Genomic DNA, 57,671 nt, shown 5'->3' on the forward strand with positions numbered 1-57,671 from the left:
GACCGAGGACTGGTTCGGAATCGTCACCATCCGCATCCAGCGGCCGAGTACGCGCAACGCATTGACCACGTTGAAGGACTGGGAGCCGCCACAGACCTGCATCACGGCCAGGGTGCGACCTTGGGTCGGGCGCACGCTCCCCTCTTCCAGCGGCAGCCAGTCAATCTGGTTTTTGAACACAGCGGTCAAGGTGCCGTGGCGTTCCGGGCTGACCCACACGTGCCCTTCGGACCACAAAGAAGCCTGGCGCAGCTCCTGCACCTTGGGGTGGGACGCGGGCACCGAATCAAGCATCGGCAGCTCATGCGGGTCGAACAGTCGGGTCTCTGCGCCCAGATGTTCCAGCAACCGCTGCGCCTCCAAAGCGAGCTTGCGGCTGAAGGACTGCGGGCGTAGGGACCCATACAGGATCAGGATTCTGGGGCGGTGTGGCGCAGCATTCGGCTCGCTCAGTTTTTCGGCCACCGGAGGGTTCAAGGCACCGGGGACGACATTGGGAAGGTGTTGCATCGGGGGTTGTCCTGCTCATTCGATTCGACTATTCTAGAAGAATGGAACATACAAGCGCAACCCACGCCCTCGCTGCCCTGGGCCACGCCACCCGGCTTTCCATCTTCCGCCTGCTGGTCCAGGCCGGAAGTGGCGGCAAGCTGGCCGGCGACATTGCCCAGGCCCTCTCCCTTCCCGGTGCCACCCTCTCCTTCCATCTGAAGGAGTTGCTGGCTGCCGGCCTGATTACCGCCGAGCAGCGCGGTCGCACCATCTGCTACCGGGCCGAGTTCGAGGCGATGAGCGCGCTGGTGGCCTACCTGACCGAAAACTGCTGCGCCGACGAACAGGCCTGCGAACGTCCTGCTGGCTGCTGACCTCCTCCCTTTTAGAGATCGCTTACATGAGCCGTCGTGTTCTGTTCTTGTGTACCGGCAACTCCGCGCGCAGCGTGCTTGCCGAATCGACCCTCAAAAAATGGGGCGAAGGCCGCTATCTATCCTTCAGTGCGGGCAGCCAGCCGGCCGGTCGCGTCAATCCCTTTGCCATTGCCCAGCTAGAGCGCGAAGGATTCCCGGTCCAGGGCATGCGCAGCAAGTCGTGGGACGAATTTGCCGAAGTCGATGCCGCTGCCATGGACCTGATCGTCACCGTGTGTGACAGCGCGGCCGCCGAGGCGTGCCCGGTGGTGTTTGGTGACTTCGTACGCGTCCATTGGGGCCTGTTCGACCCGGCCGGCGTGGAAGGTTCGGATACGCAGAAGGCAGAAGCCTTCGACCGCGCCCATCAGATCATCAAGCGACGCCTGCAGGCCTTCCTGGAGATTCCTGACAGCGCCTGGGACGACCGCGTGGCGCTGAAGGCCCGCCTCGACCCGATCGCGCAGATCGACTAACCGCTTTTACGAGACCTGCCATGACCACTGATTCCACCCGCCTGTCCTTCCTGGACCGGTACCTCACGCTCTGGATTTTCCTGGCGATGGCCCTGGGCGTCGGCTTGGGCGCGATGTTCGAAGGCGTGCCCAGCGCGCTCCACAGCCTGTCGATTGGGTCGACCAACATCCCGATCGCCATTGGCCTGATCCTGATGATGTATCCGCCGCTGGCCAAGGTGAAGTACGAAGAGCTGCCCAAGGTATTCGCCGACAAGCGCGTACTGATGCTTTCCCTGGTGCAGAACTGGATCATCGGTCCGTTCCTGATGTTCGGCTTGGCGGTGCTGTTCCTGCGCGACTACCCCGAATACATGACCGGCCTGATCCTGATTGGCCTGGCACGCTGCATCGCCATGGTGCTGGTGTGGAATCAGCTTGCTCGCGGAGATGGGCAGTATGTGGCGGGCTTGGTGGCTTTCAACTCGATCTTCCAGATCGCGCTGTTCAGTGTGTATGCGTGGTTCTTCCTGTCGTGGTTGCCGCCAGTGTTCGGCCTGGAGGGCAGCGTGATCGACGTCAGCTTCTGGACCATTGCCGAGGCGGTACTGATCTATCTTGGCATCCCCTTCCTTGCAGGATTCCTTACCAGCCGCTGGCTCAAAGCGCGTAAGGGCGTGCGCTGGTATGAAGAGAAGTTCCTGCCGGCGATCAGTCCGATCACCCTGGGGGCGCTGCTCTTCACGATCGTTGCAATGTTCAGCCTGAAGGGGGGTGATGTGCTGCGCATCCCGATGGATGCAGTGCGCATCGCGATCCCGTTGACGCTGTATTTCATCATTCAGTTCGTGCTGAGTTTCCTGATGGGCAAGTTCATTGCCAAGGACTACCCACGCACGACGGCGATCGCCTTCACTGCCGCGGGCAACAACTTCGAGCTGGCCATTGCGGTCGCTATTGCCGCCTTTGGCCTGGCCTCGCCGGTCGCCTTTGCGGCGGTCATCGGTCCGCTGGTGGAGGTGCCGGTGCTGATCCTGTTGGTCCATGTCGCCCTGCGGCTGGGCAAGCGCTACTTTCCTGCCGACGCACGGAGTCATTGAGTCATGAGCACGACCCGACACATCCCACTGTTGATCCTCGGTTCCGGCCCGGCCGGCTGGACGGCAGCGGTCTACGCCGCCCGCGCCAACCTGAACCCGGTGGTGATCACCGGCCTGCAGCAGGGCGGCCAGCTCATGACCACTACCGAAGTGGACAACTGGCCGGGCGACGCCCACGGCCTGATGGGCCCGGACCTGATGGCGCGCATGCAGGCCCACGCAGAGCGCTTCGAGACCGAAGTGATCTTCGACCACATCCACACCGCCGATGTGACCCAGCGCCCGTTCAAGCTGATCGGCGACAGCGCCGAATACACCTGTGATGCGCTGATCATCGCCACCGGCGCCACCGCCAAGTACCTGGGCATTCCAACCGAAGAGGCCTTCAAGGGCCGCGGCGTGTCGGCCTGCGCCACCTGCGACGGCTTCTTCTACCGTGACCAGGACGTGGTCGTGGTGGGCGGCGGCAACACCGCTGTGGAAGAGGCGCTGTACCTTTCCAACATCGCCCGCAAGGTCTACCTGGTCCACCGCCGCGACACCCTGAAGGCGGAAAAGATCATGCAGGACAAGCTGTTCGCCAAGGTCGCCTCGGGCAAGATCGAAACCGTGTGGCACCACCAGGTGGACGAAGTGCTGGGCAATGAAGCCGGCGTCACCGGCGTGCGCGTGAAGTCCACCCTGGACGGCAGCACCCGCGACATCGACGCCCACGGCTTCTTCGTGGCCATCGGCCACCACCCCAACACCAGCTTGTTCGAGGGCCAGCTGACCATGAACAACGGCTACCTGGACATCCGCTCGGGCCTGGGCGGCAACGCCACCCAGACCTCGGTGGAAGGTGTGTTCGCCGCCGGCGACGTGGCCGACCAGCACTACCGCCAGGCCATCACCTCGGCCGGCTTCGGCTGCATGGCCGCACTGGATGCGGAGCGCTACCTGGATGCAATCAAGATCTCCGATCAACAGCAGCGAAAGAATGCCGCCTGAGTGAGGCGGCGCGAGGGAGCACAGATGGACAGCGTCGATGTGGTGGTAATCGGAGGTGGCCAGTCGGGTCTTTCGGCCGGCTATTTCCTGCGCCGCAGCGGGCTGTCTTATGTAATTCTCGATGCGGAAACGTCGCCCGGCGGCGCATGGCAGCACGCCTGGCACTCGCTGCATCTGTTTTCCCCGGCGGGCTGGAGCTCCATTCCCGGATGGCCCATGCCCGCTAGCCAAGGCCCCTACCCTGCGCGTGCCGAAGTGCTCGCCTATCTGGCGCAGTACGAACAGAAATATGCGCTGACCATCCTTCGCCCCATCCGCGTGCAACGAGTCAGCCGCTTTGGCGAACGGCTGCGCGTGGTGGCCAGCGACGGTCGGCAATGGTTGGCGCGGGCGGTGATCAGCGCCACCGGAACATGGGGGGAGCCCTACACGCCTGAGTACGAGGGGTTGGAGTCATTTGCGGGGATCCAGCTGCATTCCGCTCACTACAGCACCCCTGCTCCGTTCGCCGGAATGCTGGTGGCCATCATCGGTGGTGGCAATTCCGGTGCGCAGATCCTGGCCGAAGTATCGACGGTGGCGGAAACCACCTGGATCACACAGCACGAACCGGCGTTCCTGGCCGATGACGTCGATGGCCGCGTGCTCTTTGAACGCGCCACTGAACGATGGAAGGCGCAGCAGGAAGGTAGGGAGCCCGAGCTGTCGCCAGGCGGTTTCGGCGATATTGTGATGGTGCCGCCGGTGCTCGACGCGCGGGCGCGCGGGGTACTCGCCGCCGTCCCGCCGCCGTCCCGCTTCTCCCCCACCGGCATGCAATGGGCTGACGGCACCGAACGGGCGTTCGATGCGGTGATCTGGTGTACCGGCTTCCGCCCGGCGTTGTCGCACTTGGACGAACTGGCCCTGCTTAACGTGCAGGGCCAGTTCGAAATGGATCACTCCAAGGTTCGCTCTGTTGCAGAGCCGTCGGTCTGGTTACTGGGCTATGGCGACTGGAACGGCATGGCGTCGGCCACATTAATCGGCGTTACACGCTACGCGCGCGAAGCGGTCAGGCAGATCAGCGACTACCTCCGACCCTCGGCTTCGTCGACACGCGGTTAGTGATTCGCGCCAACGCCGGCCAGGCTGCGCGCCTCCGTCTGCAGTGTCATCCGGTCCAATGCTTCAGGTTTAAGCGCAAGCAACAACGTCAGGCGATGTTGAAGCTGATGAAGTGCTGTCAGGAAGGCCTTATGGACCTGCTCGTCGCTTCCTTGGACCGCCGCCGGGTCGGGAATGCCCCAATGAGCCGTGACCGGATGACCAGGCCAAACCGGGCATGCCTCACCTGCTGCACGATCGCACACCGTCACGATCAGATCCATGTGCGGCGCATCGTGGCCCGCGAAGACCTCCCACGGCTTGCTGGACAGATTTTCTGTCTCAAACCCCGTCTCCTCAAGCACTTGGATGGCCATGGGGTGGACCACGCCCTTCGGATGGCTTCCTGCGCTATAGGCGTGTAAGCGCTCGCGACCAAGATGGTTGGCGAGAGCCTCGGCGAGAACGCTCCGTGCCGAGTTACCCGTGGAAAGGAAAAGAACGTTTAACTTGCGCATGCCGTTGAAACCATTCATCCGGAATAGTGGAAGTATTCTCCGGGTGTGTGTCCGTTCGATGACAGCCCAGGCCTTGGCCCAGAGCTCGACCCCTAGTCATGCTCCGGACGCCGGGCGGCCGCTGGCTCACGCAAGGTCGACAGGATGGTGCATTCTGCCCGCTGGCCGCCGTGACAACTGGCAATGACCCGTTCCAGCTCGCTCGCCATGCGCTGCAGGTCTGCCATCCTCGCTCGCACGTCGGCCAAGTGGCTGCGCGCTAGGCGATCTACATCCCCGCAGGAAAGGTCTTCATCGCTGGCCAGCTGCAGCAAGCTGCGCACCTCATCCAAGCTGAAGCCCAGGTCCCGACCGCGCGCAATGAAGCGAAGGCGCTCGATGTCGGCCGGGCCATAGACCCGGTAGCCATTGCCCGAGCGCCCCGCGCGCGGTAGCAGGCCAATCCGCTCGTAATAGCGGATTGTCTCAAGGTGACATCCGCTGGCATCTGCAGCCTCACTGATTTTCATTCGTAGTGCGCTTGACTCCGTAGTAGCTACGGACTTTACCCTCACAGCACCTGCCATGCCAGCGGCCCGCCCGGCCCGGCTTCCGTGCTACTGGAGATTGATCCGATGAGTGACTGTGGCTGCCATCACGAGGCCAAGAACGCGCAGGAGCGGCGTGTTCTCTGGATTGCCTTGGCCTTGAACGCGGCAATGGCCGTGATCGGCGGCATTGCCGGCTGGATCGCCCATTCCACCGGCCTGCTGGCCGACGCCTTGGACATGCTGTCAGACGCAACCGCCTATGCCATAGGCTTGATTGCAATCGGGCGCACGGCCCGCTTCAAGGCGAATGCGGCATGGGTCAGCGGCAGTGTGCTGCTGGTGCTGGGCGTGGGAGTGTTGGTCGAGGTCGGGCGTCGCATGGCGTACGGTGCCGAACCAGTCAGCGGCTGGATGATCGGCACTGCCCTGCTGTCACTGATGGTCAATGTGACTGTGCTGCGTATGCTGGCACCGCTGAAGTCCGGTGAAGTTCATCTGCGGGCGACGTGGTTGTTCACCCGCGCTGATGTGGTGGCCAACGTCGGAGTGATCCTCGCCGGCCTGTTGGTGTGGTGGCTGGCCAGCCCGTACCCGGACTTCGTGATCGGTGCCCTGATCGGCCTGTATGTGATCAAGGAAGCCTTCGAGATCTTGGGTGATGCCCGCCGGGCACGTGCCGACGCACGCCAGACGGCTGCATGACCGGGCTTGGCCGACTAAGCTATGGCCTGCGCTGGCTCTTGCTGGCGCACCTGGCCTTGGGTCTGGTGGCACAGCCGGCTCTGGCATTGGTCGGCGAGTTGCATGCCCAAACCCATCTGGCCACTGCTGGCCATCTCCCGGCAGTAGCCGCACCGGCTCCAGAGCGTGGCGTAGACGCCGCCCTGCACCGGCTTCAACAGCTTGTGCTGTGCTGCAGCCATGCCGCGCCGGCTCCTACGATCCTGCTGACCGTGGCGGACATCGGCCAGTATTTGCACGTGCTGAATGCCGATACGCGCACGTATCCGCACAAGCACCCGATTGCGCCGTTCCGACCGCCGATCACAGGGTGAGGTCCGCCGGCATGCGCCGGCCCCCTGTCGATATCGAGAACATTCGGAGTACTTCCATGCATTTGCGATTGGCGGCAATGGCCGCATGTCTGCTGTTTGGCGTCGCGATGACGCCGCCGACGGCGGCAGCCGAGTTGATGACCTTGGACGACGCGTTCGCGCGTGTGGCCCAAACCCACCCCAAGCTGCGCCTAGTCGATGCGCGAGCCACCGTTCTCACTGCCGAGCGCGATCAGGCTGCGCAGCGCCCACCGTGGACACTCGGTGCCGAGGTCGAAAATGCGTTAGGTACTGGCGCATCCCGTGGCCTGGACAGCGCCGAGTTGACCTTGAGCCTGAGCTCGGTTCTAGAGCGCGGCGGCAAGCTCGACGCCCGCCGTACCTTGGCACAAAGCCGGATTGATGCGCTGGCCGTGCAGCGCGAGACCGGGCGCCTGGACTTGCTAGCCGAGACGGCGCAGCGCTATTTGGCTGTCGTTGGTGCTGACCGACAACGCAGCCTGGCGGACATGGATGTTGGCCAGCGCCAGCGAACCGTGGCCGCCGCCAGGCAGCGCCTGCAGGCCGGCGCTTCACCGGAGTCGGTGCTGCTCACCGCGCAGGCAGCGCTTGCGCGGGCCGAGCTGACGCGTGATCGGGCCGAGCAACAGCGACTCGCCGCCCGTCAGCATCTGGCCGCCCTGTGGGGCGAACGTACTCCCACCTTCGAAGTGACCCCGGCCGATCCGATGGCCCTGCCGGCGATCGACTCCATGCAGACGCTGGCCGATGAGCTGGAGCGGACTCCGGAATTGGCGCAGTTTGCCGACGCCCGCCGGATCGCGCAGGCACGACTGCAACTCGCTCGTTCAGCGGCCTCGCCGGACTTGTCCTGGCAGCTCGGTGTCCGCCGACTACAGGAGACCGACGACACCGCGCTGGTCGCCAGCCTATCCATGCCCCTGGGCAGCCGCAGCCGCGCACAGCCAGAGATTCGCGCCGGCGAGGCCGAGTTGGAGGTCCTGACGATCGAGCGCGAGGCCAAGGGTCTGTCGTTGTACTCCACGCTGGTCGAGGCCCATGGCCGCTACACCGTGGCACAGGCCGAGGTGGCGCGCCTGCACAGCGACGTGTTGCCGAAGCTGGCCCGAGCCGAGCAAGCCGCTGAGCGCGCCTACCGCGCCGGTGCTATCAGTTACCTGGAATGGGCACAGTTGCAGTCCGAACGCACCGCCATGGCCCAGCAACAACTGGACGTAGCCTTGGATGCGCAGCGCGCCCTGATCGAAATTCAACGACTGACCGGCCAGGCGCTTGTCACGCCGCTGGCTGCCGCTTCCACTGGAGAGACCCCATGAATCGCTTTTTCTGGACCGCACTGGGCATGGCCCTGATGCTGGCGGCCTGCAACGCGTCGACCCCCAACGAAGCATCCGAAGGAGGCCACGCCGCTGAGGGCGAGGAGCACGGCGAGCACGAGGAAGCACCGCTGGAAACCGAGATCGCGGCCAAAGCTGCGCAGGCGGCGGGAATCCAGGTCGCGCCGGCTGGGTCCGGTGAGATTGCCGATGAGCATGAAGTGCAAGGGCTGTTGACCCCAATCGATGGGCGCATCGCGCAGGTCACTGCACGTTTCCCCGGACCGGTCCGATCCGTGCGAGTGGGCGTGGGTGACCAGGTACGCACCGGCCAAGTGCTCGCGACAGTGGAGAGCAACCTCAGCCTGACCAACTACACCGTCACCGCGCCGATCAATGGCGTGGTCATGGCGCGTAAGGCCACCGTGGGCATGTCGGCGGCTGAGGGCGCCCCGCTGTTCGAGGTCGCGGACCTGTCCACGCTGTGGGTGGACCTGCACATCTTCGGCGCCGACGCCCAGCACATGGGCGCCGGCGTGCCGGTCACGGTCACCCGCTTGAGCGATGGCGTCACGGCGCAGACCACATTGGAGCGCGTCCTGCCCGGCACCGCCACTGCCAGCCAAAGCACTATCGCCCGCGCCACCGTGGCTAATACCGATGGCCTGTGGCGGCCGGGTTCAGCGGTCAAGGCGCGGGTCACCGTGGATCGCCAATCGGCGTCGCTGGTGGTTCCGATCACCGCCCTGCAGACCGCACAGGACCAGGACGTTGTCTACGTGCAGCAGGGCGAGACGTACCACACCCGGCCGATCAAGCTGGGGCGCCGCGACGCCGAACGCGCCGAAGTGCTGGAAGGGCTCAAGGCGGGTGAACGAGTGGTGGTGGCCCAAAGCTTCCTGATCAAGGCCGACATCGAAAAATCCACCGTGGAAGAGGAATGAGGCCCGCCATGCTCGAACGCCTCATTGGTCTGTCCATCCGCCACCGCTGGCTGACGCTGGTGCTCACCGCTGCGCTAGTTGCGCTGGGCGTGTGGAGCTACCGTCACCTGTCCATCGACGCCACGCCCGACATCACCAACGTCCAGGTCCAGATCAACACCCAGGCCCCGGGTTACTCGCCGCTGGAGGCCGAGCAGCGAGTGACCTTCGCCATTGAAACGGCCATGGCCGGGCTACCAAAGCTGGACTACAGCCGCTCGCTGTCGCGCTACGGACTCTCCCAGGTCACCGTCGTCTTCAAAGACGGCACCGACTTGTATTTTGCCCGCCAGCAGGTCGCCGAGAGGCTACAGCAGATCGCCTCCCAGCTGCCCGAAGGGTTGGATCCGGAGATGGGTCCCATCTCTACCGGCCTGGGCGAGATCTTCATGTACACCGTGGAGGCTGAGCCCAACGCCCGTAAGCCCGACGGCACCCCGTATACGGCCACGGACCTGCGCACCCTGCAGGACTGGGTGATCCGGCCGCAGCTGCGCACCACTCCTGGCGTCACCGAGGTCAACACGATCGGCGGCTTTGAACGGCAGATCCACATCACCCCGGATCCGGCCCAGTTGGTGGCGTTGGGCTTCACGTTGAACGACGTGGTCGCAGCGGTCATGCGCAATAACCAGAACATCGGTGCCGGCTACATCGAGCGCAACGGCCAGCAATTTCTGGTGCGCGTGCCCGGCCAGTTGGCCAATCTGGATGCGATTGGGTCCATCGTACTGGACCGGCGCGATGGCGTGCCCATTCGCGTGCGCGACGTCGCCAGCGTAGGCGAAGGCAAGGAGCTGCGTACGGGTGCGGCGACCCAGAATGGCCATGAGGTCGTGGTTGGTACCGCCTTCATGCTGTTCGGTGCCAACAGCCGGGAAGTCTCTCAGGCGGCCGCGGCCAAGCTGGACGCCGCCAACGCCAGCTTGCCCGCAGGCGTGCATGCAAAGGCAGTCTATGACCGCACAGCGCTGGTGGATCGCACCATCGGCACGGTGTCCAAGAACCTGATCGAAGGCGCGCTGCTGGTGGTGGTGGTGCTGTTCCTGCTGCTGGGCAATGTGCGGGCTTCGTTGATCACCGCGGCAGTAATCCCGTTGGCAATGCTGTTCACCATTATCGGAATGGTGCGTGGCGGCGTGTCGGGCAACCTGATGAGCTTGGGCGCCCTGGACTTCGGCCTGATCGTGGACGGGGCGGTGATCATCATCGAGAACTGTCTGCGCCGGTTCGGGGACATGCAGCACGCGCTGGGCCGCCAGCTCGACGACGAAGAGCGTTTTGATCTGACCGCCTCGGCCACGGCGGAGGTGATTCGCCCCAGTCTGTTTGGTCTGGGCATCATCGCGGCTGTCTACTTGCCGATCTTTGCGCTGTCCGGGGTGGAAGGAAAAATGTTCCACCCGATGGCGATCACGGTGGTATTGGCCCTGACCGGTGCCATGGTGTTGTCGCTGACCTTCGTGCCGGCGGCGATTGCCACCTTCCTGCGCGGCCGTGTGGCCGAGCACGACAACCGCCTGATGCGCTGGTCACGTGCACGCTACACGCCGTTGCTGGAGTGGGCGCTGCGTCGGCGGTTCGTGGTCCTGGCAGGCGCGGCCGTGCTGGTGGTGGGGTGTGGCGTGCTGGCCACCCGTTTGGGCTCGGAGTTCGTGCCGAGCTTGGATGAAGGCGACATCACCTTGCAGCCCATGCGTATCCCCGGCACCAGCCTGGAGCAGTCGGTGGTCATGCAGGAAACGCTGGAGAAGCGCTTGGCCCAGTTCCCAGAGGTTGCCAACATCTTCTCCAAGATCGGCACCGCCGAGGTGGCCACCGACCCGATGCCCCCCTCCATGGCCGATACCTTTCTGATGCTCAAGCCCCGTGACCAATGGCCCGACCCGCGCAAGCCCAAGGCCGAGCTCGTGGAAGAGCTGGAGGCGGCGGCGAAGGAGATCCCGGGTAGCAACTACGAGTTCACCCAGCCCATCCAGATGCGCACCAACGAATTGATCTCTGGCGTCCGCTCGGACGTTGCGGTCAAGGTCTACGGTGACAACCTCGACCAGCTGACGCGTCTGGCCAGCCGGGTCGAGCGGGTGATGCGGAGCGTCCCGGGAGCCGAGGACGTCAAGGCCGAACAGGTCACCGGCCTGCCATTGCTCACCATCACGCCAGATCCGGCGGCATTGGCACGGTATGGCCTGAATCCGGGCGACGTGCAGGAAACCGTGGCCACCGCCATCGGCGGCAGCGTGGCTGGCCAGCTGATCGAGGGCGATCGTCGCTTCGACCTGGTGGTACGTTTGCCTGAATCGCTGCGGCAAGACCCGGCTGTGCTCGCAGATATGCCCATTCCGCTGCCAGAAAGCGCCAGCCTCGACGAGTCCAGTCGCCTGGCGACCGGCACCAATGGTGGGCCGCGTACGGTTCCCCTGCGGGAAGTGGCGAAGATCCAGGTGGAGCGCGGACCCAATCAGATCAATCGCGAGAATGGCAAACGTCGGGTGGTGATCACCGCCAACGTGCGCGAGCGCGATCTGGGCGGGTTCGTCGGCGAGTTGCGCACACGCATCGGCCAGGATGTGAAGCTTCCGGAGGGGTACTGGATCGATTACGGCGGCACCTTCGAGCAGCTGATTTCGGCCAGCCAACGTCTGGGTCTGGTTGTTCCGGTGACATTGGCGTTGATCTTCGCACTGCTGTTCATGGCCTTCGGCTCGGCCAAGGATGCGGCTATCGTGTTCAGTGGCGTGCCACTGGCGCTGACTGGCGGGGTGCTCGCCCTGGCTCTGCGCGGGATTCCGTTGTCGATCTCGGCCGGTGTCGGCTTCATCGCGCTGTCGGGTGTGGCTGTGCTCAACGGGTTGGTCATGATTGCCTTCATCCGCCGCCTGCGTGAGCAGGGAGATCCGCTGGACAACGCTGTGCGGGACGGTGCCCTTGGCCGCCTACGGCCGGTGCTGATGACTGCCCTGGTGGCTTCGCTCGGGTTCCTGCCCATGGCCTTGAACGTAGGCGCCGGCTCAGAAGTACAGCGACCGCTGGCCACGGTCGTCATCGGCGGTATCGTGTCCTCCACTGCATTGACCTTGTTGGTGCTGCCGGTGCTATACCGTTGGTTGCATCGCGAACGCAGCGGCGACCGCAGCGCCGCGGAGTCCAAGCTGCTATGAGAGAGATCAACCTGGAAAAGAATCGTTCCGGCAGCGTACACGCGTCGGCATACACAAACGCTACGTTCTGCCGCGCCCGGGTCATGACCGCATAGTATTTCGGCTGCGCGGTGATGCGGGCCGCATCACCCGTGCGAAGGTGCGGTGTAAAGGGCCGGTTCGGCTACAATTGAGCCAGAGAACGGGGGCGACCATGACCAGCAAAGCTCAGCGCCAACAGGCGTTCGTCGAAGCGACCGCTTCGCTCCGATTGGAAGGCTTGCCCGTTTCAACGAAGGATGATGATCTCTACGCGGCGGCCATTGAGGGATTGATCTCTGGGAGTCTGCTCGATCTGGTTTCGGCGCGAATTCGGGATGAAATGGCACCAGAGAAGGAGCCTGGGCGCAAATAGTCGGAGAATTTTGGCCGAGCTTGTCGGCCAAGTTCCGCAATTCATGGCGCCAAATCGTGCAGTCCATGGTCAGCTAGGGCGCAACAGTTGCGATAGGGCCAAAGGAAGAGGCAGCGCCGGGTGTTGCGTTTAGGCATAGGTGCGCACGCAACACTTCGGGGCACGCGTAACACGCAACGGGCTTTTCGCTCTGTTGGGAAGAAATTACCGCGATTCCCGGCCTGAGGCGAGCGCAACACAATGCATTTGTACCAAGAATGCGAAATGCGCTATTGGGCTGTTACCGACACTGGGACCTTCTCCGACCTGTTTTTCTGTTGCCTGAGTCTGGGACGGAACCCGTCCCCCGAACGACCCGCACGGACGCTTCCCGGTAGGTACCGACCGTTGGTCGGTACGCTCTTCCCCACAGCGCAAGCCATCTGACCACACGCTGCGGATGTTCCTGGTGCTGCCTGCGCGCGAGGTCGTGGTGATCCAGTTCCTGGTCAACCACATCCAGCGCAAAGGCAAGACCGGCCTAGTCAGCGAACTGCCGCCGACGATTGACCAGGCGTTGGTGGCCGCCGGCCTCAAGGCCAAGGTCGGGCCGTTGAAGCTGTCGACCGTGGTACAGCGCGTGGCCGTGCTGTCTGCGGCCCACAAACTCAAGCGACTGACCAATCCGTGGGAGCTGTTCAGTATCAGGACGCTGTTGAGCCGTGCCCGCCGAGCGTCAGTCAAGCGCGGTGAGCGGCCGACCACGAAGACCGCCATCACGCGCGTCGAGCTCGAGGCCATGCTGGCGACTTGTGATGGCACTTGAATGGACTGCGTTACCGTGCCCTACTCTGCTTTGGCTTTGCCAGTGGTGGACGCCACCGTAGCGAGATCGCCGCCGCGGACCTGCGCCGCATTGGCGAGGCGGGCTACATCTACCGGCTGGAGCACAGCAAGACGCAGCAGGCTGGCGCTACGGTCAGGTCGACGCCGGACAAGCCGGTGCTGGATCGGGCTGCTCTTGCTTTGCAGGACTGGTTGTTCGCCACTGGGATCATCGAGGGAGCGATCTTTCGGCGGCTGTGGAAAAAGCGCGCGGGCCTTGCCCTGTCCACGGCCGCCGTCGGCGAGATCGTGCAAAGGCGCACACGCTTGGCCAGGTTAGAGGGGGATTTCGATGGGCACAGCCTTAGGTATGGGTTCGTGACCGAGGCCAGTCGCTAAGGCTGGCGCTGCCGGCGATCATGCAACTGACCGTGCGTCGGTCGGTGCCGAGTGTCGTAGGGTATTTCCAAACCGGCAGCGTCGCTGCGAATCGTGCCGCTCGTCTGCTCGAAGACTGATCGCCGAAAATACCGTTGCTACCCTGATAACAACTCTGAAGAATGGAGACCGCGCTACACACGAGTCAGCTCAACGTCTGCCCCAGTCCCTAGCAGAAGTTCCCTTAGCCGCTCGGCCTGACTCTTTGGAGCCGCGATTGAGAGCAATCTACGGGCACGGGACGCGCCCACATAGATCTTACGCGCGCTCTCGTTGTCCTCACCGCCGGGGGGCGAGGACAGGAAGTCGATGATGCTCCCCGCGTGCCTGGAGGTCATCACGACGCAGATAGCATCGAACTCCAAACCCTTCACCGCATGAATCGTATGTGCAGGCTGGCGCAAGCCATCGGTTTCAGTGAAGACCTTTCCAAGTTCTTCCTTGTCTGGAAGCCTCCGGCTGATGGATCGGCTTGCGTCCGGTTTGCGAAGCGGGTCGAGGAGCGTTTTGGCTTGCCTGAGCCATTCGCTGGCGGAAGAGTGCCTGCTTCTATCAAAGCGCATCGCATCGAGCATTGCGATGGCTCTGGGGCGCCAGTGATCTGGTTCGATCTCGTGCTCCAGCAGGTATTGCTGATAGGTTTTGTCAGTCAGCTCATCCGCGAGTTCCAACTGAATCTTGTGGAATCCAACGAGCGCATCCTTCTTGACCCGCATGTCGGATGCCGCATGGTAGGTATGAACGGTTGTCGCCAAGCGCACACTAAGCGCACCGTCTTTGCTAGCAGAGACAACGCCAGCAGCCTTGCAGGCCGATGGCAGCGTTGAGGCGACGATCGGACAGTTGGCTGGATTCAGATCAAGCGCCTCTACAAGCTCTCCAAATTTTACGCCCACGCTGCGTGGGACGCCATTTCCTCCATAGGCCAAGACATGAACAGGGCTTGGCTCATGCCGGTACTCCCCCAGGGCTTCATCCTCATTTCCGCGCATACTAGGTGCACGCAAAGCTAAGATACTTTTTGCGATGTTCTTCCCGGATCGGAAGTTACCCGTCATCGGAAGGCGCTCGCTTGGAGGAAAGCTCTCCCCAAAGCGAGCAAGTTCCGCACCTACCCCGCCACGAAATCCATAGATTGCTTGATTGGGATCACAGATGACCTTCACTGTGATCCCGCTCCCGCGCATCCAATCGATAATCTCCAGATCCAGCGCATTACAGTCCTGAGCCTCATCAACTATGATCTCTGTGAAGCGCGCCGCGAAGGCTGTGGCCAATACTTGTGATCGAGGGGGGTCTTTCAGGCGGTTCAGCGCGAGTTCTCGCGCATCCTCAAAGTCCAAATGGCCTTGCTCAAGCAGGCTGGCCCGAAGGGCTTTTGCGATAGTTTCATAGCTCTTTGCACTTCGATCGAAGCCTCGTTCCTTAAGCTCTTCCTCTATCGCCCTGCCGTTAACCCGATCGAAGCATTCAAGTGGCAGTGTGCGTGCAACATTTGGAGGCGCGATCTCCAGGTACTTCTTATCAGGGATGAGACGCGCTGGACTCCGTTCGCATGGAGCGCCAAAGGGCGCGATGAGGAACTTCCAGAGGAAGCTGTCGAAGGTCCCGATGAAGTGGGGGAATGCCGGCTTCTGAACGACCCCCTCCCGATACAGGCGAGCCTCAAGCTCTGACACGGCCGCTTCTGTGAAGGACAAGAATGCGAGGCCACGACCAGGCGCTTCTCGCTGTTGCGACACAGCACGACGTGCACGTTCCACCATGACCCGGGTCTTTCCTGCCCCGGGACAGGCTTCGATGAAGGCCGAGCCGTCATGCTCGATGATTGCCTGTTGTTCCGGCGTAGGATTGAAGGCGGAGGTGCTCATTCGGTCAGGCGCAAAATCGCTTTCGTCAGATAAGCTGGGACCTTGAATTCTTGGTTGTCCCTCTGAAGCGCGTCGGCGAGCAGCTGCGCGTAGTCCCCCTTGCGTACGTCATCGAAGATTTTCTGTATCTCCTTGGCCTGGTCATCCCCAGACAGCGCCACCGCGGCATCCCACTTACTTTCGGACTGGGGATGAAGCTTGAGAAATATCTTCTTCATGAGCTCTCCGTTCCCAGTAGCCACAAGTTCAGGCTCCAGCGAGAACTCGTTAACAAAAATGTCAAGCTTTGTCATGGCGCCAAGCTCTTGAGCGAGATCATCTAGCGCTTTCTTTCTCCTCTTGCCCGGCGGCACCTCACTAAAACCAACCTTGCCCTTATCCCCATCGGTGATGACCACAACACGGTCCGCTATCCGCACGCCGTCATAAGCGGTAAGCAGCAGCTTGATATAAGGAGTGAAGTCCACGCCATCAATTGGAACGAAGACCGCAGAGCGGAATAGGCGCAACCGCTCGGACTGGTTTTTCAGCACAAATAGCTTGGCAATCACGGGTAGCAGGAGTGCTTCGGCAATACCTTCCACGAGCAACACGCGCCCTCCAAAGAGGAGCGCAGATTTGGTGACATCCAGATAGCGATCGACTTTGCGCCGCTCATCATCCTCAAGCGCGAGCTTGGCCAAGGGAATGACTCGGGTCTGACGCCTGATTCTGGAGGAAGAGAGCACCGCATTGGGCTCTATTTCAGGGAGGATAGGAGCAGTAACGCCCGACAGGGTTGCCATGCTCTCGTCTTCGGTTAGAGTTTCATCACGCGACTCAGGTGCTGCAAATTCCTTAGCGGACCCCATCGGGCCGCCCGCCAAGGCGCGCATGCTGTCCTCGCCCTCCTCGCCCTCCTCGCCCTCCTCGCCTTTCAACTCCTGTGCAGCTTGGGCTTCCGGGACGATGGAGCGGAAGAAGACCGCCTGCTTGTTGGCCACCCATGCCGAAAGATTGGGGGAGTGCGTCGCTACAACAACCTGCAGCTCCCCCGCGAATTGGTTCGGGTCGCGCTCCTTCTCGCGCGACTTGGCGGCCTGCTCCTCCAGGAAGTTCAGCACAGCGGCCTGAAGCTGCGGGTGTAGGTGCGCCTCCGGCTCCTCGACCAAAAACAGCGTGAGATCTGCCTCGTCGACCCTCTCAAGCTCGACGGCGATGGTCGCCATGTAGAGCAGGTTGGCGTAGCCGTGGCCGGAGTAGCGCAGGTCTTCTGGCTCGATGTCGTGATCGGACATCTTGAAGCGAAGCTCCCGGGCAATATCGATGAGCTTCTCCTCGGGAGAGAACCCCAACGAGGCACCCTGCTTACGCACGCCACTGGTTAGTATGCCCAAGCCCGAGCCCACCGCCTGCCCGACCTTGTCCAAGACAGGGTCGTTCTGGGTTCTGCGCAAGGTGGCGGCCAATTCTTCTTGGGTGATGTCTCCCAAAAAGTGCTTTAACAAGGCATAGATGCGCGTGGAGTTACCTGAGGCAAGCGCACGCTTGGCGTCGCGCAGAGCCGGAAGATATATATGCCGCACCGTCTCATGAGCGCCAGGCTCGGCAACGCCCCTATGTTGACCAGCCCAGGCGATTACCCTACCTGGAATACGCTGCGCCACTTCCTCATAGCGTAGCCCGAAGGAGCAACCACTGATCTGAGGGTCGGTCGCGGCGGTGATTAGCCGCCCCTTCTGTCCCGCACTGAGCTCAGTGAATGTGGCCGAAATATCAAAGGAACGAACCGCGCTGCCAAAGCGGATATCAGTAGGCTCGGAGTAGATATCGCGTCGGCCGCTGAGGGGCGCTGTTAGCAATCTGATCGCGTCGATCGCATTGCTCTTGCCGCCATTGTTCTCGCCGACGAACAGAGTCAGATCCTTGCAAAGCGGTATCTCCGCCTTCTCGAAAGAGCGAAAGCCGCTCAACACCAACTTCTCCAGATACATCACCGCTCCTTCGAGAACTCCCCACGGGTTCAAGCGATAGTATATGGCGAGCGTGGTCTGACCATAGTGCTACAGGAGCCGGCTATCAGGGACCAAGGGCAGGAACTGCCTGTCGGCACAGAACCGATTCAATCAGGCTCGCTGCCGCATTGGATCCACTGGGCAGCGATATGGTGCGCCTAGACTCACTTCCAGCTCACCAGCAAGAGGAAGCCCGCCCCCAACATTTTTTAAGCAACGATGAACGTTTTCAGGCGCTATCCTCATCTTTCCCCGATAGACATCCCTATCCCTTTGCGCGCTATAGTCTCATTTATATTTGAGATCGAATTTAACAGCCAAAAGATAGCATGAGCCAGCTTTCAGCACAGGATTCCCCTGATAGTCCGCAAAAAGCGGGCGGCGCGGGCACGGACGCGCTGGCCGGATACGAGTACCAGATCGACGTCTCGGTCTGGCTGGCCCTCGATCTGATGCTCGCTAGCAAGCTTACCCAGGAAATCACCCTGGAACCTAGCACCCAAGAGGACCTGGAAGCCGATGTGAAGGAGGATGACTCGGGAAGCGTGACCGGGACGATGGCGATAGATGGCTATCGACTGGTAGTCCAAGCCAAGCTCAGGACAGGCGATGCTTGGACCGTCAGAGGCGTGCTCGCGTTGCTCAGGCACGGAGGCGAGCGACGGATACCAGCTATCGATCGACTGGCGGACCCCAAGATCCGATACCTGCTGGTCACTAGTGCCGGCGTCAACGGCAAAGCTCGCGGCCTAGTTGTTCACCGCGCAGGCGTTTGGCCTTCCCCCCCAAGCATGCCAACTTCGATCGGCCGCGCGCTCCCCCCAAGGGGCGCCGGCCGGGTCGCTGTGATCGATAAGGTGGATCGCGAGCGGCTGGACTCACGCATCCGAGAGCTGTTGACGGATACTTTTCGCGTCCCGAACGCATACTGGCGCCAATGCCATCACGATCTGCGCGAACAGGCACGCCAACGCATTTGCGGTGTAGCGGGAGGACAATGGTGCCAGGCTGACCTAGCAGAGGCCATTCGCGCCCACCAGGGTTACATCGCCAGCTCGCCGGAACTTGACGACTACGTCTATCCCAGCCAGTGGAGGCAGCTCGTAACCGCGATGGCCGAGCGCCACGCCGTGCTCATCGTTGGGCAGTCCGGAACCGGCAAAACGATGGCTGCGCGGAAGCTGTATGAGAAGCTTCGCGAAACCACTCCCGGGCTAGCTTACGTGGCTATCACCCAAGGTCCCCACCAGCTTGCCGGCGACGAGACCCATCTGCCTGTGTTCTATGACATTGAGGACCCTTGGGGGCGCTACGACTTCGATCCCAACAGCCGTCCGTGGAACGAGGATCTTGCCAAGTACTTGGGGGGCGCCAACGCCAACAAGTTGATCGTCGCAGCGTCCAGGCGGGATGTCGCCCGAGAGAGTCGTGCACTCGACAGCCTCCGCCCTTGGGTCGTCGAACTGGAAGCGGAGCACTACGGTCCGCAGGAACGTGAGCGTCTGTATCGCTCGCGGATCCGGGCTCTACCCCGGGAGCTCCAGGGGATGGCCGCCCGAGCTGAAGACAAGGTGCTGTCGGAGCTTGCGACTCCGCTGGAAATCCAGAAGTTCTTCGACGCCCTGCCCGTTCTCGATCGCCAGTTGACGCGTTCGCCGGACCGCTTCATTACTCTGGCGATCGGGCGAGCGCACAAAGACTCCATTGAAAGGACGGTCATCGAGCAGATCGGGCAACGTAAAGGTACGCGCGCCGCAGTCGCCCTCTGGGCGTTGCTCAAGGCCAATGGCAAAATCTCCCTGCGGGCCTTGCGGCCGATCGAGGACGCCCTCATGCAGCGCGACCGTGCTCAGGCTGAGGAGCTCTCGCCACTAATCGGCTTCTTTGTCGCCGCGCGGAACCTGCGTCAAGTCGAAGACACAGTGACCTACTATCACCCTCGAGTGGAATCCGGTATCGAGCAGGTACTCCGGCATGAGCCAGCCTCGGTCGTCCGTGACTCCCTGTGTCACTTGGTCGACGCATTGATGGCGGTCGACAGTCCGAATCCCGGCTGGGGTGCCCGTACGGCAGCCCGTATCCTGGCAGGAATGCAGCGATTGCCCGACGCCTTGCGGCCGTCGCTCTCCACGGTTGCACAGGCAGGCATTGACGCCTGGCTGATAAGCGAAATCCCCAAGGTCGGCAAGGAGCTAGAAGCACATCTGCGTCTCGCCGAGGCTGCCGGATCGGCGAACAGCATCGTCGCCGAACTGGCGCGATACCTCTTCCATCGACCGGACAACAGCTTCGAGGCGCTGATGCTCTGGGTCTCGCCCGAGCGTGACGACGCCTGGTATGCGCGCATGTGTTCGGCACCGGAAACCAGACCGATCCTCGAGGCTTTCGTGCGGGATGTCCTGCCCAGCATCCGTATCCACTATCCAGCCAATCTCCACCGACATCTGCAGACCCTCACGCCAGGTCTAACGGACGCCTTCCTCGATGCCGCGAGGAAAATCGTGCACTACGGCTTTGTGGACACCGACGACGCCATTGCAGCAGGCGCGCTGGAGGACATCGAATCATTCGAAACGATCATCGATATAGCAATCGCTGTTCGAACGCCTACGGACGAAGATCGGAAGCGTTACGAAGAGCAGAGCTTGGCCATCATCAATGGCGAATACAACGAGGACTATGTTGACTACCTGAGCAACGACGATGATGGGTTCACCGCTGGTGAATTTATCGCCACTTACGTGAGAAAGGTCCGACTCACGGGCGACTGGCGCAGGCTGTCTGTACACCGCCATCGCCACCGACTGCTGTTCAATTGGTTGCGTGAAATTGCAAACGAGCCCAACGACTCGATCAAGAACGGCGATGAGTTGGAAGCCGTGTTCGACGCCGCGTACACCCACGAGCATGAGGATCTGCTCTGGCAGATCATTCTGCAACGCTGGGATTCGACCTACCTTCCGCGACTGATCGAGCGTGTCCGCGACGGTGACGCCGAGTACGGCACCCGCTGCGCCGCAATTACCTGCCTGATCGAGCACGCGCCGCATGCTCTCCTCGACCTTGTCCGGATGCTCGAAGGTAAAAAGGATCATCTGCGCACGACCGGCATCGCGCTCGAACTTGGCGAGTTGCTGCACCGCGAGGCAAACCGCAAGGGCAGCGACGCGCGGTTAGCTTCGGTCGAGGCCGACTTGGCGATACTTTCAGCCCCTCTCGCTGAAATCGCTCTGGCTTCGGTCGCCGTCAAGCTCGGCCGACCTCCCTCGTTATCGCGAGAGACATTGAAACTACTCGTCGGAATCACCGGTGGCAGCGTGGTGTTGCGCCGATTCCGCATCGCTGTCGACCGCCACGTACCTTTGCCTATTGATGACGACATCCGTTGGATGTTGACCCACGCGGATGAGGACACCGACGCCTCCGCCGCAATAGATGCGGCTGCTCGCCGTGGCTTGACGGATCAGGTTCAAGCCGGGCTCAAGCACAGGTTCGCCAGGGTTCGCGCACATGCCCTCACCGCGATAACCGCTGCAGTGCCGGAGCCGTTGCCGAACTCCATCCTGGCAATGGCCAGGAGAGTGTCCGTATTTTTGTGTTCGGGCGACGTGGGCTGCCCTGTGACAGCCCGGCTTCTTAGTACGGGCTCCGGATAAATCGGTCCCCGTAAAGTACGGCAAATTGGTTCATCGCGTTCTTCCAGCCGTGGCTGGTGCCTCCCCAGTTGGCCGTGATGTTGCGCAGCCCCAGCCAGATCAGCTTGATCGCCGCCTCGTCAGTTGGAAAATGCCCTCGGGTTTTGATGACCTTCCGCAGCTGCGCATTAACGCTCTCGATGGCGTTGGTGGTGTAGATGACACGACGGATCTCAGGTGGAAACGCGAAGAAGGGTATGACGCGGTCCCATGACCGTCGCCATGCCTGGGGCGCCGAGGGGTAGCGTTTGCCCAGCGGCGAGGCCTCCAGCGCTTCCAGGGCCTGTTCGGCGGACTCTGCATTGATGGCCTGGTAGATGGGCTTCAGCTCGGCTGCGAGAGCCCTTCGATCCTTCCAGCCGGCGTAGTCCAAGCTGTTGCGGATGAGATGCACGATGCAGGTCTGGAGAGTGGTCGCTGGGTAGACCGCCGCCAGCGCCTCGGGCATGCCTTTAAGGCCATCGGTCACCGCTATCAGTACGTCCTCCACGCCGCGCGTCTTGAGGTCGTTGAAGACCTTCATCCAGAACTTGGCCCCTTCTGTGTTCTCGATCCAGATGCCCAGGATGTCGCGACTTCCATCAGGTAGAACGCCTAATGCCAGATAGATCGCTTTGTTGCGCACTACGCCCTCGTCACGCACCTTGACGCGCAGGGCATCAAAGAACACCACCGGATACATCAGCTCCAGCGGACGCGTCTGCCACGCCGAAATCTCTTCCAGAACCTCGTCGGTCACCGAGCTGATGAAGTCCGCCGACACGTCTGTTCCATACTGTTCAGACAGAAACGCGCGGATGTCGCGGACGCTCATTCCGCGCGCGTACATCGCGACGATCTTGTCGTCAAAACCAGTGAAACGCCGCTCGTGCTTGGGAATCAGGATGGGCTGGAAGCTGCCATCCCGGTCCCGGGGAACGTCCAGTCGCAGGGGGCCATCCTCAGTCAGAACGGTTTTGCTGGACGTTCCATTTCGCTGATTGCCGGTCGATTCCGGTCGCTCGCTTCCGGGTGGGTACCCCAGGTGATGGCCCAGCTCGCCCTTCAGTGCCCGCTCAATCAAGGCCTTTTTCAGGGCTGTGGTGATGTCCAGGATCTCGCCCGCGGTCGTCGCTCCGTTGGCAAGCTGCTCAACGAGCTCGGCAGGCAGGGTAGGCAGCTGACGGGCAGCGGCCTTGGCGGTCATTTTCTTGGGTGGCATACATGATCCTTTTCAACATGTTATGCCCGAACACAAAATTCCTGACAGTCCCATGGCCAGCGACAAGGGACATTACGTCCGCACCGCACTCGTGGAAGCAATCGATGCACGACCTCATCCGAAACATCTTGCAGCACTGCTCCATCTGGTCACCGACAAGTGGTCTTCAGACTCCATGTACGACAGCGACAATCGGCACTTCCCAATAGCGCGAGCCGCAGCAGGAGCACTGTCCAAGCTGGGGCAACTATCCGCAGATGCTTCCGAGGCATTGCACATTCTCGCCTTGGAAACCAGCGATGCCAACCTGCGATTCGCCCTGTTCAGTATTAATGCTTGTCAGGCCGATGAGGCGTTCAGAAGTCGATTGCTGGACGTCGCCGCGGCGGCACCCAGTCCGGTTTGTCGCGCCGCCGCGAGCGCGCTTCTGTCCAACTGGCAGCAAGCTTCCCCTACCTTCATTGCCCGGTTAGATGCTGATCTTCTATCCCGAACGACCCCTTTCGTGGCTGCTCGATTGACATTGCTCCTAGCGTTGCGCGGCGAAGCGAGTCACGCATTCGATACATGTTGCAATCTGGCAGGGCACCAAGGCAGACGGGTACTTCTCTTGCTGGTAGTGTGGTTAATGCATGAGCGTAACCCACTTGTTGCAGAGAAAATCTCAGCCCTGCTGCCAGCCGGGCATATCGGAGTAGCTAAGGTGACAGGCGCGCATAGAGATGCGTTAGATGATTCCGCCCTTGCTGATCTTGGAGATGCGCTCACCGTGGCAGAAGTTCTGTTCTTCATTGGTAAAGAGAAAGAATCCTCCTGATATACCGAAGTATGCCCTTCAGAGGTTTTCGAGAGACAGCATGATCGGACAAAGAACCCGCCATTCGCTCGCTCAGTTCCTGGAACTGCAGGAACCGATGATTTCAATCGTGCTCCTTGGGAAGTACGACGCGCAGCATTTGTCGCTATCGAACGGTAATCTGTTGTCTGGCCTGCTGAACCGGCTGCGCGACCTGGACGACCGTACGCTCATGCTGGCGTTGGCTGAAGTCGTTGCAACCACTGGAGATCTGCGGGCCAGGGTGAATCCGAAGTATAGATTCGACAAGCGCCAGCATGATCTGGCGCAATGCCTCCTACTGGACGGCTACATCGTTCAGGACAAGAAGCTGATCCAGACAGATCCGTCGATTTCTGATGCTGCGCCCTTGGAGGATGACCTGATCGCGGCGTTACGGAACTCCGGGGTGCCTCGTGCGCAGGAGATCATTGCCAAGATCAACGATTCGGCTGGTGCATTCCGGGCAGCGCCGCCCGACTACAACGCATCACTTGTGAACGCCCGCGTGGCGCTGGAAACTTTGGCCGGTGACATCGCTGCCCATGTTGCCTCGCACCGGCAGATGCCCGCTGCTTACAACCCATCGAAATGGGGCGAGATGCTTGGGTTCCTTCGCAGCAGTGGCGAGATCACCATAGAGGAGGAAAGAGGCCTGGCCGGCGTCTTCGGCTTTCTCAGCCCTGGTGCCCACCGTCCGGTAGGAATCCCCGAAGATCAGATGACGCGGCTTGGCCGTTCTTTCGCGCTCAATATGTGCTGGTTCCTACTGAAGAATCATCTCATGCGAAGTCAGTAGTCTTGATCATCCCGACCTAAATGCGCAAGGATAGCCGACATGCCGTTTGAGATCAGGCCTTGGGGCGCGATTGCGAATAACTACGGCTGCACAGTTCTGCTTGGCAATGGCGCCAGCATTTCCGTCAGTCCGAGCTTCTCCTACTGCTCGCTGCTCCAACATGCCGCCGAGAGGAACCTACTCCCCGAGGATTCCCAGCGCTTGTTCGACTTCTTTCATACCAACGACTTCGAGCTGGTTCTTCGGATCGTGTGGCAGGCTTCGAACGTCAATCGTTCGCTACGAATCCCGGATCAGCGAACCCATGCCGCCTACGTCGGTCTTAGAGACTGCCTTATCCGGACAGTTCGCGACATTCACCCGGAACACCGTGCGGTAAGCGCACACCTGCCGAGCATCTATCAATTCCTGAAGAGGTTCAGAACCGTTATCTCGCTCAACTACGATCTGGTGGTGTACTGGGCAATGACCTACGGCTTGGACATCGACGACCAGCATGCTTTTAAAGACTGCTTTGTTGGGGCGGGTGCATTCGATGATGACTGGCAGCGATTCAGGCGGCCAATCCGAGGACATCGTTCAACCTCACTGGTGTTCTATGCGCATGGGAGCCTAGCATTATGCCGAAACTTGCTCGAGCAGGAGTGCAAGATTCACAACCTTCAGGACGGACTACTGGAAGCGGTTCTGCAACGCTGGCAAAACGGAGAAGTTGTGCCTTTGTTCGTGAGCGAGGGAACGTGGTCGCAGAAAGTTTCTTCCATCCAGAATAGCTACTACCTCTCCACGGTCTACAGAGAAGTCCTAAAATCTCAGCGGGACACACTGGTCGTCTATGGCTGGGGCTTCGCCGAACAAGACATTCATCTCTTGAAACGCATGAAAGACACGGGTATCAATCGTGTGGCGGTATCAGTGTTTCGCGGGGATCAGGCGTACTGCAATCGTGTCTTCCAGACGATCCATGACGAATTAGGAGTGCATGTCGAGGTTGATTTCTTCGACAGCGAGAGTCCCGGTTGCTGGATTCATCCGGCCAGTTAGCTACTCTGCCCCTACGGCGCGGTATCAGGCCAAACGTGACGCGCAGCGCCAGGACATGTGCCAAGTGAGATCACTGCTCCAACGGCCCCAAGGGAGCGAGCGATATGTACAGACAAGGCTTGTTTGATATCTAGCGCAAGTGAATCGCCTTGGATTGCGTAGCCGTCAAATGCCTTAGGGGACTCTCCACCGCCTCCCCTACCCCCGATAAATTCTCATAATCCACTGTTCCCAAAAGGTAGTTTCCACCAGATGCAGAGGAGCGCCGAATAGGCACCTACTTTAGGATTTGTCTTGGAACAACAGTGCAGGATCCGCGCCTCCAGTTAGTCCGTAGGCTCGCAGCAGGTGCTCCTCGAGCGTCATCTGCTCGAACTGGTTGGTCGTATAGTCTACGTGAACAACCGTTGATTCCAGCCCGGCGGCTGGCGCGACAAATTGGGCGAGGACGAAGCTCTCTATCGGGCCCCCGTCGTACAGGCGAGCCATGAAGAACAGTGCCGGGTTGCCATGGGGATCGGTATTTACGCTCAGGTGAAACACATGTCGCTCGGCAATGGCTGGCCCCAGCAATTCGGAGGGCAATTGTGCTCGCGGTGGGGCGGTCCCCCCAATCATGGCATAGGCGACAGCTGCGTCAAACTCGGCACGACGCAGGACGCCCGGGGAGAATAGATGTGCGGTGAGATTGAGGCCAATCTTGACCATGGTGCGGTGAATTGCATCAAGCTCGGCCTTGACCTGCAAGTTCATCCTAGGGACGACGGTAGCTGAGGCCACGGGTTGGTCCAACGCGGCCGCCAATGAGTCCAGATTTGAACGTAGCAGACTCAGCATCGTGCACAAGTGGGCTATGTCGGAACTCCTGCCGACCACTTGCCCCGACGAGCGCTGAAAGACAGACAAGGCTTCGATCCTTCCCGTGGTGCCGGGTGTACGTACTGGCTCGAACCAGACGCAGCTGGATGGCGGCTTGCGAGTCTGCATGGGGGCATTTGCGTGGTAAGTGCCGCACTGCCAAGTGATCGGTGTGGCAGTAAATGCGTCGGCAGTGTGCTTTTCGATTAAAGACAGTTCGTCTGCAAGCAGATCGCGCAATGCAACGAACAGGCGCTGGATCGCGGCCAGGTCGGGACCTGTCAAAGCCAGTTGGTCGCTGATGCCCCCCCGCCCCCCTTTCTCGAACACGACCTGGGCGAACAGCCTGGGCTGCCCCCGCGCGGCCAATTCGCCCGCAAGCTGTGGTCCGCCATCAGTGATTTGCAGCGTGGTGCGCGCCTGCAAGGGTGAAGGTGGTTGCCCGTCTCGCGTTGTTGGCTGCTTGAACAAGCGTGCCAATGCGATGGGAGAGGCCTTCAGCACATGCGCTTCGAGCTTGGAGAAAGTGGAGGTATTGCACGAACTACAGACGCAGCCGCGTAGCATCCACGCAGGGTCGTCGCCACCGAGTCCCGCCGAGACCACGTGTTCGTCGCTGTACGGCCCAAGACGCCCGCAGTACAAGCAGCCGGCGATGTGGCGGTCGAGTGAGGACAAGGCGCTGTCTCCTAATCGCGGCTGAAGGGTTGATTGAGTCTTGTAACTAGTTGGCGGACTCAACATCATGCCTCGCGCAGTGCAGTGATGGTCCAGCGAAACGGCTCGCGGTACTGCTCGGCTAGCGACGACTCCATAATCTGGCTGTAAGCCACCACGTTCCAATCTTGCGTGAGCTCATGTTCGGCAAGCATCCGCGTCGCCCAGTCCGTGTCGGGCACGACGACACCGGCACACGAGGAGTCAAAGGCCAGCGCATCGTCGTGCAGGCGCCATTCCCGCTCCCACGTGAAGTCGACCGGCTCGTTGGCAGTGGGCTCGTAGGTCATGTGCCGCCATTGATGGCTCGGGGGCAAGTCGTGGGCCTCAGCCAGCGGCTGGTAGATCACCGGACGCGCACACTGTGCGTAGAGCCAGCGCTTGTCGAACATCAGTCCGAACGGCGCGTAGCGTCCATAATCCCATCGGTTTACGAGGCCATCGGTGAGCGCGGCCAGTGGCGCCTCGGTGAAGCATACGCAGCGGTAGCGGTTGAGAATCAACCGATCGCTGCCTCGCAGGCGGCCGTCCGCCAGGATCGTGCAGAGCCGTTCGTAGGCGGCTTCCGGGGAAGGGCCCTGCGTGAAGTGAATGAGCTGGTCGGACAAATCTGCACGTGACATTGAGCGTTATCCAGCGACGGCGCCTAGGGCCTGGTGGCTATGAAAATCGATCTCGTAGAGAAAATAACGCCTTGTAGCCGGAAAAGCTATCGCAATACCGTCGAGCACTATGCTCTTACCGACCTATCAAAGACCCAGTATCGCGTTGATATCGGCGTGACGCACCCAGTCCAGTGGCGCGATGGCTCGAAATCGACGCAGGCTTGAGCGCCAATTCCGGATCACTGCCGCTCGACTGTCGAAGCGAAATTCATGGTTGCTCCGAGTTCAACTGTAGTGGCTGCGGGTACCTCGGCAGAGTCTGCTTAGGGTCGGAAGCCGGACTTCCCTACCCGCGATAAACATCGCTTATCGATTAAGCGCAGGGTGCAACTACCTAGAGAAGTGATAGAGCTGCACACGCCCGAATGCATCACTACGCAACCGTCAGGACGATCTTCCCTCGCGTCCGGCCAGCCTCAGACAGCGCCAGCGCCTTTGTCACCTCAGCAAGAGGAAACACCGCTTCAACGTGCGGGGTGACCTCTCCCCTCTCGACCAACGGAGTGATCTCCCCGAGGCTGGCGGCGTCTGGTCGGGTAAAGGATCGCTTGACGGTCACGCCAAAGCGCTCAGCTTCATCCTGAGGGAAGGCGACAATGGTCACCATGCACCCGCCCTTCCGCAGGACCTTGAAGGCTCGCTGGAAGGTGTCGCCCCCCAAGGTATCGAGAACCACATCCACGTCACGAACGACTTCCTCGAACGGTTGCTGGGTGTAGTCGATGAATTCGTCAGCGCCCAGGCCTCGGACAAACGCCTCGTTTCGCCCGGACGCCACTGCGATGACGTGCGCGCCGTGCGCCTTCGCCAACTGCACTGCCAGAGATCCTACGCCACCCGAACTGTTTGTGATCAAAAGTCGCTGCCCGGACGAGAGCCCGGCTTCATTGAACATCGCTTGCCAGGCTGTGGTGCCCGCCAGTGGCAGCGCGGCTGCCTGCACAATGTCGAGATTCCCCGGCGTGCGGGCCAGATGATTTGCCTGAGCGATGGTGTACTCAGAGAAACCACCTGATGAAACCATGCCATACACCAGATCGCCTTCTTGGAAATGGTTCACGCCGGGGCCCAGTGCCTCGACCGTGCCGACCACCTCGCTTCCCAGGTGAATCGGCAGCGTCATGCCCATGCGCTGCCCTGCTCCGCTCCGGATCTTCCAGTCGATAGGATTTACGCCAGCGGCACTCACCTTGATCAGGACCTCGCCCGGTTCGGGCATGGGCCGGGTTACCTCGGCGAGCTCGACCTGATCGTTGGACCCGTACGCCCGGATAAGCACACTCTTCATCTGTCTCAATCCTTGAGTGCACCGTCCTCGTGATCGGTGGCGGAATAGGTCGGTGTAGGAATCTCGGCGTCATGCGGATGCCGCAGCGCTTGGCGCACGTCTGGCGGCAACTGATCCAGCGCCAAAAGCACTTTGCCCGAGTGCACCTCCTTGATCGCCCGCATCGGCAGCCTGAAGTCGCCGCCGTTCTGGATGTTCACCACCCAATCGTTCTCGCCGACCTCGCGGACAGCTCCAACACCAAGCTCGCGGTCTGCAACAAAGACCATCTGACCTACTTCCAGTGATTCAGACACGGGACACCTCGGTAGTGATTGAACGTGTGGCTTGCGCTTACACGTATGGACACCAGGATAATCCCTATGGCGCAGTCACGCGGCCGTGAACTTTTGCCTCTGCACCTTCTAGTTATCCTGTCTGGCGACCCTTCGCCGCATCCTTGGGTTGTGGCGTCGCTCGATGTGCGGTGATATCGGGGTAGAACCCCCGGCTGCTCTGGCGTCATTGGGGGCGGTTGTTGATGGTTTGTCTGCGAAGAACAGCCGGGCAAGCCCGGCTCTACAAGAACAGCCGGGCAAGCCCGGCTCTACAAGGGCAGCCGGGCAAGCCCGGCTCTACGGGGCGCGGTGTCGGCGGCGGGGTCAGTCGCCGTTGGCGGCGCTCTTAATCAACCTGGCCGTCACATCCGGGTGCGAAACCATGACCACGTGCGATGCCCCCACTACCACTTCGGTCTTCCTGGCGTGGGCGCGCTCAGCCATGAACGCAATAGCCTTCGGCGGAATGTTCAGGTCCTTGTCCCCGTAAACAAACCAGCTGGGGATGGAGGTCCAAGCCGGGTTGCCAGAGGCCTCATTCAGCGCAGCATCCGTAATCGGCCGCTGAGTGGCCGCCATCAGCGCAGCCTCCGCCTCCGGCACGTCCGCAGCAAACTGGTGGTGGAACTTATCCTGCAGGATGTACAGGTCATTACCACCCGTGCTCAGCTTCACCGGCGGCGCAATCGCCTGCCCCAGCGTGCTACCCGGGAACTTGGCCGACAGCCCGGCCGCCGTCTCGCCCTCGGCAGGCGCAAAAGCGCTCACGTACACCAGCGCCTTGACGTTGGAATGGTCCCGCGCCGCCTCCGTGATCACGCTGCCGCCATACGAATGGCCGACCAGCACCACCGGGCCCTTGATGCTGGCCAAGGCGTTTGCCACGTAGGCCCCATCGCTGGCGACGCCACGCAACGGATTGGCGACAGCCAGCACCGGGTAGCCGTCCTTCTTCAGGATCCGGATCACGCCGTTCCAGCTGGACGAATCGGCGAAGGCACCATGCACCAGCACGACGGTGGGCTTCGGGGTTTCTGCAAAAACGCTGGGTGCGATAACGGTCGCAACGCCCAGGGCGAGTGCGGTAAGCAGCTTCTTCATGGTGCTCTCCTTTGTTTCGTTGGGAATCAGGCGGGGAAATCGCAGGTAACACTCAGCTCGCGCCACTGGGCGAGCTCTTCCAGGCGTGTGCGCTCGACTTGTTCGATTGCCCGCACGGCATCACTGCCGAGCGCCAGGCGCAACGGCGGCGCGTCCATGGCGGCGATCTTAAGGATGGCTTGGGCCGCTCTGGCCGGGTCGCCAGGCTGGCGTCCGCTGTAGGCGCGCTGCATGCGGGCGGCCGCGCCCACCACGGCGTCGTACTCCGGACGACCCTCGCTTAGTGATGTGGAGCTGCCGGCAAAGTCGGTGCGGAAACCACCCGGTTCGACGATCGTCACGTGCACGCCGATCAGCGCCATCTCCTGTGCTAGTACTTCGGAGAAGCCTTCCACGCCCCACTTGGCCGCAGAGTAGGCCGCCCGGCCCGGCGCACCAAGGCGTCCACCAACGGAAGACACCTGGATGATGTGGCCACTACGCTGTTCGCGCATCAGTGGAATCGCTGCCTTCGTCATGATGACGGTGCCGAACAGGTTCGTCTCAATCTGCTGGCGGAAGTCGTCCAGCGTGATCTCTTCCACGGAGTTGATGTTGCCGTAGCCGGCATTGTTCACCAGTACGTCGAGTCCGCCGAAGGCGTCAGTGGCCGACTGGATGGCAAGCTCAGCGGAGACGGGATCGGTGACATCTAGCGATACCGACCTCACCTGCTTTCCATAACGGTCAACCAGATCCTGCAGGTCGGAAGCGTCGCGGGCGGTTGCGACAAGGTAGTGCCCAGCCTCCAGCACGGCACTCGCCATCGCCCGGCCCAAGCCGCGTGAGCTTCCGGTGATCAACCATCGTTGTGACATGACTGCGATTCCTCATGTTTACGGGCGGCATCTAACCAGCGCCGCGGGCGACTGGCGATAACACGTTGGTATGTAGGGCCCAGAGGCAGCGCGGAGTAATCACCGCCAGGCATACACCAAGGTGTAGGGGCCTATACCTAGGGACTATTTGAAACTCGGGTGTCGGCGAATAGCGTTCACCGGCACGGACGGCAGGTTACGCCGCGAAACAACGGTTGGCGGTGCGGGTTTGTAACGAACTGTAGCCCCCGCCTGGTTGGACAAGATCGCTTACGAATCCAACGGATTATCGATACGCAGGCGATACATCAGCGCTGTGAAATGGCTCCAACGCCGATGCAGGCCGCCCCCTGCCGCATCACCGGCGCGATTCCATCCCCTTATGGAGAACGCGATGTCGATGTTCGAACCCGAAACCGTCCCCTCCCCTGCACGTCGCCGCCTGCTGGGCACCGTGGCCGTGGCGGCCGCCACCGCTGCCCTGCCCGGCTTGTTGCCCGCTGGCAGCGCCCAGGCTGCCAGTCCTGCCGTCACGCGAAAGGCCGTCGGCACCAATCATGCAATCCGCCCGTTCCAGGTGCGTCTGCCCGAAGCCGACCTCGTGGACCTGCGCCGACGCGTGCGTGCCACCCGCTGGCCGGACCGCGAGCTGGTCGCCGACGACTCGCAGGGCCTGCAACTGAGTCGGCTGCAGACCCTGGCGAGCTACTGGGGCGGTGGCTACGACTGGCGCAGGCTGGAAGCGCGGCTCAATGCCCTGCCCCAGCTCATCACCGCCGTCGACGGCGTGGACATCCACTTCATCCATGTGCGTTCGCGTCACCCGGGTGCGCTGCCGGTGCTGCTCACGCATGGCTGGCCCGGCTCCATCCTCGAGTTCGTGGGGGCCATCGGGCCGCTGACCGACCCGGTTGCCCATGGCGGGCGCGCGGAGGATGCCTTTGATGTGGTGATCCCGTCCATTCCCGGTTACGGCTTCTCCAGCATTCCCACCGAGTTGGGCTGGGGCCCGGAGCGCGTCGGTCGCGCCTGGGACACCTTGATGAAACGCTTGGGCTACGAGCGTTATGTGTCGCAGGGCGGTGACCACGGCTCGGTGATCTCGGATGCGATGGGCCGGCAGCCGCCAACCGGCCTGCTCGGCATCCACCTGACCATGCCTGCCACCGTGCCGGCCGAGCTGGTGCCGGCCATCAACAGCGGTGCACCCGCGCCAGCCGGACTGGCAGCGGACGAGCTGCGCGCCTTCACCGCGCTCAGCCAGTTCTTTGGCCGCAACGCCGCCTATGGGGCGATGATGGTCACGCGCCCGCAGACCATCGGGTATGCGCTCAACGACTCGCCCATCGGCCTGGCCGGGTGGATGTACGACAAGATCGCGCAGTGGACGGACAGCAACGGCATGCCCGAAGCCGTGCTGGGCCGAGACGCCATTCTGGACGACATCAGCCTGTACTGGCTGACCGGCACCGCCACTGCCGCGGGCCGCTTCTATTGGGAAAACAACAACAACAACTTCAGCGCCGCCGCGCAGAAGACCACCCAGATCACCGTGCCTGTTGCAGTTTCCGTGTTCCCCGGTGAGATCTACCGCGCGCCCCGCAGCTGGACCGAGCGCGCCTACCCCACGCTGTACTACTTCAACGAAGCCTCGAAGGGCGGCCACTTCGCCGCCTGGGAACAACCGCAGATCTTCGCCAACGAACTGCGCGCCGCGTTCCGTCCGCTGCGCACCTCACTCTGATCGCCATCCAACCAATCTCGTAACAGGAGAACGCCCATGCATTCGTCCGACCCGACCTCGCGCAAGACCTCCCGCCTGGCCCCGATGCTGATCGCTGCCCAGCTGCTGCTGGCCGGCAGTGCCGCCGCTGCTGCCCCCTCCCCTGCCCCTGTCGCCCCGAGCACCCATGGTGCCCTGTTAGCCAACAAACACGTCGATGCAGGCGACCTCAACGTCGGCTACGCCGAGCTGGGCCCGGCCAAGGGCGAGGTCATCATCCTGCTTCACGGCTGGCCGTATGACATCAACGCCTACGCCGACGTTGCCCCGCGCCTGGCGGCGCAGGGTTACCGGGTGATCGTGCCGCACCTGCGTGGTTACGGCAGCACGACCTTCCGCTCAGCGGACGCACCGCGCAACGGCGAGCCGGCGGCGCTGGCGTCCGACGTGATCGCGCTGATGGATGCCCTGAAGATCAAGCAGGCCAATCTGGCCGGCTTCGACTGGGGTGCGCGTTCGGCCGACATCGTGGCTGCACTGTGGCCGGAACGGGTCAAGTCGCTGGTGTCGGTCAGTGGCTACCTGATCGGCAGCCAGGAGGCCGGAAAGAAGCCCCTGCCGCCGGCGGCCGAGCTGCAGTGGTGGTACCAGTTCTACTTCGCCACCGACCGCGGCCGTGACGGCTACGCGCAGAACACGCCTGACTTCGCCAAGCTGATCTGGAAGCTGGCCTCGCCGAAGTGGCAGTTCGACGACGCCACCTTCAATCGCAGTGCCACCGCGCTCGATAACCCGGACCAGGTTGCCATTGCGATCCACAACTACCGCTGGCGCCTGGGCCTGGCCGAGGGCGAGCCGAAGTACGCGGCGCTGGAGCAGCGCCTGGCGCAGCTGCCGTCGATCAGCGTGCCGACCATCACCATTGAAGGCGATGCCAATGGCGCGCCGCATCCGTTGCCGGAGACCTATCGGGCCAAGTTCACCGGCAAGTATGAGCACCGCACCTTCAGCGGCGGCATCGGCCACAACCCGCCGCAGGAAGCGCCGGTGGAGTTCACGCAGGCCGTCATCGACGCCGCTCACCTGTAAGGAGCACGCAATGAAGGCTTTCCGCGTTGCTGTGTTTTCAGGCGTCGCCGGTGTGCTGGCGCTTGGCATTGGGTACATGGCCTTCGCCGATGCGCCGGCCGGCCCGGTGTCACCGATCTATGGCGTGGGCTTGCCCGAGGGTTACCGCGACTGGCCGCTGGTCGCGCCGGCCCAGGAAGCTGCGCCTCTGGATGAGCTGCGCGTGGTGGTCGCCAACCCGACGGCTTTGAAGGCCTATCGGGAGAATACCCGCCCGTTCCCGGACGGCAGCGTCCTGGTCAAGTTGGCCTGGAAGCATGAGCAGTCGCCGGACTTCGTGCCGGCTTCCGTTCCGGGTGCGGCCACCACCGTGCAGGTGATGGTGAAGGATTCCAAGCGCTACGCTGACAATGGCGGCTGGGGCTATGGGCGTTTCATCAATGGCCAGCCTGCCGACGAGGCGCAGCATCAAACCTGCTTCGCCTGCCACTCATCCCGGGTCAAGGATCGGGACTACGTTTTTACGCGCTACGCGCAGTGATTGCCGAGCGATCCGAGGTTCTGACGGAGGAGCGTGAAGATACATGCCTGGGCACCTGCTACCGTGATCGACTCCGGCACTATGCTTAACCGCTCACGTATGAAGAAAGGGCCCGACATGGGCGAAGGATCAAAGAAGCTACGGCCTTTCATTGCAGACACCGTGGCGCTTCTGATCTTCTTTACCATCACCGGGGCGTTGAACGAGCGCTTCATTTCAAACATGACCTGGGAAGAGGTCGCTCACGCGCGCTTGTTAGGCGCTGCGTTGATGGTCCCTGTTGCAAGACCTTATGGGATGTGGCGCGACCTCCTGATGAGGCGTGCGTCTGCCGGTCGGTGGTCCCAGTTGCTTTGGGACAGCATCGCCCTGGTCACGTTTCAGGTTCCCATCTACGCTGGGATCATCTTCGTTAGTGGTGCCTCCGGGAAAGACCTGGCATTCGGAGTGCTGGGTGCCACCGTCATCATGCTTGTGACAGGCCGTCCCTATGGAGCCTTTCTCAACTGGGTGAGAGCCCGGTTCGGGCTGCCCCCTGGCGGGAGCAAGCCCATGAGCCTGCAGCATTGATGCCGCCCGCCACCTGCGGCAGAATCAGCCCGCGACGCGCGGCATGTACTTCCCACGCATCATCTGCATGTATTCGGCCTCCGAGCTCGACCGCCTCGCATCCACCAGCGGCTTGATGTCCTCCGTCGCCACATAGCGGAGCTGTGTAGTGCCGTCGGTCACCGCGTCGAAGATGACGTTTGCCACGTCTGCAGAAGTGGCCAGCCGGTTGGCGCGCAGGCCCGCGAACACCTCTTCGGTCCCGGCGATGAATTCCGCGTAGTCATCGGGTGCCGCGGGCGCTACTGCCGCCTCCTGAGCCAAACGGTCGGAGAACTTCGTGTCCAGCACACCACCGGGCTCCACGATCTTGACGACGATGCCCTGTGACAGCAGTTCGTAGGACAGCGACTCGGAGAACCCCTCCAGCGCGAACTTGCTGGCGTTGTAGGCGGAGATCATCGGCAGGCCGAAGACACCCGCACCAGAACTGACGTTCACGATCACGCCCTTACGGCGGGCACGGAAGTGCGGAAGGATGGCGCGGGTGACATCCATGACGCCAAACACATTGACGTCGAACTGTTCTTGTATCTTCTTGCGGGGCAGCGATTCGAACACGCCCCATAGGCTGAAGCCTGCGTTGTTGACGACGGCATCGATGTGGCCGAAGCGCTCAATGGCGGTGTTCAATGCAGTCTGAATACTTTCCGGATCCTGCACATCCAGATGTGTCACGATCACGTTCGGTAGCCCGTCTAGTTCTGTGGCAGCGGCGGTGTTTCGCATCGTGGCAACGACGTTGTGGCCCTTGGCGGCGAAGAGCTTGGCGCTTTCCAGGCCAAAGCCTGAGGACGCGCCGGTAATGAGGATGTTCGACATGGAAAGTCCTGCGTGGGAGTGAGGCAGACAATCTAGGTTCGAGTCCTCGGAACAACAATACGCCGTGCATTGCATGCACCCATGAAAGAAACAGGACAATGGCAAGACCGGATATAGCCAACCTCAACGCGGTACTCAGCGTGGCGCGCCATCGCAACTTCCGGCGTGCCGCAGCGGAGCTCGGCATGTCGCCCTCGGCCGTCAGTCATACGATCGCGGAGCTGGAGCATCGCCTCGGCATTCGGCTCTTCAATCGCACCACGCGCAGTGTGTCGCTGACGCCTGCCGGCGAGGAGTTCACGCGCAGGGTGGAGCCCGCGCTGCAGGAGCTGGCCCTCGCGCTCGACGCGATGAACGTGCACAAGGAAACCCCATCCGGTAGGATCCGGATCAACACGTCCGTCGGCGGTGCCCAGGTGCTTCTGGCTCCGATCCTCTTGCCGTTCCTCACCCTCCATCCTGAGGTCCAGGTGGAGCTGGGTCTTGATGATGGTTTGATCGATATCGTCGACCAGGAGTTCGACATCGGAGCGCGCTTGATCGAAAGCGTGCCCAAGGACATGGTTGCGGTCCTGTGCAGCCCACCGTTGCGCCTGGTCGTGGTGGCGTCGCCGGCCTACGTCGCCACGCATGGAGCGCCCCAGATTCCGGAAGACCTGCTGGAACACGCGTGTTTCAGAATGCGATTCCCCAACGGTGGCGTCTACAAGTGGGAGTTCTCGAAGGACGGCGTTACCAAGGAAATCGATGTGCCGGGACAGCTCACCCTGTCAGGCCATCGGGATCTCGCGCTGCAGGGTGCGCTCGCAGGTTACGGCGTAGCGCTGGTGGCTGAACACATTGCACGGCCCTATCTGGAGCGAGAGGCGCTGGTGACGCTGCTTGGCGACTGGACACCGCCGTTCCCCGGCCTTGCCCTCTTCTACCCGCCGGGCCGACCGATGACCGCCGCGCTGCGCGCATTCATCGAGTACGCGAGGTCACCCGATCACTGGCCAGATTACGGGGCGGCGACGCCGCCGCCCCGTCTATGGTCTGATTAGTCGGCGGGAACCAGCTTCCAGCGCTCTCCGGTGGCCTGGAACCGCACGACCACCTTTAAAATTGCCTCCGCTGACGGATTGGCCGCCAGCACCATCAGTTCCTGCCCTGTGCCCAGGTACATCCGCCTTCCCGGCTCCACGCCCAGATCACGAATCCACAGCCCGCGCGTCTTCATGCACGGCACGCTTGGGCAATTGGGATAGGTATTTGCGCCTTCATGGGTAAGCGCGTTGATCATCACGCTCTTCGGTGCGCGCCAGAAGCGCCTGCGGAATTCCCGCTGCTCGTCGGTCAGGTTGGCCCATTCGTTGTCCATCATGGCTCTCCTCGTGATGCTCCATCGCCAGGATGGCGGTTCAGAGCTGTGATTAGCGGTGGGACGTACTTCTGCGGGAGTGCTGTGTTTCGTCACCCTGCAGACACACGTCGACCAACTTGCAGAAAACTAATCAGGGCTCTAACACCCGAGGCACTGCATGCGCCCGAGGCGAGGATAGGGGAATTCGAGAACTCTCTTTCGCTTGCAGTTCATGATCACTGCCGGTCCGCAAACAGTCTATTTCCTTCGAATGAAGCAGAAGTTCGCTGTTTGTGCGGACATTGGTCAGGGTCAGGGTTTCGAATTGCCGCCGGAATATCACCTCTTTGGTACGCAGGCGGAGTTGTCGCTTCTGGCGCTTAGGGCGCTAGGTACGTGCTTCCGCCCCTTCCCCCGCTTCCGTGGCTTAGACACTGGGGGCCTTACTCGGCTATTGGAGTGCACCTCCGTCATCGCGCCATTTCAGATCAATGACTTACCACCCCGCGCATGGACGCGTGCGCCGCCGCAGCCTGGCCTTCACAGCCCGCAAGGCACATCCAATGCAACGATGCAGGACGCACCCCCCCCCCCCGTGGTAACCCATGCCCCACCTTCCCCGTTTGTTTGGCCGCTGGCTGCGCCTGCGTCGTCGTGTGCGTTGGCGCTGGCGTGAACACCAGGCCTCGGTCCCGGCTATCGAGGCCACCGAGGGTCCACTGCGTGCTGCGCTGTACAGCGTTGAACAGATGGAGGTGTACGGCCGCGCGCTTGCGCGCCAGCATCGCGTGCGCCTGCGGCCCAGCCCGGAGCGCCTGCTTGAGCGCCTGCAAGCCAACGAGCGCGTGCTGGAAGACGCCAACACCTTGCTCAGCAGTGTGGTCCGTGAACAGCGGCCGGTAACCCCGGCAGGGGAATGGCTGCTCGACAACTACTACCTGGTCGAAGAACAGATCCAGACCGCGCGCCGGCACCTGCCGCGCGGCTACAGCCGGCAGCTGCCGTCACTGGCCTCCGGCCCCTCGGCTGGGTTGCCACGGGTGTATGAACTGTCGATGCAGGCCATTGCGCATGGCGATGGGCGCATTGACGCCGATACGCTGGGCCGTTTCATCGCCGCGTACCAGTCTCTCGCACCACTGAGCCTGGGCGAGCTGTGGGCGGTTCCCATCATGTTGCGTCTGGCACTGCTGGAGAACCTGCGGCGCATGGCGGCGCGGGTGATGCGCGATGGCACCGATCGTCGTCTGGCCTCGGAATGGGCGGACAACCTCAACCAAGCCGCTTCGGAGACCCCTACCGACGTGGTCCTGGTGGTGGCCGACATGGCACGTTCGCAGCCGCCCTTGACCGGTGCATTCATTGCCGAGCTGACGCGGTCGCTGCATGGGCGCGGCGGCGCGTGGGCGATGCCCGTGGCCTGGCTGGAACAGTGGGCGGCGGCGGCCGGGCAGCGCGTTGACGAACTGGTTGCCGCCGAGGGGCAGCAGCAAGCGGCCGATCAGGTATCCATCGGCAACAGCATCGGCAGCCTGCGCTTCCTGTCCACCATGGATTGGCGCACCTTTGTTGAAGAGATGAGCGTGGTGGAGCAGCGGCTGCGGGAAGACCCGATGGCGGTCTATGCGCAGATGGATTTCGCCACCCGCGACAGCTATCGCCACGTGGTGGAGAAGATCGCCCGCGGCAGCCGTGTGGCGGAGGAACGCGTTGCCACCATCGCGCTGGACCTGGCACGGGCGGCTACGCCGCCAGAGGGGCCGCGCACGCACGTGGGCTACTGGCTGGTGGGCGAAGGACTGAACGCCACCGTCGAAGCGGTGGCCGAGGCGGCACCGCGCCACCGCAAGGCCCGGCGACTGGCACATCGCGTGCCGCTTGCGCTGTACCTGCTGCCGATCACCCTGCTGGCCGTGCTGGCCACCGCTGGCCTGCTGGCAACCGGCAGTGGTTCCGTACACATCGGGCTGGCCGTGCTGCTCGGGCTGCTGGTGTTCAGTGAGCTTGGCATTGTGCTGGTGAACTGGGCCGCGACGGTGCTGGTCGCACCACGGCCGCTGCCCAAGCTGGACTTCAGCAAGGGCATCCCTGCCGCCTGCGCCACCGTGGTCGCGGTTCCGTCGATGCTGTCCAGCGTCGACGGAATCGACGTGCTGGTCGAAGCGCTGGAGGTCCGCTTCCTGGCCAATCGTGATCCCCAGCTGCGCTTCGTGCTGCTGACCGACTTTCTCGACGCGGCGGAAGCCACGGTAGCGACGGACGACGCCCTGCTTGCGCACGCCACGGCACGGATCGAGGAATTGAACAGGCGTTACGCGCCCGAGCGCGGCGATCGCTTCTATCTGCTGCACCGCCCCAGGCAATGGAACCCGGGTGAAGGCGTGTGGATGGGACTGGAACGCAAGCGCGGCAAGCTGGCGGCCCTCAATGCCCTGCTCCGCCTGGGCGATGCGGCCGCGTTCATGCGCATTGTCGGTGACGCGGCGGCGCTGATCGGCGCGCGCTACGTCATCACGCTGGATTCGGACACTCAGCTTCCGCGGGATGCCGCACGCGCGTTTGTCGCCACCTTGGCGCACCCGCTCAACCGCCCACGCTTCGACCCGGCATTGCAACGGGTGGTGGAAGGCTACGGCATCCTGCAGCCCAGCGTCGGCACCAGCCTGGGCCGGCGCCGCACCTCGCGTTTTGCCAGGATGTTCGGCAGCGAGCCTGGCATCGATCCATACACCCGCATGGTTTCGGACGTCTACCAGGACCTGTTCGACGAAGGTTCGTTCGTGGGCAAGGGTATCTATGATGTCGACGCCTTCGAACATGCGCTCGAGGGTCGCCTGCCCGAGAACCGCATCCTCAGCCACGACCTGCTGGAAGGCTGTTACGCACGCGCGGGCCTGGTCAGCGACGTGCGCCTGTACGAGGACTACCCCGAGCGCTACGCCGCCGACGCCAAGCGTCGTGCGCGCTGGATCCGCGGTGACTGGCAGCTTCTACCCTGGTTGATGCCGTGGACACCGCGCCCGGGTAAGGGATGGGCACGTAATCGGCTCAGTCTGCTGTCACGCGGCAAGCTGCTGGACAACCTGCGCCGCAGCCTGGTACCGATCGCGGCCCTGGCCTTGCTGGTGGTGGGCTGGTTGTATGCCGGAAACCCTGCTGCGTGGACGGCGTGGGTGCTGGCGCTGTGGTTTGCGCCGCCACTGATAGGAATGCTGCGCGATGCGCTGATTGTTCCGGACGACACGCCACTGGAAGCGCATTACATCAAGGTCGGGCGCGGCACGCTGCAGTCGTTGCTGCGCGCATCGACCCAGGTCGCATGTCTGCCCTTCGAAGCGTTGCTGGCCACTGACGCGGTGCTGCGCACGCTCTGGCGCATGGCCGTCACACGCCGCCATCTGCTGCAGTGGAACCCCTCCAGCGAGGTGGAGCGCCGCCTCGGCAGTGACCGCGGTGCGGAATGGCGGGTGATGGCACCGGCCTCACTGCTGGCACTCGCTCTGTTGGCAGTCGTGGCCGGCATGCGTCCGCAGGCATTGCCGTTCGCCCTGCCCTTGCTGTTGGCGTGGACCTGTGCGCCGGCGTTGATGGCGTGGCTGGGCCGTCCGCCGGTCGCCAGTGTGGCGGAGCTTTCCGTGACCCAGCGGGCGTTCCTGGGCCGGCTGGCGCGGCGCACCTGGTCCTTCTTCCAGGCCTGGGTGCGTGAGCAGGATCATTGGCTGCCACCGGACAACATCCAGGAACATCCGGCGCTGGTGGTTGCGCGGCGCACCTCGCCAACCAATATCGGCCTGTCCCTGCTGGCCAATCTGTCGGCGTGGGATTTCGGCTACCTGCAGCTGGGCGCGGTTGCTGAACGTACCGCGCTTACCTTCGCTACGCTGGACAAGCTGCCGCGCCATCGTGGCCACTTCCTGAACTGGTACGACACCGAAACCCTGGCACCGCTGCCGCCCCGCTACGTGTCCACCGTGGACAGCGGCAACCTGGCCGGCCATCTGCTGACGCTGCGCCAAGGCCTGCTGGCGCTGGTGGACGCACCGGTACTGGCACCCCATACGTTTGAGGGCCTGGCCGATACGCTCGGTGTACTGGAAGAGGAACGGCTGCGTCACCGCCCGGACGATGAACCCCTGGTCCACGTACTTAACCAGCTTCGCCAGCTGCTGGCGTCAGCGCGGATCGACCGCCCCGTCGGCACGGCGGAGACGCTCGCCCGCCTGCAGGCGTTGGCCGCTCTGGCCGACCACGCGCTGGCGCAATGGCCCGCGCCAGCATCGCCCGATGAAGGCGACCTGCATTGGCCGGGCCTGTTCGCGGCCGAATGCCATGCGGCCCAGGCGGCACTCGCTGACCTCCCTGCCCAGGCCACGGCGCACGACGAGGCCTCGGTGCCAAGCCTTCGCCAGCTGGCCGCCCTGCCCGGTACGGCGGGTGCTGACGCGCGCGCGCGTATCGAGCAGCTACAGGCCCTTGCGCACCGTGCCGGGCAGTTCTCGCTGATGGAGTACGGGTTCCTGTTCTATCGTACCCGCAACCTGCTTTCGATCGGCTACAACGTCGACGACCACCGTCTGGACAACAGTTTCTACGACCTGTTGGCTTCCGAAGCGCGACTGTGCGCCTTCGTCGCCATCGCCCAGGGCCAGTTGGCGCAGGAGAGCTGGTTTGCACTCGGCCGAATGCTCACCGAGGTCAACGGCACGCCGACACTGCTGTCGTGGAGCGGCTCGATGTTCGAGTACCTCATGCCGCAGCTGGTGATGCCCAGCTATCCGGACACGCTGCTGGACCAGACCGCGCGCCACGCGGTGGAGGCGCAGATTGTCTACGGCCGCACGCTGAACCTGCCGTGGGGCGTGTCCGAGTCCGGCTACAACGCCGTCGATGCGCGCCTGAACTACCAGTACCGGGCGTTCGGCGTGCCTGGGCTGGGCCTCAAGCGTGGCCTGGGCCAGGATCGTGTCATCGCGCCGTATGCCAGCATGATGGCACTGATGGTGGCACCGGAAGCGGCGTGCCAGAACCTCCAGGCGCTGGAAGAGCTGGGCTTCACCGGGCGGTTTGGCATGTACGAAGCGGTCGACTACACCCCTGCCCGCGTACCACCGGGACAGGATCACGTTCTGCTTCGTTCGTTCATGGCCCACCACCAGGGCATGGGCCTGCTGTCGCTGGACTACCTGTTGCGCGACCAGCCGATGCAGCGCCGCTTTGTGGCCGACGTCGAGTTCCAGGCCACCTTGTTGCTGCTGCAGGAGCGCATTCCGCGCATCGGCGTTTTCCACCCGCACGAGGTGGAGGCGCTGGGCGAGCACGCGGCCATGGCCGAGGACGAGACGTCGCTGCGTGTGCTGCGGGACCCGGGCGGCCCACGCCCGGAAGTACAACTGCTGTCCAACGGGCGCTATCACGGCATGCTGACCCATGCCGGCGGTGGCTACAGCCGCCACGGCGACCTGTCGCTCACCCGCTGGCGCGAGGATGGCACTACCGACACCTGGGGCTCGTTCTGCTATCTGCGTGATGTGGACAGCGGCGAGTTCTGGTCTGCCGCGTACCAGCCCACCTGCGTGGCGGTGGGCAATTACGAGGCGATCTTCTCGGACGCCAAGGCGGAATTCCGCGGAACGCACCGTGGCTGCGAGAGCCACCTTCAGGTCGCCATCTCGGCCGAGGATGACATCGAGCTCAGGCGCCTGCGCCTGACCAACCGCAGTCGGCGCCCGCGCACGGTGGAGATCACCACGTATGCCGAAGTGGTGCTGGCCCCTGCAGCATCCGACGAGGCCCACCCGGCCTTCAGCAATCTCTTTGTGCAGAGCGAGATCCTGGCCGCCAAGCAGGCCGTGTTGTGCACCCGCCGGCCCCGTTCGCACGACGAGGTGCCGCCGTGGATGTTCCATCTGGTCGCGGTGCATGACGCGGAGGTGGTCTCCATCTCTTACGAAACGGACCGCTCCCGGTTCCTGGGTCGAGGCAATACGCCACGGACGCCGCAGGCATTGACCACTGATTCCGATCTCTCCGGAACGGATGGCTCGGTGCTGGACCCGATCGTGGCCATCCGCGTCCGCGTGGAGCTGGAGCCAGAGCAGACCGTGCAGCTGGACATGGTGTTTGGCGTCGGTACCGACCGCCCCGGTTGCGAGGTGCTGGTGGACAAATACCGTGACCGCCGCCTGGCCGACCGTGTCTTCGATCTGGCCTGGACCCACAGCCAGGTGGTGCGCCGGCAGATCAATGCAAGCCAGGCCGAGGCAGCGCTGTACGAGCGCCTGGCGGCGCACGTGCTGTATGCCGGTTCACTGCTGCGCGCGGGTGCCGGTGTGCTCCTGCAGAACCAGCGCGGACAATCCGGACTGTGGAGCCATGCCATCTCTGGCGACCTGCCCATCGTGCTGCTCAAGGTCACTGACGCGGACAACGTGGAACTGGTCAGGCAGCTGGTGCAGGCGCACGCCTATTGGCGTCAGAAGGGACTCAACACCGATCTGGTCATCTGGAACGACAGCAAGGCGGGCTATCGCCAGGAACTGCAGGACCGGATCCTGGGGATGGTGGCCGCCAGTTCGGAAACGGGCCTGCTTGATCGCCCCGGCGGCATTTTTGTTCGACCGGTGCAGAACATGACCCACGAGGACCGCGTTCTGTTGCAGGCGGTGGCACGGGCGGTGATCAGTGACGAGGAAGGCACGCTTGTTGCGCAGGTAGGCCGCCAACCGCTGCCGCCGCGAAGGATTCCGCCTCTGGTGCCACAGGCCGTGCAGCAGGAGCTGGCACTTTCGTCGGAGGCGACGCCGGGGCTTCCCCTCTTCGCCGACGGGGGCCCCGAGGCAGGTTTGCCCCCGGGCGCGGAGCACGACGATGAAATGGACGACCCGTGGCCTTTCCTTCCCTATCGCGGCGCAGGCCAGTTCGATAACGGTACCGGCTGTTTCAGCGAGGACGGCCGAGAGTATGTCGTGGTCGTACGCGAAGACATACCCACACCGGCGCCCTGGGCCAACGTAATCGCGAACGCCCGAATGGGCACGGTCGTCAGCGAAAGTGCACCGGGCTATACCTGGTTCGAGAACGCACACGAGTTCCGCTTGACGCCCTGGCTCAATGACCCGGTCTCGGACACGGGCGGCGAGGCCTTCTACCTGCGCGATGAGGAGACCGGTGATGTCTGGTCGCCGCTGCCGCTGCCGTGCAGGGGCAGCGGCGCATACCGCACGCGCCATGGATTCGGCTACACGGTCTACGAGCATGTCGAGGACGGCATCGCAAGTGAGCTGTGGGTGTTCGTTGACGTCAACGCGCCGGTGAAGTTCTCGGTCCTGCGCCTGCACAACCTGTCGGGCAGGTCGCGGCGGCTTTCTGCCATCGGCTACGTCGAGTGGGTGATGGGTGACCTGCGCGCCAAGTCGCGCATGCACGTGGTCACCGAAAGCGACCCACAGACCGGGGCGCTGTTGGCGCGCAACACCTACAGCACCGACTTTGGTGGCCGGATGGCCTTCTTCGACACCGATGCAGACGGCTGCGGCTGGACCTGTGATCGCCTGGAGTTCCTTGGCCGCAATGGCAGCCTGCAGGCACCGGCGGCGCTGCGGCGCGAGCGTCTGGATGGGCGAATTGGTGCCGGCCTGGATCCCTGCGCGGCGATCCAGGTGCCGCTGGAGCTGGCACCGGGCGAGCGCAGTGAAACGACGTTCCGCCTTGGCGCGGGGCGCGACCGCGAGGAAGCGCTGGCGTTGGCGCGAAGCCGCCAAGGCAGCCAGGAGGCCATTGACGCGCTGGACGCGGTACGCATCCATTGGCGCAATGTACTGGCCACGGTGCAGGTGCGTACGCCGGACCCCGCGTTGGACGCACTGGCCAATGGCTGGCTGGTCTACCAGACCCTGGGTTGCCGTTACCTGGCGCGCAGTGGCTACTATCAGTCAGGCGGCGCGTTCGGCTTCCGCGACCAGCTGCAGGATGCGCTTGCCCTTGTGCACGCTCGCCCGAACCTGACCCGCGAACACCTGCTGCTATGCGCTGCTCACCAGTTCACCGACGGCGATGTGATGCACTGGTGGCACCCGCCGCAGGGTCGAGGGGTGCGGACCCGCTGCTCGGATGATTATCTGTGGCTGCCACAGGGCACCGCCCGCTACCTGGAGGTCACCGGCGACGCCAGCGTGCTGGACGAAACGGCCGGCTTCATCGAGGGACGCGCGGTGGCCGCGGAAGAGGAAGGGTATTACGACATGCCTACCCCTTCGACGCAGCGCGGTACCCTGTATGCGCATTGCGTCCTCGCGCTTGAGCGCGGTTGCCGCTTGCTCGGCGAGCGCGGGCTGCCGTTGATGGGCAGCGGTGACTGGAACGACGGCATGAACCGCGTCGGCGACCAGCAGCGCGGTGAAAGCGTGTGGCTCGGGTTCTTCCTGCATGACACCCTTCAGCGCTTCATCGAGGTGGCCAACGCGCGTGGTGATACCGAGCGCGCGCAGTGGTGCCAGCAGCAGGCCGAACGCCTGCGCCAGAACCTGGAACAGCATGCCTGGGACGGAGCGTGGTATTGCCGCGCCTGGTTCGACAATGGCACCCCGCTGGGCTCGTCACAGAACCAGGAATGCCGCATCGACTCGATCTCCCAAAGCTGGTCGGTGCTGTCGGGTGTTGCTTCGCCAGAGCGCGCCACGCAAGCCCTGGATTCGCTCTACACGCACCTGGTTCGCAAGGAGGCCAAGCTGATCCAGCTCCTCGATCCGCCGTTCGACCAGACCAGCGAGGACCCCGGCTACATTCGTGGATACGTACCGGGTGTGCGCGAGAATGGCGGGCAGTACACGCACGCGGCCGTGTGGGCGGCCATGGCATTCGCGCAGCAGGGAGACGCGGCGCGTGCCTGGGAGCTGACCGGCATGATCAATCCACTCAATCACGCGCTGGACCCGGAGGCGGTCCAGACCTACCGCGTCGAACCCTACGTGTTGGCAGCCGATGTCTATGCCGTGTCTCCGCACGTCGGGCGTGGCGGCTGGACGTGGTACACCGGTTCAGCCGGCTGGATGTATCGCCTGCTTGTTGAGTCGCTGCTTGGCATCCGTCGCGAAGGTGATCGCCTGTCGCTTGCGCCTTGCCTGCCTGATCACTGGCCGTCATTCGAACTGAACTATCGCTTCGGCCGTAGCTTCTATGCATTCGTGGTGACCCGCACTGCGCAGGGTCAGGCTACGCTGCATGTGGATGGCATGTTGCAGCCGGACCTCTCCGTTCTGCTCCGCGACGATGGCCATCACTACCGTGTTTCGCTTGATCTGGCTGCCCCGCCAGGATGAACGTTCGTCCTGAAATGCAGGTACAGCTGGATTCGCTGGCTGGCATGCTGGAGCACTGGTTGGCGCAGGTGCGCCATCCGGCGCAGTTCTGGCCGCAGTTTGAACGGTTGGCTGCGGAGATTCTGGATCAATGCGAGCACGGGGAGCGGGCCCAGGTGCACGCGGCCATCCAGGCAATGCTCAACCGCCATGCACTGGACCTCCCGCCCTGGCATCAGCGTGACGACAGGTTGTCACCGAGGACCTCATGGGACTGATCACCCTTACTATGCGGCTCATTCCCGGCCTTCCGTCGCCTCCGCCAAGGAGGCTTCGAGCAAATTCGCATACGTGTCCAAGCGGACCTTGATGCCGATAAAGACCCAGCCCATTACGTACAGCAGCACCAGCGCGAACATCAGAATGCCGGATACCAGGTTCACATCAAACGCACCTGCCCAGTCACCCCACTTCCAATTGCGGAACTGAAGGTAGAAGGCGATCAGAACCGGAAACGGGCCAAGCTTCTGCAGGCCGCCGTACATCAGCCCCATGCGATCTGTCATGTTGACTCGCAGTCTGTTGACGAACCGAAGCCGGTGTTCTCTTTCGTCCTTCGGGTACTCGCGCACGCGCTCGACCATCGATTGCCAATGGCGGAAGGCGTCGTCCATTTCAATGGCATGTGTGAGCCGAGGCTTGATGTACTGTTGCCCTTCCCTGCTGAGCATCAGTACAAATGAGAGTACGAAGCCGCCAATCTCGATGGCGAGGCATAGCCGGAGCGCCTTCATCATCCACAAGCCTGGCTCGATGACGGCCGGCAGTGCCGCTACCGTGAGCCCGGCACCGGTTGCGACCAAACCAAGCCACAGAGACCAGCGCTCAAGGCGCGTTGCCTTCGGGTAGATGCTGGTCGAGGTGTAGGCCTGCACCTGCTCGTACAGCCACGAGAAGGTAAGGTCGAACTGGCGTTCCTGGGTGAGCTGAGGTGCGCTGTCTGCAACCTGCATGTCCATTGCGGGTGATTCCTTGGGGGCGTTTTGGGGCGGTGTATTGCGGCAGGAAATGCCCATCCTACTCCCGGTTCGGTGGGCGTGGCATTGGCGACGCCGAAGTGTCGCGTCGTGGGTCATTGGTGCGTGGGTCGGCCAACGGCCGGCGCTACCGGGCAGCGCGTTGATCTGCAATGTTATGCCATAACATTACGTGATAGGCTGCTCGGCCCTCCCCTCCTCGCGAGTGCCGCATTGACCTCCCCTACCCCCGTCATCGACATCCGCGCCCTGCAGGTGGCGTTCTCCGGCAAGCCCGTCATCAATGGCCTGAACCTTCAGGTCGAGCCCGGCAGCATCTATGCCCTGCTGGGCGGTAACGGGGCCGGCAAGTCCACCACCCTCTCGGTGTTGCTGGGCTTCCTGAAGCCTCAAGCTGGCGAGGTCCGGGTCACTGGGGTGACGCCCTGGGAAGACCCCGCTCGTGTTCGCAGCCTGCTGGCGTATCTGCCGGAGAACGTGGCGCTGTATGAGCATCTGACTGCGGTTGAGAACGCGGACTACCTGCTCTCGCTGAGCGGCACGGGGGTTTCCCGCGATGCGCTGGTGGAGGCGCTGCGTGCTGCTGGGTTGCAGGAAGCGGCGTGGCATCAGCGGTTGGGGCGGTTCTCCAAGGGCATGCGGCAGAAGGTGGCGATCGCGATTGCGTTGATGCGGCAGGTGCCGTTGTTGCTGCTGGATGAGCCTACTTCTGGGTTGGATCCGGGTGCCAGTACGGACTTCCACGGGCTGCTTGAGTCGGTGCGGGCGCGGGGTACGGCGGTGCTGATGGTCACGCATGACCTGATGGGTGCGGTGGAGGTGGCGGATCGGATTGGGGTGTTGGAGCGTGGCGCTATTGCCTATGCGTCTGACCGGGCTTCGTTTGATTTGCCTGCTTTGCATGCGCATTTTTCTGGCCGGGCGGGGGTTGCCGGCCAGCGGCCGGCACTACCGGGCATCGCATCGTGACCAGGGGTAGCGTGATGGCCGCGCCGCGGCCCATGAGTGCGTGGGTTCTAGTGATGCGCAATGAGTTGCGCGCGATGCTGCGAGACCGTACTGCGGTTGCGGGCATTGTGCTGCTGACCTTGTTGGCGGTGGCCGCCACTGTGGTCTCTTCGCACCATATGCAGTCGGCGGCGGAGTATCGGCAGCGGCAGCAGGCAGCGGCGCAGGAGGCGTTTGACGCCCAGCCGGACCGGCATCCGCATCGCGTGGTGCACTACGGGCACTTCGTCTATCGCCTGCCCTCCGCGCTGGCGGCGTTTGATCCCGGGGTGGATCCGTTTACCGGCAGCAGCATGTTCCTTGAGGGCCATCGGCAGAACACGGCCAACTTCGGCGATGTGATGCAGAGCTCCATCCTCACCCGCTTCGGTCAGCTCACGCCGGCCTTCGTGCTGCAGATCCTGGCACCGCTGGTGCTGATCTTCCTTGGGCACGGGGTACTTGCCCAGGAGCGCGAGCGCGGCACGCTGCGGCAGTTGATGCTGCAAGGAGCCTCGCTGCGGGCGATTGTGGGCGGCAAGCTGGCTGCGCTGTGGCTGGTGTCACTTGTATTCATGCTGCCGGCCTTCATCGGGTTGGCGCTGCTGGCGGCGGCAACCGGGGCCTCCGGGGTGGTGGCGTCGGTGCTGATGCTGGGCTATGTGTTGTACCTGGGTAGCTGGTGTGCGGTGATTGCTGCAGCATCCGCACTGCTCGCACGCCGGCGGGATGCGCTGCTGGTGCTGGTGGCGGTGTGGGCAGTCTCCGCCTTGCTGGTCCCGCGCGTTGCACCCGATGTGGCCTACGCCGCCTACACGTTGCCGGACCGGCTGCAGACCGAGGTCGGCATCGGCCGCGACCTGCGGGCACTGGGCGACAGCCATGATGCGGATGACCCCTACTTCTCCGCGTTCCGCCGCAAGGTGCTGGAACAGTACGGCGTGTCACGGATTGAGGACCTGCCGGTGAACTACAAAGGCTTGCTGGCGGTGGAAGGCGAGCGCGTGACGTCTGCCCTGTTCAACGACTACGCCGAACGCAGCGCGGACGCGCAGCACAAGCAGAACCAGCTGGTGGGCCGCTTCGCGCTGCTCAGCCCGTCCATCGCGCTGCGTCAGCTTTCCATGGCGGCCGCCGCAACGGATCTGTCCGCACATCTGCGGTTCCTCGATCAGGCCGAAGCGCACCGTTATCGCCTGGTCCAGCAGTTGAACCAGCTGCAGGCTGACGGGGTGAGCTACGCCGACGATACCGCCAAGGACGCCGGTGCCGACCAGCGCAAGCGCGTGGATAGCAGCCACTGGCAGGAGATTCCGCACTTCCAGTTCAGTCCGCCGGCGTGGACCACCGTGTTGCATAGCCTGTTGCCGGGTCTGCTGATTCTGTTTGGCTGGTTGCTGGCCACCCTGCTCGCGCTCGCGCTGAGCGCCCGCCGTCTGGAGGTGGCGCGATGAAACTGTGGAAGTACGAATGGACCCTGCTGCTGCGCTCCAAGGTGGCGGTGGCCGGCCTGGCGTTTCTGGCGGCGTTGACCGTGGCCAGCCTCATCTCCGGCGTGCAGCGGATCGACAGCCAGCGTGAGGCCATTGCCCGCATCGCCGGGCTTCAGGCCGAGGACATGGCCGCACTGGTCGCGAAGAATGGCGCGTCGCAGGATGCAGGCACGGCCGCTTATTACTCCTTCCATCCCACCTGGAACCCGCCGTCACCACTGGCCTTTGCAGCGGTGGGCATGCGGGACGTGGCTCCCTTTGTGCTGCGCGTTCGGGCATTGGGGCTGGAGGCGCAGATCCATGATGGCGATGCCTTCAATCCGGAGCTGGCTTTGGCCGGGCGGTTCGACTTTGCGTTCCTGTTGACCTTCCTGGCCCCGCTTTTCGTGATCGTGCTGTTCCACGACCTGCGCTCGGCCGAGCGTGAGTCTGGGCGGGAACGGACGCTGGCCAGCCTACCCGGCTCGCTTACCCGCCTGTATGGGCGGCGTGCGGTGGTGAGGGGGCTCGCTTTGAGCCTTTGCCTCGGCATTCCGTTTGCGGTGGTGGCTATTCAACAGGGTGTGCATGCATTGCAGATTGTTGGCGTGCTGGCGTTGATGGTGGCTTACCTCGCCTTCTGGATGGCTGTGGCGCTGCTGGTGGCGTGGCGCGATTGGGCGTCGAGCACCAATGCTGCATCGCTGGCCGCTGCGTGGGTCACAGTGGCGCTGGTGCTGCCGGCGCTGTCCAACGTGGCGATCGAGCGGGCCATTCCGGTGGAACAAGGGGCCGAGATTGCGCGCGCCCAGCGTGAGGCGGTGAACGGCGCGTGGGATATTCCGCGTGAGGACACCATGCAGCGCTTCTACGCGAAGTATCCGGAATGGAGCGCGTCGGCACCGCTCGGTACGGAGTTCCACTACAAGTGGTATCTGGCGTTTCACCAGAACGGGGATGATGCGGTTGCGCCGATGAGCGCGGCGTACCGTGAGGGGATTGAGGAGCGCACGAAGGCGGCGAATACGCTGGGTTGGGTGCTGCCGCCGGTTGGGTTGCAGGCGGCGCTGACGCGGATGGCGGGTACGGATATGCACGCGCACCTTGCGTATCAGGATCGGATTCGGGCGTATCACGCGCAGTTGCGGCGGTTCTATTACGGGTTCCTGTTTGGGGACAACCCGTTCCGGGAGGAGGACTACAGGCGAGCGCCGAAGTTCAAACCGTGAAAGGGGTCGCCGGGCGGACTCGCGGCACCATTCCCGAGTGGCAGAGTCTGGCCAGTCCGGTTATCGGGCGTGTTAGAGAGTCCTCCGTTCAGCCAAAACCTGGCAATCAGCACCATTCCGATTCTGTGACACTAGTCGCAAGCAACATCAGAGGGGACTGTTAGCATCCCGATGCGATCAAGTCGCATTTGCGTTAAACTCACCAAAACGACGAGGTTTAGCTATGAAGATTTCTTATCTGGCCTTCGCGTGTTCTGTTCTTTTCGGGCTTTCTTCATCAGCCGGTGCTCATGAAGAGATATCGAGTCCTTCACAAGCCGAAGGAGAAAGCAGAGATCTGCTACAGCGCGAGATATCGACACATCTGGCGCAAATCAAGAACAAAGAAGATCTGCAAGTTTATTTGACTTCGATGCGAGGCATCCAAACTCCACTGGACACCCTGTCGCCCGGGGCCAAACGACGATTCATCGAGAGCCTAGTTTTCACAGATCGAGGCTTGGCCAGTTTCACATATGTTGACATTCGCAACGAACTGACCTTGTCCGAGGCGTACAAATTGCTCGCGCTGTTTGGTAGAGAGGCCACCGCTGCCTCGATTCGCGGTATGCGTGTTGAGAACGAAGCCGACAGGCTGATCTCCCAAGCTTCTGCCGAGGCCCCGCTTAACGACTACATGGACTATTGGTGCCGTACCACGGCAACGTGCACCAAGAAGCTGGAAGACATCTGCGTCGGTCCTAATTGCTGAAATGTTCAGGCACGCAAAGGGGATGGAACAGTGACCATGCGCCTGTTGCTCGTATTGCTGGGTATTGTCACCGCCTCTTGGGTGTCTGCTGTCGAAATGTCAGCCTTGGAATCCAGATTCAATGAGTACTACGCGAAGGTGCGTCAGGTCGACGCCACGAGTGCGCAACGGGCATCGAAAGAGGCTGTGGCGCTGTTCGATCGATACTTCGCAGACACCTCATCGCCTGATTATGTAGAACGCGCCTCGCCCGAGTCACTTCACTTTCTGCTGCGGGCATCCTCTGCAAAGAATTTCTACACCCAGGACACGGGTGATATCTCCATCATGCGGCTGGCGCTAGCAAGGTTGGAGTCACTTGGCGCGGACAAGCGAATTGACTGGGAGAGTCTCTATCTTTCGCTCATTCTTACGAGACAGTTTGAAGAGGCTACGCGACTTCAAGAGGCGCGACCGGAGTGGTTGTCAGCCTTGCCGGCGATCAAGAGGCCTGACAGGAAGGCTGCGAACGGGGCTGTGTTGTGGAGAGTAGATATGTCTGCAAACGCACTTGTGCTGAAATCACGAGCCCTGCCGCAGGGTGAGTATCTGGTGATCGTAGCGCACCCGGCATGTCAGTTCTCTCGAGCAGCGATGCTTGCTTTTGAATCGGATTCCAAGTTGCGCGGACTGCCAGTCATCTGGTTGGTCCCGCCGGATCGGAATCTTGCATTTGACCTCATAGGCAACTGGAACGCAGCGCATCCAGAGGTTCAGCTGCTTCTTGCCGATCAAGCGTCGCAGTGGGACATTGATGACTGGTCAACGCCTTCATTTTACTTGATGAAGGGCGGGAGCAGGATTCGCTACAGAGCCGGGTGGTCCTTGGATGGCAGCGACAAGGATGCCGTTCTGGAGCTTGTTCAGTCGGCACCGGTTGACCTGTAATCACCGGACTCTACCGCGGACTTCTAAAGGTATACGCACTCGGGCCTCTTTCCTTCCTCGGGCTAGAGATCAGCGTGGGCAACGCCCTTTCCGGCCTGTCGGGGGCACTGTGGGTCACGGTGGCGCTGGTGCTGCCGGAGATTTTCTACAAAGAGCAGCCGGGCAAGCCCGGCTCTACGTTTGCGGCGCGAGCGCGTTACAGAAAATCGGCAGAAATCTGCTCAAGGTCCTTCGGCGTGATGCCAGCATGCTCGGAAAACACGGTGTCCGCATTCTCCGGCACCTCCACTAAGGTGCCGCGTGCCCGGATGTGCAGATCAAAGAGCGTAAGCAAGTCCAGCTTGCGCAGCTGGGTGAGCGCTCGCAGCATCAACGACACCCCCGCCAGATTGTTCTGCACGTTGTTCTGCCAACGCGGCTGGGTCGCCAAGGCGATGTCGGCCCAGATCATTTCCTTCGCTTCGAGGTCGAAGACCATGGGAAGGCAGAACGGCGTGTCCGATGACACATCGAAACGATCCACCACGGTGGCAGGCTCGTAGGGCTCGCCGGAATCAGGATGGTGCCGCGCCATCCAGCCTGCATAGCACTCCGGTAGATCACAGAACGCCTGGCCGGTGAAATTGTTGATGCATACGACGATGTAGCGCACGCCAAGGCTTTTGCAGCGCTCAACGTCGATGTCGATGAACTCGCTGGCACCCTTTGGCGCATCGACAACGTCGCCACTGTGAACCGCGCCGAAGTTGCGCAGATTGTAATAGGCCAGCGTGTCTACGTAGCCGTAATCTTCTGCGTACATGGCCGCAGACAGGTCAATGTCTACGCGGCCACGCGCATTTCTCCACCAGGTGAAGAAACGGAGCGTGGGCGAGTCATCGATTGGCACCCGGCTTCCGCGAACAATCGTGCGCAGGGCTTTCGAGGCGGAGCGCTGTGAGAACGGTGCCAGATAGCGGGCCAGCGCTGGATCCAGATAGCAGCGACCCAATGGGGCCAACGTCGCGAAACGGGTCAACAGTGTGCGGTCGCAGATGGAAACCACATCCGAGATCGCGCTGGGATCGAGGGGCTGCAGTGCGTCTGCGCGGGCAAAAACGTTGGCCACCTGCCCCTTCGGAAAGAACACGCGCAGCCCCGGATCATTTCGGTGACGGAAGTGCGTCAACACCTGCAGCAGCACCGGGGTGGACACCTTCGGTGCTACGGCGGCAAACGCCTCCATCACCCGGCTGCCACCGCCAAGGCGCAGCAGCATGTCGAGACGCCGGGCAAGCTCCCCCGGGCGTGACTTCAACAACTCCAGCGCACTTGCGGGTCCATCTCCCCAGCCGTTTTGCGGTTGCGCACTGCCCGGCATCGCCAGAGCGACTTCAACACGGCTGTTGAATCCGCGCTCGCGTCGGCCGTTACGCAATGCCGAGAAGGCCGCTGAGATGGTTGGGAAACGGCTCGTATACTCACCGGGATGCAGGCGCTCGCCGAGGCGAATCCAGCGTCCTTCCCAGCGCTGCATGTCCTCAAGTATCGAGGGGATGCGCTCGAGCCATCCCAACAGGCGCGCACGAACGGAGCGCGGGAACCGGCCGAATTTCGCGGGTTGCGCCAAGGATACGTCGCCGCCATTCATGGCCACGGCGATGCGCAGAACATCGGTGGCGGTTCGAATGCTCGGTTCCAGTGCAACCGGATCGAGTCCTTCCCGCAGCATCGTTCCTGCGATGACCGCAAGGTTCTCCTTGCAGGCAATCTTCTCCGGCAGCAGCCTGGTGATGGATTGGCCGTTCTGCACTATGAAACGTGCAACGTCTTCGCGATCCTGTTGCGAGTAAGGGGTCTTGGATTGTGCCAGCCGGGTGAATACAGCCGTCAGGTCATCCCTGGTGCCGAGGCGCAGCGGCCGCAACTTTGGCTGCTCCTTGGACGGTGAGTGATGCTCACCGTCGGGAAACTCATCAACCAGATCCCAATAGTGCCTCAGCGCGTTGAGATAGAGCTCTCCCTCGGCCAAGGCCATGACCTGGGTAGGAAAGCCTGGATACAGGGGGCGGAAGACCCGATGGGCACCCAGCATCACCTTGAGCTCCCGCTCCAGGCGACGATAGAAACCTGTAGCCTCATCGGCTCCCAATGAGGCTACCCGCGCCTCCAGATCGCGCCCGAGGCCATAGCCATAAGCGGCCAGGTTCCGCTGGATGGTGGCAACCACCTCAACGGGTGTTTCGCCATCACCAGGCTCCAACACAACCATCGATTTACGACGAAGAAGGATTTGGAGCATGGCGAGAAGAATAGAAAGGCGGAGAGCGGAGACCCTATTTCAGGAAGGTTAGAAGGAAGGACCCCCATAGCCGCCTTGGTTGCAGAATAGCACTGGATGGGCTTGTTTGGGGGCGCGGCTGCTCAAGGGTCTCTTCGGCTCACCTTCACGAACGGAATGCCCAGAATCACATTCAGCAGCACGAACATCAGCACGGCGATAATCGCCAGCTTCGCGTCCGGGAAGCTGCTGCCGATCACGCCCATGGCCACGCCCGGGTGCCGCGTGGCGGATGCAAGTGCGAGCGCGGCGCGGATGCTGCGTGCGGGTCCTCCCAGCAGATAGCCCGACACCAGCCCTGCGACGATCACCAGTGCCAGCGCCAGCAGGGTGCCGTCGCCGATCAACTCCCACAGCTTTGGTCCCAGAATGATCAACGCGCCCATTCCACCCGCCAGCAGCAGGAGGAAGCCGATTCGTGACACAAGGTGCGAAGCACGTTCGGCATGGGCACCCAGCAGTTTCTGCGCCACCAGGCCCAGCAGCATCGGTGCGAGCACGGTGATGGCCAGCGTCTTGGCGATGCCCGACGTCGATACCGGAAACTCGCGCCCGAATACGACGCCGAGCATGGGTAGCGCGATGGGCATCAGCACCAGCGAAATGACCGCAGCAGATACCAGCAGGGCAATGATGTAAGCCCCCTCCCCGCCTGACTTCAGCTGCTTCTTTGGCAGCAGCGGCGGCACCGGGGACAGGGAGAGCACCAGCAGCGCCAACTGCACGCCCGGCGGGGGCTGCACCAGCCAGATGATCGCCAGCACCACCAGCGGCACGACCACGTACATGGACACGATGGCCCGCAGCGCCAGCCCGGGATGCCGGACCAGGTACAACATGTCCGTGGCACGGGCGCGCATCGCCAGCGCCATGGCGCTGAGCACCACGCTGACCACGATCACCAGCTTCATTGCCATCAACATCGACATGGTGACGCTCCGCGAATGAGGGGTGTACTGACAGCAGACTCAGTTGCCGGAGACCTCCACGCTGACACTGTGGATCGTCCCGTCGAAGCGGAACGGTCGGCGATCGAAATAGTCCGGCGACACCGGCGAACCCAGGTCCACACCTACCCCGAATGTCTCGCTGGCAGTAAATGCCAGCGGCACGGTGCGTGCCACCACCACCTGCGCTACCTGTTCGCCATCGACCTGCAGGGTGACCGTGGCCGGTGCCATGGGCCTGGGTGAGTCAAAGCGGGTCTCCACTTTCACGACGTGCCTGCCCGCCGGTAGCGGTTTGCTGCTGCGCGCCTGGTAGCGATCCAGAATCAGCATGTTGTACTCGTAAACCAGCTGGCCCTTGTCCACGAAAAGGGTCACGCCCCCGGAGAACCCACCCAGCGCATACAGCACGCCGGATGCCTGCGGGCCGGCGCTCAGCTCGATCTCCACCACGCTGTTCTGCTTCCCCAGGCCGGGTGCGGTGAACTCGGGCATCCGGGTCACCGATTCGTCGAACCGCCAGCGCGTGTACGGCGAGGCGATGCGGTCCTCAGGGTGCAGCCGCAACCACAGGCCTGCTCCCACCGGCCACACCAGGTTGTCGCGTGAGACCTCTTTGAACAGCGCCTTGAGCTCCTCGACCTTGGCAGTCTGGGTGCTGGCCAGATCGTGGGCTTGACTGAAATCGTTGCGCAGGTCGTACAGCTCCCACGACTCGGTGGACATGTCCCAGCCCTTCAGGCGCTGTGCGGTGCTGGGGGTGTCCCAGGGCACAAAGGGACCGAACGCGCAGGCGTACCACCCGTCTGCGTAGATGCCGCGGCTCGCGTTGTTCTCGAAGTACTGCACGGACTTGCGGCCCACCGCCGCCGCATCGTCGAAGGTGTAAACAAAGCTGGTGCCGTCCATGGGCTTCTGCTCGAAGCCATCCACGCTGCCCGGCGGCGGTATGCCGATGGCCTCGTAGAGCGTGGGAACCACGTCGTTCACATGGTGAAACTGCGAGCGCAGCTGCCCGTCCGCCTTGATCCGCGCGGGCCAGGACACCGCCATGGCGTTGCGGGTGCCGCCAAAGTGGCTGGCAACCAGCTTGGTGTGATGGAACGGGGTATTGCCCGCCCACGCCCAGCCGGCGTGGTACATGTTGTCGGTTCTGGGCGACCCAAGCACGGGCAGACCGCCCAGCGAGTCCAGCGCGGCAATCTGTTCGGCCACGGTGTTGGGAATGCCGTTCTGCGCCAGCAGTTCGCTGATGCTGCCGCGCTGTCCTTCCGCACTGGAGCCGTTGTCGCCAAAGATGTACAGCACCAGCGTGTTCTCATGCCGGTCCAGCCGCTCCAGTTCGTCGAGCAGGCGGCCGGCCTGCGCATCGACGTGTTCCAGAAAACCGGCGAACACCTCCATCAGGCGCGACTGGAACGGCCGCTCGGGCTCGGGAATCTCATCCCAGCCCTGCATGCTGTCGGCGCGCGGTGTCAGGGTCGCATCGGCGGGAATCCAGCCCTTCTCCTTCTGCCGCTGGAACACACGCTCGCGGTACGCGTCCCAGCCATCGTCGAAGCGGCCCTGATAGCGGTCCGCCCACTCCTTGAAGATATG

General features: G+C 62.6%; 45 protein-coding genes and 1 pseudogene (2 of these 46 only partly in view). 28 read left to right on the plus strand and 18 right to left on the minus strand.

From position 1 onward, the window contains the following. Positions 1–510: the 5' portion of an arsenical resistance protein ArsH gene (arsH, locus tag PDM29_RS17230; RefSeq protein WP_311191273.1), read on the minus strand. Its footprint begins 231 nt before the window's first position; 510 of the gene's 741 nt are visible here — the first part of the coding sequence; the start codon lies at positions 508–510; its stop codon lies beyond the left edge, outside the window. Positions 511–551: 41 nt separating this feature from the next. On the opposite strand from arsH, the gene PDM29_RS17235 reads away from it, so the two are divergent. From PDM29_RS17235 to PDM29_RS17255, 5 genes are read left to right on the plus strand one after another with little or no spacing between them, the layout of a single operon-like run. Next, positions 552–866 (plus strand): ArsR/SmtB family transcription factor, encoded by a 315-nt coding sequence (locus tag PDM29_RS17235; RefSeq protein ID WP_311191274.1) that lies wholly within the window; start codon positions 552–554, stop codon positions 864–866. Positions 867–892: 26 nt separating this feature from the next. After that, the gene (locus PDM29_RS17240; protein WP_311191275.1) at positions 893–1,384 is read left to right on the plus strand and encodes an arsenate reductase ArsC; all 492 of its coding nucleotides are present in this window, start codon (positions 893–895) and stop codon (positions 1,382–1,384) included. A 20-nt stretch (positions 1,385–1,404) separates the two neighbouring features. Then, positions 1,405–2,463, plus strand: coding sequence for an ACR3 family arsenite efflux transporter (arsB, locus tag PDM29_RS17245; protein ID WP_311191276.1), 1,059 nt, complete (start codon positions 1,405–1,407; stop codon positions 2,461–2,463). A 3-nt stretch (positions 2,464–2,466) separates the two neighbouring features. Then, a complete protein-coding gene (trxB, locus tag PDM29_RS17250) occupies positions 2,467–3,453 on the plus strand; it encodes a thioredoxin-disulfide reductase (RefSeq protein ID WP_311191277.1) in 987 nt (328 codons plus the stop codon). Between the two features lie 24 nt (positions 3,454–3,477). Beyond that, positions 3,478–4,560: an ArsO family NAD(P)H-dependent flavin-containing monooxygenase gene (locus PDM29_RS17255; protein ID WP_311191278.1), complete on the plus strand. Its 1,083-nt coding sequence runs from the start codon at positions 3,478–3,480 to the stop codon at positions 4,558–4,560. On the opposite strand, the gene PDM29_RS17260 is transcribed toward PDM29_RS17255, so the two are convergent. Then, positions 4,557–5,057: an arsenate reductase ArsC gene (locus PDM29_RS17260; RefSeq protein ID WP_311191279.1), complete on the minus strand. Its 501-nt coding sequence runs from the start codon at positions 5,055–5,057 to the stop codon at positions 4,557–4,559. The two genes, PDM29_RS17255 and PDM29_RS17260, sit on opposite strands and share 4 nt — an antisense overlap. A 92-nt stretch (positions 5,058–5,149) precedes the next feature. Then, entirely contained in the window at positions 5,150–5,566 is a 417-nt protein-coding gene (locus PDM29_RS17265; RefSeq protein WP_311191280.1) for a MerR family transcriptional regulator, read from the minus strand. Positions 5,567–5,671: 105 nt separating this feature from the next. Between PDM29_RS17265 and PDM29_RS17270 the strand changes: the two genes are divergently transcribed. The 7 genes and pseudogenes from PDM29_RS17270 to PDM29_RS17300 form a co-directional block, all read left to right on the plus strand. After that, complete coding sequence (locus tag PDM29_RS17270) at positions 5,672–6,289, plus strand: cation efflux transmembrane domain-containing protein (RefSeq protein ID WP_262246262.1); 618 nt, start codon at positions 5,672–5,674, stop codon at positions 6,287–6,289. Next, positions 6,286–6,642 (plus strand): hypothetical protein, encoded by a 357-nt coding sequence (locus PDM29_RS17275; protein WP_311191281.1) that lies wholly within the window; start codon positions 6,286–6,288, stop codon positions 6,640–6,642. The genes PDM29_RS17270 and PDM29_RS17275 overlap by 4 nt, the downstream gene beginning before the upstream one ends. A gap of 56 nt (positions 6,643–6,698) precedes the next feature. Beyond that, positions 6,699–7,979 (plus strand): TolC family protein, encoded by a 1,281-nt coding sequence (locus PDM29_RS17280; RefSeq protein WP_425508758.1) that lies wholly within the window; start codon positions 6,699–6,701, stop codon positions 7,977–7,979. Beyond that, on the plus strand, positions 7,976–8,923 hold the full coding sequence (locus PDM29_RS17285; protein WP_311191282.1) for an efflux RND transporter periplasmic adaptor subunit: 948 nt from the start codon (positions 7,976–7,978) through the stop codon (positions 8,921–8,923). The genes PDM29_RS17280 and PDM29_RS17285 overlap by 4 nt, the downstream gene beginning before the upstream one ends. A gap of 8 nt (positions 8,924–8,931) precedes the next feature. Next, entirely contained in the window at positions 8,932–12,123 is a 3,192-nt protein-coding gene (locus tag PDM29_RS17290; protein ID WP_311191283.1) for an efflux RND transporter permease subunit, read from the plus strand. A gap of 193 nt (positions 12,124–12,316) precedes the next feature. Beyond that, positions 12,317–12,517 (plus strand): antitoxin VbhA family protein, encoded by a 201-nt coding sequence (locus PDM29_RS17295; RefSeq protein ID WP_262246253.1) that lies wholly within the window; start codon positions 12,317–12,319, stop codon positions 12,515–12,517. Positions 12,518–12,962: 445 nt separating this feature from the next. Then, positions 12,963–13,839 (plus strand): annotated as a pseudogene (locus PDM29_RS17300) (site-specific integrase); the annotation flags it as partial. 54 nt (positions 13,840–13,893) lie between these two features. Here the strand turns inward: PDM29_RS17300 and PDM29_RS17305 are convergent. Next, positions 13,894–15,630: a UvrD-helicase domain-containing protein gene (locus tag PDM29_RS17305; RefSeq protein ID WP_311191284.1), complete on the minus strand. Its 1,737-nt coding sequence runs from the start codon at positions 15,628–15,630 to the stop codon at positions 13,894–13,896. Continuing rightward, positions 15,627–17,603, minus strand: coding sequence for an ATP-dependent nuclease (locus tag PDM29_RS17310; RefSeq protein ID WP_311191285.1), 1,977 nt, complete (start codon positions 17,601–17,603; stop codon positions 15,627–15,629). Before PDM29_RS17310 ends, PDM29_RS17305 begins: the two co-directional genes overlap by 4 nt. Before the next feature lie 350 nt (positions 17,604–17,953). Here PDM29_RS17310 and PDM29_RS17315 point away from each other — a divergent pair, with 350 nt between their 5' ends. Further along, complete coding sequence (locus PDM29_RS17315; RefSeq protein WP_311191286.1) at positions 17,954–21,280, plus strand: nSTAND3 domain-containing NTPase; 3,327 nt, start codon at positions 17,954–17,956, stop codon at positions 21,278–21,280. Here the strand turns inward: PDM29_RS17315 and PDM29_RS17320 are convergent. After that, a complete protein-coding gene (locus PDM29_RS17320) occupies positions 21,261–22,520 on the minus strand; it encodes an IS256 family transposase (protein ID WP_311190592.1) in 1,260 nt (419 codons plus the stop codon). The two genes, PDM29_RS17315 and PDM29_RS17320, sit on opposite strands and share 20 nt — an antisense overlap. Before the next feature lie 52 nt (positions 22,521–22,572). On the opposite strand from PDM29_RS17320, the gene PDM29_RS17325 reads away from it, so the two are divergent. From PDM29_RS17325 to PDM29_RS17335, 3 genes are read left to right on the plus strand one after another with little or no spacing between them, the layout of a single operon-like run. Then, positions 22,573–23,337: a hypothetical protein gene (locus PDM29_RS17325; RefSeq protein ID WP_311191287.1), complete on the plus strand. Its 765-nt coding sequence runs from the start codon at positions 22,573–22,575 to the stop codon at positions 23,335–23,337. 40 nt (positions 23,338–23,377) lie between these two features. After that, entirely contained in the window at positions 23,378–24,154 is a 777-nt protein-coding gene (locus PDM29_RS17330; RefSeq protein ID WP_311191288.1) for a hypothetical protein, read from the plus strand. Between the two features lie 39 nt (positions 24,155–24,193). Then, positions 24,194–25,198 (plus strand): DUF4917 family protein, encoded by a 1,005-nt coding sequence (locus PDM29_RS17335; RefSeq protein ID WP_311191289.1) that lies wholly within the window; start codon positions 24,194–24,196, stop codon positions 25,196–25,198. Positions 25,199–25,480: 282 nt separating this feature from the next. Here PDM29_RS17335 and PDM29_RS17340 read toward each other — a convergent pair whose 3' ends face one another. From PDM29_RS17340 to PDM29_RS17365, 6 genes are all read right to left on the minus strand, one after another. Further along, positions 25,481–26,734, minus strand: coding sequence for a hypothetical protein (locus PDM29_RS17340; RefSeq protein ID WP_311191290.1), 1,254 nt, complete (start codon positions 26,732–26,734; stop codon positions 25,481–25,483). Positions 26,735–26,799: 65 nt separating this feature from the next. Beyond that, positions 26,800–27,396 carry a hypothetical protein gene (locus PDM29_RS17345; RefSeq protein ID WP_311191291.1) on the minus strand — a complete coding sequence of 199 codons (597 nt, stop codon included), beginning with the start codon at positions 27,394–27,396 and terminating at the stop codon, positions 26,800–26,802. A 415-nt stretch (positions 27,397–27,811) separates the two neighbouring features. Further along, positions 27,812–28,726: an NADP-dependent oxidoreductase gene (locus PDM29_RS17350; RefSeq protein WP_311191292.1), complete on the minus strand. Its 915-nt coding sequence runs from the start codon at positions 28,724–28,726 to the stop codon at positions 27,812–27,814. Positions 28,727–28,731: 5 nt separating this feature from the next. Next, on the minus strand, positions 28,732–28,995 hold the full coding sequence (locus PDM29_RS17355; protein ID WP_311193821.1) for a hypothetical protein: 264 nt from the start codon (positions 28,993–28,995) through the stop codon (positions 28,732–28,734). 372 nt (positions 28,996–29,367) lie between these two features. Next, the gene (locus tag PDM29_RS17360; RefSeq protein ID WP_311191293.1) at positions 29,368–30,144 is read right to left on the minus strand and encodes an alpha/beta fold hydrolase; all 777 of its coding nucleotides are present in this window, start codon (positions 30,142–30,144) and stop codon (positions 29,368–29,370) included. 26 nt (positions 30,145–30,170) lie between these two features. Beyond that, positions 30,171–31,001 (minus strand): oxidoreductase, encoded by an 831-nt coding sequence (locus tag PDM29_RS17365; protein ID WP_311191294.1) that lies wholly within the window; start codon positions 30,999–31,001, stop codon positions 30,171–30,173. A 394-nt stretch (positions 31,002–31,395) separates the two neighbouring features. On the opposite strand from PDM29_RS17365, the gene PDM29_RS17370 reads away from it, so the two are divergent. Genes PDM29_RS17370 through alaE form a run of 4 tightly spaced genes read left to right on the plus strand, consistent with a single transcriptional unit; the run spans position 31,396 to position 34,903 of the window. Beyond that, on the plus strand, positions 31,396–32,745 hold the full coding sequence (locus tag PDM29_RS17370; protein WP_311191295.1) for an epoxide hydrolase family protein: 1,350 nt from the start codon (positions 31,396–31,398) through the stop codon (positions 32,743–32,745). Positions 32,746–32,781: 36 nt separating this feature from the next. Beyond that, on the plus strand, positions 32,782–33,813 hold the full coding sequence (locus PDM29_RS17375) for an alpha/beta fold hydrolase (protein WP_311191296.1): 1,032 nt from the start codon (positions 32,782–32,784) through the stop codon (positions 33,811–33,813). 10 nt (positions 33,814–33,823) lie between these two features. Further along, positions 33,824–34,333 carry a cytochrome P460 family protein gene (locus tag PDM29_RS17380; protein WP_311191297.1) on the plus strand — a complete coding sequence of 170 codons (510 nt, stop codon included), beginning with the start codon at positions 33,824–33,826 and terminating at the stop codon, positions 34,331–34,333. A 33-nt stretch (positions 34,334–34,366) separates the two neighbouring features. Then, positions 34,367–34,903, plus strand: a complete 537-nt coding sequence (gene alaE, locus PDM29_RS17385; RefSeq protein WP_311191298.1) for an L-alanine exporter AlaE — start codon at positions 34,367–34,369, stop codon at positions 34,901–34,903. A 24-nt stretch (positions 34,904–34,927) separates the two neighbouring features. Here alaE and PDM29_RS17390 read toward each other — a convergent pair whose 3' ends face one another. Continuing rightward, positions 34,928–35,764 (minus strand): SDR family oxidoreductase, encoded by an 837-nt coding sequence (locus PDM29_RS17390; protein WP_311191299.1) that lies wholly within the window; start codon positions 35,762–35,764, stop codon positions 34,928–34,930. A 98-nt stretch (positions 35,765–35,862) separates the two neighbouring features. On the opposite strand from PDM29_RS17390, the gene PDM29_RS17395 reads away from it, so the two are divergent. Beyond that, positions 35,863–36,807, plus strand: a complete 945-nt coding sequence (locus PDM29_RS17395) for a LysR family transcriptional regulator (protein ID WP_311191300.1) — start codon at positions 35,863–35,865, stop codon at positions 36,805–36,807. Here the strand turns inward: PDM29_RS17395 and PDM29_RS17400 are convergent. Continuing rightward, the gene (locus PDM29_RS17400) at positions 36,804–37,127 is read right to left on the minus strand and encodes a hypothetical protein (protein ID WP_311191301.1); all 324 of its coding nucleotides are present in this window, start codon (positions 37,125–37,127) and stop codon (positions 36,804–36,806) included. The two genes, PDM29_RS17395 and PDM29_RS17400, sit on opposite strands and share 4 nt — an antisense overlap. Before the next feature lie 584 nt (positions 37,128–37,711). Between PDM29_RS17400 and PDM29_RS17405 the strand changes: the two genes are divergently transcribed. Both PDM29_RS17405 and PDM29_RS17410 read left to right on the plus strand, forming a co-directional pair. Continuing rightward, positions 37,712–46,423 (plus strand): glycoside hydrolase family 94 protein, encoded by an 8,712-nt coding sequence (locus tag PDM29_RS17405; protein WP_311191302.1) that lies wholly within the window; start codon positions 37,712–37,714, stop codon positions 46,421–46,423. Beyond that, complete coding sequence (locus PDM29_RS17410) at positions 46,420–46,680, plus strand: hypothetical protein (protein WP_311191303.1); 261 nt, start codon at positions 46,420–46,422, stop codon at positions 46,678–46,680. The genes PDM29_RS17405 and PDM29_RS17410 overlap by 4 nt, the downstream gene beginning before the upstream one ends. An 18-nt stretch (positions 46,681–46,698) precedes the next feature. Here the strand turns inward: PDM29_RS17410 and PDM29_RS17415 are convergent, their stop codons facing one another. Next, positions 46,699–47,421 (minus strand): hypothetical protein, encoded by a 723-nt coding sequence (locus tag PDM29_RS17415; RefSeq protein ID WP_311191304.1) that lies wholly within the window; start codon positions 47,419–47,421, stop codon positions 46,699–46,701. 231 nt (positions 47,422–47,652) lie between these two features. On the opposite strand from PDM29_RS17415, the gene PDM29_RS17420 reads away from it, so the two are divergent. From PDM29_RS17420 to PDM29_RS17440, 5 genes are all read left to right on the plus strand, one after another. Continuing rightward, positions 47,653–48,408, plus strand: a complete 756-nt coding sequence (locus tag PDM29_RS17420) for an ABC transporter ATP-binding protein (protein WP_311191305.1) — start codon at positions 47,653–47,655, stop codon at positions 48,406–48,408. A 32-nt stretch (positions 48,409–48,440) separates the two neighbouring features. Then, complete coding sequence (locus PDM29_RS17425; protein ID WP_311191306.1) at positions 48,441–49,880, plus strand: ABC transporter permease; 1,440 nt, start codon at positions 48,441–48,443, stop codon at positions 49,878–49,880. Further along, positions 49,877–51,127: a DUF3526 domain-containing protein gene (locus tag PDM29_RS17430; protein WP_311191307.1), complete on the plus strand. Its 1,251-nt coding sequence runs from the start codon at positions 49,877–49,879 to the stop codon at positions 51,125–51,127. Before PDM29_RS17425 ends, PDM29_RS17430 begins: the two co-directional genes overlap by 4 nt. Positions 51,128–51,350: 223 nt before the next feature. Further along, the gene (locus PDM29_RS17435; protein WP_311191308.1) at positions 51,351–51,878 is read left to right on the plus strand and encodes a hypothetical protein; all 528 of its coding nucleotides are present in this window, start codon (positions 51,351–51,353) and stop codon (positions 51,876–51,878) included. A 36-nt stretch (positions 51,879–51,914) separates the two neighbouring features. Continuing rightward, positions 51,915–52,805, plus strand: a complete 891-nt coding sequence (locus PDM29_RS17440; RefSeq protein ID WP_311191309.1) for a hypothetical protein — start codon at positions 51,915–51,917, stop codon at positions 52,803–52,805. Between the two features lie 196 nt (positions 52,806–53,001). Here PDM29_RS17440 and PDM29_RS17445 read toward each other — a convergent pair whose 3' ends face one another. The 3 genes from PDM29_RS17445 to PDM29_RS17455 all read right to left on the minus strand — a co-directional run. Further along, a complete protein-coding gene (locus PDM29_RS17445) occupies positions 53,002–55,086 on the minus strand; it encodes a TerD family protein (RefSeq protein WP_311191310.1) in 2,085 nt (694 codons plus the stop codon). Positions 55,087–55,208: 122 nt separating this feature from the next. Continuing rightward, complete coding sequence (locus PDM29_RS17450) at positions 55,209–56,054, minus strand: hypothetical protein (protein WP_311191311.1); 846 nt, start codon at positions 56,052–56,054, stop codon at positions 55,209–55,211. A gap of 39 nt (positions 56,055–56,093) precedes the next feature. After that, positions 56,094–57,671, minus strand: the 3' portion of a protein-coding gene (locus tag PDM29_RS17455; RefSeq protein WP_311191312.1) for an arylsulfatase. Its footprint extends 738 nt past the window's final position; the window shows 1,578 of its 2,316 coding nt (coding positions 739–2,316); its start codon lies beyond the right edge, outside the window; it ends in the stop codon at positions 56,094–56,096.

This window comes from Stenotrophomonas oahuensis (genome assembly GCF_031834595.1).
GTDB classification, from domain to species: domain Bacteria; phylum Pseudomonadota; class Gammaproteobacteria; order Xanthomonadales; family Xanthomonadaceae; genus Stenotrophomonas; species Stenotrophomonas oahuensis.

Coding starts and splice junctions, on each gene's coding strand:
- PDM29_RS17275 (WP_311191281.1), top strand. CDS start 6,286: ATGACCGGGCTTGGCCGACTAAGCTATGGCCTGCGCTGGCTCTTGCTG.
- PDM29_RS17330 (WP_311191288.1), top strand. CDS start 23,378: ATGATCGGACAAAGAACCCGCCATTCGCTCGCTCAGTTCCTGGAACTG.
- PDM29_RS17335 (WP_311191289.1), top strand. CDS start 24,194: ATGCCGTTTGAGATCAGGCCTTGGGGCGCGATTGCGAATAACTACGGC.
- PDM29_RS17320 (WP_311190592.1), bottom strand. CDS start 22,520: ATGCCACCCAAGAAAATGACCGCCAAGGCCGCTGCCCGTCAGCTGCCT.
- PDM29_RS17290 (WP_311191283.1), top strand. CDS start 8,932: ATGCTCGAACGCCTCATTGGTCTGTCCATCCGCCACCGCTGGCTGACG.
- PDM29_RS17400 (WP_311191301.1), bottom strand. CDS start 37,127: ATGATGGACAACGAATGGGCCAACCTGACCGACGAGCAGCGGGAATTC.
- PDM29_RS17380 (WP_311191297.1), top strand. CDS start 33,824: ATGAAGGCTTTCCGCGTTGCTGTGTTTTCAGGCGTCGCCGGTGTGCTG.
- PDM29_RS17410 (WP_311191303.1), top strand. CDS start 46,420: ATGAACGTTCGTCCTGAAATGCAGGTACAGCTGGATTCGCTGGCTGGC.
- PDM29_RS17260 (WP_311191279.1), bottom strand. CDS start 5,057: ATGCGCAAGTTAAACGTTCTTTTCCTTTCCACGGGTAACTCGGCACGG.
- PDM29_RS17345 (WP_311191291.1), bottom strand. CDS start 27,396: ATGTCACGTGCAGATTTGTCCGACCAGCTCATTCACTTCACGCAGGGC.
- PDM29_RS17415 (WP_311191304.1), bottom strand. CDS start 47,421: ATGGACATGCAGGTTGCAGACAGCGCACCTCAGCTCACCCAGGAACGC.
- PDM29_RS17265 (WP_311191280.1), bottom strand. CDS start 5,566: ATGAAAATCAGTGAGGCTGCAGATGCCAGCGGATGTCACCTTGAGACA.
- PDM29_RS17360 (WP_311191293.1), bottom strand. CDS start 30,144: ATGAAGAAGCTGCTTACCGCACTCGCCCTGGGCGTTGCGACCGTTATC.
- PDM29_RS17235 (WP_311191274.1), top strand. CDS start 552: ATGGAACATACAAGCGCAACCCACGCCCTCGCTGCCCTGGGCCACGCC.
- PDM29_RS17365 (WP_311191294.1), bottom strand. CDS start 31,001: ATGTCACAACGATGGTTGATCACCGGAAGCTCACGCGGCTTGGGCCGG.
- PDM29_RS17425 (WP_311191306.1), top strand. CDS start 48,441: ATGAGTGCGTGGGTTCTAGTGATGCGCAATGAGTTGCGCGCGATGCTG.
- PDM29_RS17350 (WP_311191292.1), bottom strand. CDS start 28,726: ATGAAGAGTGTGCTTATCCGGGCGTACGGGTCCAACGATCAGGTCGAG.
- PDM29_RS17370 (WP_311191295.1), top strand. CDS start 31,396: ATGTCGATGTTCGAACCCGAAACCGTCCCCTCCCCTGCACGTCGCCGC.
- PDM29_RS17310 (WP_311191285.1), bottom strand. CDS start 17,603: ATGTATCTGGAGAAGTTGGTGTTGAGCGGCTTTCGCTCTTTCGAGAAG.
- PDM29_RS17405 (WP_311191302.1), top strand. CDS start 37,712: ATGCCCCACCTTCCCCGTTTGTTTGGCCGCTGGCTGCGCCTGCGTCGT.
- PDM29_RS17255 (WP_311191278.1), top strand. CDS start 3,478: ATGGACAGCGTCGATGTGGTGGTAATCGGAGGTGGCCAGTCGGGTCTT.
- PDM29_RS17355 (WP_311193821.1), bottom strand. CDS start 28,995: ATGGTCTTTGTTGCAGACCGCGAGCTTGGTGTTGGAGCTGTCCGCGAG.
- PDM29_RS17390 (WP_311191299.1), bottom strand. CDS start 35,764: ATGTCGAACATCCTCATTACCGGCGCGTCCTCAGGCTTTGGCCTGGAA.
- PDM29_RS17445 (WP_311191310.1), bottom strand. CDS start 55,086: ATGCTCCAAATCCTTCTTCGTCGTAAATCGATGGTTGTGTTGGAGCCT.
- PDM29_RS17295 (WP_262246253.1), top strand. CDS start 12,317: ATGACCAGCAAAGCTCAGCGCCAACAGGCGTTCGTCGAAGCGACCGCT.
- PDM29_RS17375 (WP_311191296.1), top strand. CDS start 32,782: ATGCATTCGTCCGACCCGACCTCGCGCAAGACCTCCCGCCTGGCCCCG.
- arsB (WP_311191276.1), top strand. CDS start 1,405: ATGACCACTGATTCCACCCGCCTGTCCTTCCTGGACCGGTACCTCACG.
- PDM29_RS17325 (WP_311191287.1), top strand. CDS start 22,573: ATGGCCAGCGACAAGGGACATTACGTCCGCACCGCACTCGTGGAAGCA.
- PDM29_RS17240 (WP_311191275.1), top strand. CDS start 893: ATGAGCCGTCGTGTTCTGTTCTTGTGTACCGGCAACTCCGCGCGCAGC.
- PDM29_RS17285 (WP_311191282.1), top strand. CDS start 7,976: ATGAATCGCTTTTTCTGGACCGCACTGGGCATGGCCCTGATGCTGGCG.
- PDM29_RS17450 (WP_311191311.1), bottom strand. CDS start 56,054: ATGTCGATGTTGATGGCAATGAAGCTGGTGATCGTGGTCAGCGTGGTG.
- PDM29_RS17430 (WP_311191307.1), top strand. CDS start 49,877: ATGAAACTGTGGAAGTACGAATGGACCCTGCTGCTGCGCTCCAAGGTG.
- PDM29_RS17395 (WP_311191300.1), top strand. CDS start 35,863: ATGGCAAGACCGGATATAGCCAACCTCAACGCGGTACTCAGCGTGGCG.
- trxB (WP_311191277.1), top strand. CDS start 2,467: ATGAGCACGACCCGACACATCCCACTGTTGATCCTCGGTTCCGGCCCG.
- PDM29_RS17315 (WP_311191286.1), top strand. CDS start 17,954: ATGAGCCAGCTTTCAGCACAGGATTCCCCTGATAGTCCGCAAAAAGCG.
- PDM29_RS17280 (WP_425508758.1), top strand. CDS start 6,699: ATGCATTTGCGATTGGCGGCAATGGCCGCATGTCTGCTGTTTGGCGTC.
- PDM29_RS17435 (WP_311191308.1), top strand. CDS start 51,351: ATGAAGATTTCTTATCTGGCCTTCGCGTGTTCTGTTCTTTTCGGGCTT.
- PDM29_RS17305 (WP_311191284.1), bottom strand. CDS start 15,630: ATGAGCACCTCCGCCTTCAATCCTACGCCGGAACAACAGGCAATCATC.
- PDM29_RS17440 (WP_311191309.1), top strand. CDS start 51,915: ATGCGCCTGTTGCTCGTATTGCTGGGTATTGTCACCGCCTCTTGGGTG.
- PDM29_RS17270 (WP_262246262.1), top strand. CDS start 5,672: ATGAGTGACTGTGGCTGCCATCACGAGGCCAAGAACGCGCAGGAGCGG.